The sequence below is a fragment of the Rhodoferax sp. LB1P47 genome (assembly GCF_056521445.1).
On sequence record NZ_JBWMAU010000010.1, the window covers coordinates 485 to 58155 of the forward strand.

The 57671-nt window shown below is 60.5% G+C and carries 50 protein-coding genes, 2 tRNA genes and 3 rRNA genes (1 of these 55 cut by a window edge); 6 read left to right on the top strand and 49 right to left on the bottom strand.

Features of this window, described 5'->3' with window-relative positions; translation table 11 throughout:
• Positions 1-225 precede the first annotated feature (225 nt).
• From rrf to AC0969_RS12335, 5 genes are all read right to left on the bottom strand, one after another.
• Positions 226-338 (bottom strand): 5S ribosomal RNA (gene rrf, locus AC0969_RS12315).
• A gap of 144 nt (positions 339-482) precedes the next feature.
• A 23S ribosomal RNA gene (locus AC0969_RS12320) occupies positions 483-3364 on the bottom strand.
• A gap of 371 nt (positions 3365-3735) precedes the next feature.
• A tRNA-Ala gene (locus tag AC0969_RS12325) sits at positions 3736-3811 on the bottom strand.
• Positions 3812-3838: 27 nt separating this feature from the next.
• Positions 3839-3915 (bottom strand) — tRNA-Ile (locus AC0969_RS12330).
• A 123-nt stretch (positions 3916-4038) separates the two neighbouring features.
• Positions 4039-5577, bottom strand: a 16S ribosomal RNA gene (locus AC0969_RS12335).
• Together the 16S, 23S and 5S rRNA genes with 2 tRNA genes alongside form the textbook arrangement of a ribosomal RNA operon.
• Positions 5578-6089: 512 nt before the next feature.
• Between AC0969_RS12335 and AC0969_RS12340 the strand changes: the two genes are divergently transcribed.
• The gene (locus tag AC0969_RS12340; protein ID WP_479624438.1) at positions 6090-7994 is read left to right on the top strand and encodes an ATP-binding cassette domain-containing protein; all 1905 of its coding nucleotides are present in this window, start codon (positions 6090-6092) and stop codon (positions 7992-7994) included.
• A 61-nt stretch (positions 7995-8055) separates the two neighbouring features.
• Here AC0969_RS12340 and AC0969_RS12345 read toward each other — a convergent pair whose 3' ends face one another.
• From AC0969_RS12345 to AC0969_RS12390, 10 genes are all read right to left on the bottom strand, one after another.
• Positions 8056-9015: a Bug family tripartite tricarboxylate transporter substrate binding protein gene (locus AC0969_RS12345; protein WP_479624439.1), complete on the bottom strand. Its 960-nt coding sequence runs from the start codon at positions 9013-9015 to the stop codon at positions 8056-8058.
• Positions 9016-9027: 12 nt separating this feature from the next.
• Positions 9028-9387 (bottom strand): AtuA-related protein, encoded by a 360-nt coding sequence (locus AC0969_RS12350; protein WP_479624440.1) that lies wholly within the window; start codon positions 9385-9387, stop codon positions 9028-9030.
• The gene (locus AC0969_RS12355) at positions 9387-10757 is read right to left on the bottom strand and encodes an acyclic terpene utilization AtuA family protein (RefSeq protein ID WP_479624441.1); all 1371 of its coding nucleotides are present in this window, start codon (positions 10755-10757) and stop codon (positions 9387-9389) included. The genes AC0969_RS12350 and AC0969_RS12355 overlap by 1 nt, the downstream gene beginning before the upstream one ends.
• A 63-nt stretch (positions 10758-10820) precedes the next feature.
• The gene (locus AC0969_RS12360; RefSeq protein ID WP_479624442.1) at positions 10821-11924 is read right to left on the bottom strand and encodes a protein-glutamate methylesterase/protein-glutamine glutaminase; all 1104 of its coding nucleotides are present in this window, start codon (positions 11922-11924) and stop codon (positions 10821-10823) included.
• A 9-nt stretch (positions 11925-11933) separates the two neighbouring features.
• A complete protein-coding gene (cheD, locus tag AC0969_RS12365; RefSeq protein ID WP_479624578.1) occupies positions 11934-12644 on the bottom strand; it encodes a chemoreceptor glutamine deamidase CheD in 711 nt (236 codons plus the stop codon).
• 103 nt (positions 12645-12747) lie between these two features.
• Positions 12748-13602 (bottom strand): CheR family methyltransferase, encoded by an 855-nt coding sequence (locus AC0969_RS12370; RefSeq protein ID WP_479624443.1) that lies wholly within the window; start codon positions 13600-13602, stop codon positions 12748-12750.
• 14 nt (positions 13603-13616) lie between these two features.
• A complete protein-coding gene (locus tag AC0969_RS12375) occupies positions 13617-14096 on the bottom strand; it encodes a chemotaxis protein CheW (RefSeq protein ID WP_479624444.1) in 480 nt (159 codons plus the stop codon).
• Between the two features lie 48 nt (positions 14097-14144).
• Positions 14145-16241, bottom strand: coding sequence for a chemotaxis protein CheA (locus AC0969_RS12380; RefSeq protein ID WP_479624445.1), 2097 nt, complete (start codon positions 16239-16241; stop codon positions 14145-14147).
• Positions 16242-16274: 33 nt separating this feature from the next.
• The gene (locus AC0969_RS12385) at positions 16275-16637 is read right to left on the bottom strand and encodes a response regulator (RefSeq protein WP_479624446.1); all 363 of its coding nucleotides are present in this window, start codon (positions 16635-16637) and stop codon (positions 16275-16277) included.
• A gap of 53 nt (positions 16638-16690) precedes the next feature.
• Positions 16691-17137, bottom strand: a complete 447-nt coding sequence (locus AC0969_RS12390) for a hypothetical protein (RefSeq protein WP_479624447.1) — start codon at positions 17135-17137, stop codon at positions 16691-16693.
• A 183-nt stretch (positions 17138-17320) separates the two neighbouring features.
• On the opposite strand from AC0969_RS12390, the gene AC0969_RS12395 reads away from it, so the two are divergent.
• Positions 17321-18430: a hybrid sensor histidine kinase/response regulator gene (locus tag AC0969_RS12395; protein WP_479624448.1), complete on the top strand. Its 1110-nt coding sequence runs from the start codon at positions 17321-17323 to the stop codon at positions 18428-18430.
• Entirely contained in the window at positions 18427-19056 is a 630-nt protein-coding gene (locus tag AC0969_RS12400; RefSeq protein WP_479624449.1) for a response regulator, read from the top strand. Before AC0969_RS12395 ends, AC0969_RS12400 begins: the two co-directional genes overlap by 4 nt.
• Before the next feature lie 72 nt (positions 19057-19128).
• Here the strand turns inward: AC0969_RS12400 and fliR are convergent, their stop codons facing one another.
• The 13 genes from fliR to fliF all read right to left on the bottom strand — a co-directional run bounded on the left by fliR (position 19129) and on the right by fliF (position 30097).
• Entirely contained in the window at positions 19129-19899 is a 771-nt protein-coding gene (fliR, locus tag AC0969_RS12405) for a flagellar biosynthetic protein FliR (protein ID WP_479624450.1), read from the bottom strand.
• Positions 19900-19914: 15 nt separating this feature from the next.
• Positions 19915-20184 (bottom strand): flagellar biosynthesis protein FliQ, encoded by a 270-nt coding sequence (gene fliQ / locus AC0969_RS12410; RefSeq protein WP_479624451.1) that lies wholly within the window; start codon positions 20182-20184, stop codon positions 19915-19917.
• A gap of 12 nt (positions 20185-20196) precedes the next feature.
• Positions 20197-20904 (bottom strand): flagellar type III secretion system pore protein FliP, encoded by a 708-nt coding sequence (fliP, locus tag AC0969_RS12415; protein WP_479624579.1) that lies wholly within the window; start codon positions 20902-20904, stop codon positions 20197-20199.
• A 31-nt stretch (positions 20905-20935) separates the two neighbouring features.
• On the bottom strand, positions 20936-21259 hold the full coding sequence (locus tag AC0969_RS12420; RefSeq protein WP_479624452.1) for a FliO/MopB family protein: 324 nt from the start codon (positions 21257-21259) through the stop codon (positions 20936-20938).
• Positions 21260-21264: 5 nt separating this feature from the next.
• A complete protein-coding gene (gene fliN, locus AC0969_RS12425; RefSeq protein WP_479624453.1) occupies positions 21265-21669 on the bottom strand; it encodes a flagellar motor switch protein FliN in 405 nt (134 codons plus the stop codon).
• A complete protein-coding gene (gene fliM / locus AC0969_RS12430; RefSeq protein ID WP_479624454.1) occupies positions 21656-22663 on the bottom strand; it encodes a flagellar motor switch protein FliM in 1008 nt (335 codons plus the stop codon). Before fliM ends, fliN begins: the two co-directional genes overlap by 14 nt.
• A 38-nt stretch (positions 22664-22701) precedes the next feature.
• Complete coding sequence (locus AC0969_RS12435) at positions 22702-23220, bottom strand: flagellar basal body-associated FliL family protein (RefSeq protein ID WP_479624580.1); 519 nt, start codon at positions 23218-23220, stop codon at positions 22702-22704.
• A 246-nt stretch (positions 23221-23466) separates the two neighbouring features.
• Complete coding sequence (locus AC0969_RS12440; protein ID WP_479624455.1) at positions 23467-24756, bottom strand: flagellar hook-length control protein FliK; 1290 nt, start codon at positions 24754-24756, stop codon at positions 23467-23469.
• Positions 24746-25219, bottom strand: a complete 474-nt coding sequence (gene fliJ / locus AC0969_RS12445; RefSeq protein WP_479624456.1) for a flagellar export protein FliJ — start codon at positions 25217-25219, stop codon at positions 24746-24748. Before fliJ ends, AC0969_RS12440 begins: the two co-directional genes overlap by 11 nt.
• Before the next feature lie 16 nt (positions 25220-25235).
• On the bottom strand, positions 25236-26669 hold the full coding sequence (gene fliI / locus AC0969_RS12450) for a flagellar protein export ATPase FliI (RefSeq protein WP_479624457.1): 1434 nt from the start codon (positions 26667-26669) through the stop codon (positions 25236-25238).
• Positions 26650-27366: a FliH/SctL family protein gene (locus AC0969_RS12455; protein ID WP_479624458.1), complete on the bottom strand. Its 717-nt coding sequence runs from the start codon at positions 27364-27366 to the stop codon at positions 26650-26652. Before AC0969_RS12455 ends, fliI begins: the two co-directional genes overlap by 20 nt.
• Positions 27359-28354, bottom strand: coding sequence for a flagellar motor switch protein FliG (gene fliG, locus AC0969_RS12460; RefSeq protein ID WP_479624459.1), 996 nt, complete (start codon positions 28352-28354; stop codon positions 27359-27361). The genes AC0969_RS12455 and fliG overlap by 8 nt, the downstream gene beginning before the upstream one ends.
• Positions 28355-28363: 9 nt before the next feature.
• A complete protein-coding gene (fliF, locus tag AC0969_RS12465) occupies positions 28364-30097 on the bottom strand; it encodes a flagellar basal-body MS-ring/collar protein FliF (protein ID WP_479624460.1) in 1734 nt (577 codons plus the stop codon).
• A gap of 176 nt (positions 30098-30273) precedes the next feature.
• Here fliF and fliE point away from each other — a divergent pair, with 176 nt between their 5' ends.
• Positions 30274-30591, top strand: a complete 318-nt coding sequence (fliE, locus tag AC0969_RS12470) for a flagellar hook-basal body complex protein FliE (protein WP_479624461.1) — start codon at positions 30274-30276, stop codon at positions 30589-30591.
• 255 nt (positions 30592-30846) lie between these two features.
• Here the strand turns inward: fliE and AC0969_RS12475 are convergent, their stop codons facing one another.
• The 4 genes from AC0969_RS12475 to AC0969_RS12490 form a co-directional block, all read right to left on the bottom strand.
• Positions 30847-31146, bottom strand: coding sequence for a flagellar protein FliT (locus AC0969_RS12475; protein ID WP_479624462.1), 300 nt, complete (start codon positions 31144-31146; stop codon positions 30847-30849).
• Between the two features lie 28 nt (positions 31147-31174).
• Positions 31175-31585 carry a flagellar export chaperone FliS gene (gene fliS / locus AC0969_RS12480; RefSeq protein WP_479624463.1) on the bottom strand — a complete coding sequence of 137 codons (411 nt, stop codon included), beginning with the start codon at positions 31583-31585 and terminating at the stop codon, positions 31175-31177.
• Between the two features lie 118 nt (positions 31586-31703).
• Positions 31704-33182, bottom strand: a complete 1479-nt coding sequence (fliD, locus tag AC0969_RS12485; protein ID WP_479624464.1) for a flagellar filament capping protein FliD — start codon at positions 33180-33182, stop codon at positions 31704-31706.
• 198 nt (positions 33183-33380) lie between these two features.
• Complete coding sequence (locus AC0969_RS12490) at positions 33381-34598, bottom strand: flagellin N-terminal helical domain-containing protein (protein ID WP_479624465.1); 1218 nt, start codon at positions 34596-34598, stop codon at positions 33381-33383.
• 241 nt (positions 34599-34839) lie between these two features.
• On the opposite strand from AC0969_RS12490, the gene AC0969_RS12495 reads away from it, so the two are divergent.
• Positions 34840-36063, top strand: a complete 1224-nt coding sequence (locus tag AC0969_RS12495) for a flagellin N-terminal helical domain-containing protein (protein ID WP_479624466.1) — start codon at positions 34840-34842, stop codon at positions 36061-36063.
• A gap of 122 nt (positions 36064-36185) precedes the next feature.
• On the opposite strand, the gene AC0969_RS12500 is transcribed toward AC0969_RS12495, so the two are convergent.
• The 17 genes from AC0969_RS12500 to AC0969_RS12580 all read right to left on the bottom strand — a co-directional run bounded on the left by AC0969_RS12500 (position 36186) and on the right by AC0969_RS12580 (position 56823).
• On the bottom strand, positions 36186-37367 hold the full coding sequence (locus AC0969_RS12500; RefSeq protein WP_479624467.1) for an FkbM family methyltransferase: 1182 nt from the start codon (positions 37365-37367) through the stop codon (positions 36186-36188).
• A 23-nt stretch (positions 37368-37390) separates the two neighbouring features.
• On the bottom strand, positions 37391-38014 hold the full coding sequence (locus AC0969_RS12505; protein WP_479624468.1) for a DapH/DapD/GlmU-related protein: 624 nt from the start codon (positions 38012-38014) through the stop codon (positions 37391-37393).
• Positions 38004-39155, bottom strand: coding sequence for an aromatic ring-hydroxylating oxygenase subunit alpha (locus AC0969_RS12510; RefSeq protein WP_479624469.1), 1152 nt, complete (start codon positions 39153-39155; stop codon positions 38004-38006). Before AC0969_RS12510 ends, AC0969_RS12505 begins: the two co-directional genes overlap by 11 nt.
• A 16-nt stretch (positions 39156-39171) precedes the next feature.
• Positions 39172-39801: a DapH/DapD/GlmU-related protein gene (locus AC0969_RS12515; protein WP_479624470.1), complete on the bottom strand. Its 630-nt coding sequence runs from the start codon at positions 39799-39801 to the stop codon at positions 39172-39174.
• 5 nt (positions 39802-39806) lie between these two features.
• A complete protein-coding gene (locus tag AC0969_RS12520; protein ID WP_479624471.1) occupies positions 39807-40550 on the bottom strand; it encodes an SDR family NAD(P)-dependent oxidoreductase in 744 nt (247 codons plus the stop codon).
• The gene (locus tag AC0969_RS12525) at positions 40550-41293 is read right to left on the bottom strand and encodes an SDR family NAD(P)-dependent oxidoreductase (protein WP_479624472.1); all 744 of its coding nucleotides are present in this window, start codon (positions 41291-41293) and stop codon (positions 40550-40552) included. Before AC0969_RS12525 ends, AC0969_RS12520 begins: the two co-directional genes overlap by 1 nt.
• On the bottom strand, positions 41290-42327 hold the full coding sequence (locus tag AC0969_RS12530) for a ketoacyl-ACP synthase III (protein ID WP_479624473.1): 1038 nt from the start codon (positions 42325-42327) through the stop codon (positions 41290-41292). Before AC0969_RS12530 ends, AC0969_RS12525 begins: the two co-directional genes overlap by 4 nt.
• 5 nt (positions 42328-42332) lie before the next feature.
• Complete coding sequence (locus AC0969_RS12535; RefSeq protein ID WP_479624474.1) at positions 42333-42557, bottom strand: acyl carrier protein; 225 nt, start codon at positions 42555-42557, stop codon at positions 42333-42335.
• 30 nt (positions 42558-42587) lie between these two features.
• Positions 42588-43754 carry a DegT/DnrJ/EryC1/StrS family aminotransferase gene (locus AC0969_RS12540; protein WP_479624475.1) on the bottom strand — a complete coding sequence of 389 codons (1167 nt, stop codon included), beginning with the start codon at positions 43752-43754 and terminating at the stop codon, positions 42588-42590.
• A gap of 48 nt (positions 43755-43802) precedes the next feature.
• Entirely contained in the window at positions 43803-45458 is a 1656-nt protein-coding gene (locus tag AC0969_RS12545; RefSeq protein ID WP_479624476.1) for an O-linked N-acetylglucosamine transferase, SPINDLY family protein, read from the bottom strand.
• Positions 45451-46230 carry a cephalosporin hydroxylase family protein gene (locus AC0969_RS12550; protein ID WP_479624477.1) on the bottom strand — a complete coding sequence of 260 codons (780 nt, stop codon included), beginning with the start codon at positions 46228-46230 and terminating at the stop codon, positions 45451-45453. Before AC0969_RS12550 ends, AC0969_RS12545 begins: the two co-directional genes overlap by 8 nt.
• 20 nt (positions 46231-46250) lie before the next feature.
• Positions 46251-47132: an NAD-dependent epimerase/dehydratase family protein gene (locus AC0969_RS12555; protein WP_479624478.1), complete on the bottom strand. Its 882-nt coding sequence runs from the start codon at positions 47130-47132 to the stop codon at positions 46251-46253.
• Positions 47129-48358, bottom strand: a complete 1230-nt coding sequence (locus AC0969_RS12560) for a methyltransferase domain-containing protein (protein WP_479624479.1) — start codon at positions 48356-48358, stop codon at positions 47129-47131. Before AC0969_RS12560 ends, AC0969_RS12555 begins: the two co-directional genes overlap by 4 nt.
• Positions 48355-48903 (bottom strand): dTDP-4-dehydrorhamnose 3,5-epimerase family protein, encoded by a 549-nt coding sequence (locus AC0969_RS12565; RefSeq protein WP_479624480.1) that lies wholly within the window; start codon positions 48901-48903, stop codon positions 48355-48357. The genes AC0969_RS12560 and AC0969_RS12565 overlap by 4 nt, the downstream gene beginning before the upstream one ends.
• Positions 48904-48977: 74 nt before the next feature.
• On the bottom strand, positions 48978-50021 hold the full coding sequence (gene rfbG, locus AC0969_RS12570) for a CDP-glucose 4,6-dehydratase (RefSeq protein WP_479624581.1): 1044 nt from the start codon (positions 50019-50021) through the stop codon (positions 48978-48980).
• Entirely contained in the window at positions 50021-50800 is a 780-nt protein-coding gene (rfbF, locus tag AC0969_RS12575) for a glucose-1-phosphate cytidylyltransferase (protein WP_479624481.1), read from the bottom strand. Before rfbF ends, rfbG begins: the two co-directional genes overlap by 1 nt.
• Entirely contained in the window at positions 50797-56823 is a 6027-nt protein-coding gene (locus AC0969_RS12580) for an O-linked N-acetylglucosamine transferase family protein (protein ID WP_479624482.1), read from the bottom strand. Before AC0969_RS12580 ends, rfbF begins: the two co-directional genes overlap by 4 nt.
• 202 nt (positions 56824-57025) lie before the next feature.
• Between AC0969_RS12580 and motA the strand changes: the two genes are divergently transcribed.
• A protein-coding gene (gene motA, locus AC0969_RS12585) for a flagellar motor stator protein MotA (protein ID WP_479624483.1) crosses the window boundary here: on the top strand, positions 57026-57671 show its 5' portion. It continues 215 nt past the right edge of the window; 646 of the gene's 861 nt are visible here — the first part of the coding sequence; the start codon lies at positions 57026-57028; its stop codon lies off the right edge, out of view.

Consider the following 57671-nt stretch of genomic DNA (forward strand, 5'->3'; position numbering starts at 1 on the left):
CTTGGCAATCGCATTCAAACGCCCACGCTTATCGGCTGTATATTTTTAAGGATCAACACCGTAGCTATTAAGCTACTTTGTTTGACTACACTGTGATCAGTGCAGCCTTGTATTCTAGCATGCTTTTTAGCACACATAAAAACGTTTTGCGTTTTCTTTAGAACTTATCACTAAGTTCTAAAGAAAACGCCCAGTCCGCTGGACTGGGCGTTTCTTGCTGTAATAGCCTGACGATGACCTACTTTCACACGGGAACCCGCACTATCATCGGCGCAGAGGCGTTTCACTGTCCTGTTCGGGATGGGAAGGAGTGGTACCACCTCGCTATGGTCATCAGGCATAACTTGTTGCCGCCCTGACACAGGTCAGGGAGACGAATTCATAGAGATTTAATCAGCTCCGGCATCGCACCGGATATGTTTTTTGAATGCGTCACTTGGCATAACTAGTCCTTGAAACCAATTACTTGGAATCAAAGTTATAGGGTCAAGCCTCACGAGCAATTAGTATCAGTTAGCTTAACGCATTACTGCGCTTCCACACCTGACCTATCAACGTCCTGGTCTTGAACGACTCTTTAGGGGGCTCAAGGCCCCGGCAGATCTCATCTTGAAACGAGTTTCCCGCTTAGATGCTTTCAGCGGTTATCTCTTCCACACTTAGCTACTCGGCAATGCCACTGGCGTGACAACCGATACACCAGAGGTGTGTCCACTCCGGTCCTCTCGTACTAGGAGCAGGCTTCCTCAAATCTGCAGCGCCCACGGAAGATAGGGACCAAACTGTCTCACGACGTTTTAAACCCAGCTCACGTACCTCTTTAAATGGCGAACAGCCATACCCTTGGGACCGGCTACAGCCCCAGGATGAGATGAGCCGACATCGAGGTGCCAAACACCGCCGTCGATATGAACTCTTGGGCGGTATCAGCCTGTTATCCCCAGAGTACCTTTTATCCGTTGAGCGATGGCCCTTCCATACAGAACCACCGGATCACTATGTCCTGCTTTCGCATCTGCTCGACTTGTCAGTCTCGCAGTTAAGCACGCTTATGCCATTGCACTATCATCACGATGTCCGACCGTAACTAGCGTACCTTCGAACTCCTCCGTTACGCTTTGGGAGGAGACCGCCCCAGTCAAACTGCCTACCATGCACTGTCCCCGATCCAGATAATGGACCTAGGTTAGAACCTCAAACACACCAGGGTGGTATTTCAACGTTGGCTCCACCCGATCTAGCGACCGGGCTTCAAAGCCTCCCACCTATCCTACACAGGTCTGTTCAAAATCCAATACAAAGCTACAGTAAAGGTTCATGGGGTCTTTCCGTCTTTCCGCGGGGAGATTGCATCATCACAAACATTTCAACTTCGCTGAGTCTCAGGAGGAGACAGTGTGGCCATCGTTACGCCATTCGTGCAGGTCGGAACTTACCCGACAAGGAATTTCGCTACCTTAGGACCGTTATAGTTACGGCCGCCGTTTACTGGGACTTCAATCAAGAGCTTGCACCCCATCATTTAATCTTCCAGCACCGGGCAGGCGTCACACCCTATACGTCCACTTTCGTGTTTGCAGAGTGCTGTGTTTTTAATAAACAGTCGCAGCCACCGATTTTTTGCAACCCCGTTGGGCTCCATCCGCTAGGGACTTCACCTACTAGAGGCACACCTTCTTCCGAAGTTACGGTGTCAATTTGCCGAGTTCCTTCTCCTGAGTTCTCTCAAGCGCCTTAGAATACTCATCTCGCGCACCAGTGTCGGTTTGCGGTACGGTCGTGTGTAGCTGAAGCTTAGTGGCTTTTCCTGGAAGCAGGGTATCACTCACTTCGGCTGCAAGCAGCCTCGTTATCACCCCTCATCTAAGCCCGGCGGATTTACCTACCAGGCACGACTACAGGCTTGAACCAACATATCCAACAGTTGGCTGAGCTAACCTTCTCCGTCCCCACATCGCACTACACATCGGTACAGGAATATTGACCTGTTTCCCATCAACTACGCATCTCTGCCTCGCCTTAGGGGCCGACTCACTCTACGCCGATGAACGTTGCGTAGAAAACCTTGCGCTTACGGCGAGGGGGCTTTTCACCCCCTTTAACGCTACTCATGTCAGCATTCGCACTTCTGATACCTCCAGCAGGGTTTACACCGCCACCTTCACAGGCCTACAGAACGCTCTCCTACCACTTGCAATAAATTGCAAATCCGCAGCTTCGGTAACTGGCTTAGCCCCGTTACATCTTCCGCGCAGGACGACTCGATCAGTGAGCTATTACGCTTTCTTTAAATGATGGCTGCTTCTAAGCCAACATCCTGACTGTTTTAGCCTTCCCACTTCGTTTCCCACTTAGCCAATTTTAGGGACCTTAGCTGGCGGTCTGGGTTGTTTCCCTCTTGAGTCCGGACGTTAGCACCCGGTGCTCTGTCTCCCAAGCTGTACTCGTCGGTATTCGGAGTTTGCCTTGGTTTGGTAAGTCGCCATGACCCCCTAGCCAAAACAGTGCTCTACCCCCGACGGTAATACTTGAGGCACTACCTAAATAGTTTTCGGAGAGAACCAGCTATTTCCAAGTTTGTTTAGCCTTTCACCCCTATCCACAGCTCATCCGCTAGTTTTGCAACACTAGTCGGTTCGGACCTCCAGTGCGTGTTACCGCACCTTCATCCTGGCCATGGATAGATCACTTGGTTTCGGGTCTACACCCAGCGACTGAATCGCCCTATTCGGACTCGGTTTCCCTACGCCTTCCCTATTCGGTTAAGCTTGCCACTGAATGTAAGTCGCTGACCCATTATACAAAAGGTACGCAGTCACCCCTTTCAAGGCTCCTACTTTTTGTAAGCATGCGGTTTCAGGATCTATTTCACTCCCCTCCCGGGGTTCTTTTCGCCTTTCCCTCACGGTACTAGTTCACTATCGGTCAATGATGAGTATTTAGCCTTGGAGGATGGTCCCCCCATATTCAGACAGGATTTCTCGTGTCCCGCCCTACTTGTCGTTAACTTAGTACCACGCGTCTGTTTTCACGTACGGGGCTATCACCCACTATGGCTAGCTTTTCCAAGCTATTCCGTTAACAGTCGCGCTATCACTAACAGGCTTTTCCGATTTCGCTCGCCACTACTTTCGGAATCTCGGTTGATGTCTTTTCCTCGAGCTACTGAGATGTTTCAGTTCACCCGGTTCGCCTCGCATGACTATGTATTCATCATGCGATACCCCTAAGGGTGGGTTTCCCCATTCAGAAATCTCCGGATCAAAGCTAATTTGCCAGCTCCCCGAAGCTTATCGCAGGCTATCACGTCTTTCGTCGCCTATCATTGCCAAGGCATCCACCACATGCTCTTATTCACTTGACCCTATAACTTTGACGTCTCCTTACGGAAACATCGCCATTGTCTTCAAGGAATGTCTGATTGGTCTTTCACCAATCGCGTTATGCCGTAAACAATTACAACTCTTTCGAGCCTTCATCGTTAATTTTGAATTCCAAACCAAAGTCTGAATATTCGTTTTGACGCAATCAAAAATTTGTCACTAGCGGCACGGTCTGCACTAAACCTTTACGAATGTGCAGTTTCCGCTAGCAACGCTGATTAAACTCTATGAATTTTTAATGAACAGCCGATCAACCTTACGGTTGATTTATATCGATCAATTGATATTGATCAACAACAAAGTAGCCTGGTTAAAAGCTACTTTGGTGTTGAATAGATAAGCACCAAATTATTGGTGGAGGTGACAGGACTCGAACCCGCTACCTACTGCTTGCAAAGCAGCCGCTCTCCCAGCTGAGCTACACCCCCACAAAAACGGCAGTGTTGTTGAATGGATGGTGGGTCTGGTTGGTTTCGAACCAACGACCCCCGCCTTATCAAGACGGTGCTCTAACCAACTGAGCTACAGACCCAAGCCGGTCGCTCTGAGATTAACTTTAAGAGCTAGATCAATGATCTTTTTCTCAAAATTGTCCTAGCGACAACCTTCCAACAACCGATAAGTGTGGGCATTCAAATTTGATTGCAGTTTCCAGAAAGGAGGTGATCCAGCCGCACCTTCCGATACGGCTACCTTGTTACGACTTTACCCCAGTCACGAACCCTGCCGTGGTAATCGCCCTCCTTGCGGTTAGGCTAACTACTTCTGGCAGAACCCGCTCCCATGGTATGACGGGCGGTGTGTACAAGACCCGGGAACGTATTCACCGTGACATTCTGATCCACGATTACTAGCGATTCCGACTTCACGCAGTCGAGTTGCAGACTGCGATCCGGACTACGACTGGCTTTATGGGATTAGCTCCCCCTCGCGGGTTGGCAACCCTTTGTACCAGCCATTGTATGACGTGTGTAGCCCCACCTATAAGGGCCATGAGGACTTGACGTCATCCCCACCTTCCTCCGGTTTGTCACCGGCAGTCTCATTAGAGTGCCCAACTAAATGTAGCAACTAATGACAAGGGTTGCGCTCGTTGCGGGACTTAACCCAACATCTCACGACACGAGCTGACGACAGCCATGCAGCACCTGTGTTACGGCTCTCTTTCGAGCACTAAGCCATCTCTGGCGAATTCCGTACATGTCAAAGGTGGGTAAGGTTTTTCGCGTTGCATCGAATTAAACCACATCATCCACCGCTTGTGCGGGTCCCCGTCAATTCCTTTGAGTTTCAACCTTGCGGCCGTACTCCCCAGGCGGTCAACTTCACGCGTTAGCTTCGTTACTGAGTCAGTGAAGACCCAACAACCAGTTGACATCGTTTAGGGCGTGGACTACCAGGGTATCTAATCCTGTTTGCTCCCCACGCTTTCGTGCATGAGCGTCAGTACAGGTCCAGGGGATTGCCTTCGCCATCGGTGTTCCTCCGCATATCTACGCATTTCACTGCTACACGCGGAATTCCATCCCCCTCTACCGTACTCTAGCTATACAGTCTCAAATGCAGGTCCCAGGTTGAGCCCGGGGATTTCACATCTGACTTATATAACCGCCTGCGCACGCTTTACGCCCAGTAATTCCGATTAACGCTCGCACCCTACGTATTACCGCGGCTGCTGGCACGTAGTTAGCCGGTGCTTATTCTTACGGTACCGTCATGGGCCCACCGTATTAGGGCAGACTTTTTCGTTCCGTACAAAAGCAGTTTACAACCCGAAGGCCTTCATCCTGCACGCGGCATTGCTGGATCAGGCTTGCGCCCATTGTCCAAAATTCCCCACTGCTGCCTCCCGTAGGAGTCTGGACCGTGTCTCAGTTCCAGTGTGGCTGGTCGTCCTCTCAGACCAGCTACAGATCGTCGCCTTGGTGGGCTTTTACCCCACCAACTAGCTAATCTGATATCGGCCGCTCCAATCGCGCGAGGCTCGTTGCCGAGTCCCCCGCTTTCATCCAGAGATCGTATGCGGTATTAGCACAGCTTTCACTGCGTTATCCCCCACGACTGGGCACGTTCCGATATATTACTCACCCGTTCGCCACTCGCCACCAGGATTGCTCCCGTGCTGCCGTTCGACTTGCATGTGTAAGGCATGCCGCCAGCGTTCAATCTGAGCCAGGATCAAACTCTATAGTTCGATCTTGATTTTTTTTGCCCCTGACTTTTACCACCAGGGGCCACTCATAAATTGGAATTGACATGAACTTCATTTCTGATATTCACATCTTCTTTTACTTCATGAGCGTTTGTAGTGCTAAGCACTAGTTCCGAAGAACTTGGCAATCGCATTCAAACGCCCACGCTTATCGGCTGTATATTTTTAAGGATCAACACCGTAGCTATTAAGCTACTTTGTTTGACTACACTGTGATCAGTGCAGCCTTGTATTCTATACTGGTTTTTACCAGTCTTTCTAAAAATTTCTACTTACTGATTTTGCTTTCCGCACATTTCTGTGCGTTATCAGTGCAGCTTTCGACTTTAGCATGGTTTTGAGTACTTTCCTCCGATTTCTTCATTCACAGCAAGAAAGTATCCACGCGCATCGCCCTACCATGCGTGCCGTTCACTGAACTCTCGTAGACAACACGCTGCCGTGGATGCCCTCTATCTAGAGGTGAAACCCGTAGGCCGGATAATCGCTGCATCATGGCACTCATTACCCTACTCGACGCCCAACTGGCTTTTGGACACGTCGCACTTCTCGATAAAGCCGCTTTTTCCCTTGAAACCACGGAGCGTGTGGGTCTGATTGGCCGCAACGGAGCGGGCAAGTCGTCCATGCTCAAAATTCTGGGTGGGCTGGAGAAGCCTGACGACGGAGCCATGCACGTACAGCAAGGTCTGCGCATTGCCTATGTGGCCCAGGAACCGGTGTTAAACCCCGAAGACACTGTATTCAAGTCCGCCAGCGTGGGCCTAGCCTCTGTCATTGAGGCACGCGACCTGTATTTATCGGGCGCCGACGATCTGGATCTGGACGCCCTCCAGTCCCAGATTGAAGCCTTTGATGCCTGGAACTGGGAGCAGCGTGTCGAAGAAACCCTGCACCGCCTGCATCTAGACCCCGAAGCAATTGTCGGCACCTTATCGGGTGGCACCAAGAAACGCGTGGCATTGGCGCAAGCGCTGGTAGCAAAGCCCGATGTGCTGCTGCTCGATGAGCCCACCAACCACTTGGACTTGGATTCCATAGAGTGGCTGGAAGACCTGCTGATCGACTTCAAGGGCAGCTTGATCACCATCACCCACGACCGCAGCTTCTTGAACCGCGTGGCCACCCGGATTGTGGAACTCGACCGGGGCAAGCTCAACTCCTACCCCGGCAACTTCGAGCAGTATGTGCTGCAAAAAGACGAACAACTGGCCCAAGAAGCCGTGATCTCCGCCAAGGCCGACAAGCTGCTGGCACAAGAAGAAATTTGGGTCCGCCAAGGTGTAGCCGCTCGCCGCACCCGTAGCCAGAGCCGCGTGGTCCGGCTGGAAGCGCTGCGTTCCAGCCGCACGGCGCGCCGCGATGCGCAAGGCAGCGTGAACCTGGACGTGGCTTCGGGCCAGTCCAGCGGCAAGATCGTCGCCGAGCTGACCGATGTGAGCAAAGCCTTTGGCGACAAGGTCATCGTGCAGGGTTTCAGCGACGTGATTCTGCGTGGCGACAAGGTCGGCTTTCTGGGCGCCAACGGGGCGGGCAAGAGCACCTTGCTCAAGCTGATTCTGGGCGAAATCCAGCCCGACAGCGGCAAGATCCGCCAAGGTGCCAACCTGCAAGTGGCCTACTTTGACCAAATGCGCAACGCACTAGACCTGGATGCCACGCTGGAAGATTTCATCAGCCCCGGCAGCGAATGGATCGAAATCGGTAACCAGCGCAAGCATGTCAAAAGCTATCTGAGCGACTTCTTGTTCTCCCCGGCGCGCGCCAACTCCCCCGTGCGCTCACTGTCCGGTGGCGAACGCAACCGCCTGCTATTGGCGCGCCTGTTTGCCCGCCCAGCCAACGTGCTGGTGCTGGACGAGCCGACCAACGATCTGGACATCGACACCCTGGAACTGCTGGAAGACCTGCTGCAAAACTACGACGGCACGGTGTTCCTGGTCAGCCACGACCGGGCTTTTCTGGACAACGTGGTCACCAGCATCATTGCGCACGAACCCGAGGAGCGGCCTGGCTTCTGGCGCGAATACGAGGGCAGCGTGCAAGACTGGCTGATCCAGAGCAAGCGCGCCAAGCTGATTGCCGAAACCAATAAGAAAAACATGCCCCAGCGCACGTCGAATGTGCAGGAGTCGCTATTAAATACAGAGCAAAAGTCGGTGGCAGCCGTGGCCACCAAGGCCCGCAAGCTCAGCTTCAAAGAGCAACGCGAGCTCGATGGCCTGCCAGAGCAAATTGCCGCGCTAGAGCAAGAGCAAGCCAGCATCACCGCCACCCTGGCCGATGGCAGCGTCTACACCAAGGATGCGGCACGCGCCACCACCTTGGGCCAGCGCAATGCAGCGATTGACGAACTGCTGCTGACCGCGCTGGAACGCTGGGAAATGCTCAGCGCCTAAATGCTATAGCATTGATAGCCTCTAGCGCAGGCAACACCTGCGCTAGAAGCCTAAAACATGCTTATTCTTGCGAGATACCAGCCGCCTGGATGATCTTGCCCCACTTCAGGGTTTCCGATGCCTGGAACTTGCGCAGTTCCTCGGCACTGCCGGTAAACACCTCCGTGCCGCTGCCCTGGTAGAACGGCGCGGCCACGCTGCTGTGGGCCGCCTTGCCCAGCAACTCATTCAGCCGCGCCAGCACTTCCGGCGGGGTATGGGACGGGGCGTAGGCGGCAAACCAATAAGTCATCTCGTAACCTTTGACGCCCGCCTCGCTGATAGTGGGCACATCGGGGGCCAGGGCCAAGCGCGTTTTCGTGGACACACCCAGCGCTTTGAGTTTGCCGGACTTGACCTGCGCCAGGCCGGTCGCCATGTCGGTGATCATCATGTCGGTTTGGCCGCCCAGCAGGTCGGTCACGGCCTGGGGGTTACTCTTGTACGGGATGTTCAAAATGAAAGTGCCCGACATCTGCTTGAACAGCTCCCCGGCCACCCGGCTGGACGAGCTGCCGCTGCCAAACGATAACTTGCCCGGCTTGGACTTGGCCAATGCGATGAATTCCTGCACGGTGTTCACCGGCAGGCTGGGCGGCACCACCATGATCTGGCCGCCCCGACCTAGGGTGGTGATGGGGGCAAAGTCCTTGATCGGGTCGTAGGGCAGCTTTTTGAACAGGTGCTCGTTGGCGGCGTGGGTGGTGTTGGTGGCGATCAGCACGGTGTAGCCGTCGGGCTTGGCCTTGGCCACGGCTTGCGCGCCGATGAAGGCGTTGGCACCGGGTTTGTTGTCCACCACCACGTTGACCTTGGCGTCCGTCGCCAGGGCCTGGGCCAGCGCGCGGGCCAGTTGGTCGGTAGCGCTGCCCGCCGTGAAGGGCACGACGAAGGTGATGGGCTTGTCAGGAAAGGTTTGCGCCAACGCAGGCAGGCTGAGTGCAGCGCAGGCCAACAGGCCCAGGCGAAAAGTGGTGTGCATGGTGTCTCTTTTTTAAAAATCGGGGCCTGCCAGCAGATGCAGCAGAGCTTGGGGAACGTGCAGCGGCCAGTCTAGCAAGTGGAACGACAGGGTTTTGCCGTGGGTGTCCAGGTTCAGCGCGTCATTCACACCACCGTCCAGCACGGCATCCAGCACGAAATTCATGGCCTGTAGGTTCGGCAGCAGATAGCGCTGCACAGCGCTGGGCTGGCGGCAGGCGAAATTCCGGGCCACCGCCTCGGCCGTGAGCTGGGCCACCAGCAGCGGGTACAGCGCCGGATGCCAGGCGATCACACTGATGTTGGAACGGTTGCCTTTGTCGCCGGTGCGGCCGTGGGCGGCACGGTACAGGGGTACGGTCAGGCCCTCCATCACAGATCCTCCCGCAAGGTAAAGCCCAGTGGCACCGCCGTGCGCGGCACCAGGCACGACACGGTGTTGAGCCGGGGCGTGAGCGTGGTGCGCACCCCGCCGCCACCCGCCGGGCCGCAGGTGTAGAGCGCGGTCACTTCCTGCCCCAGGCGCTGCGCCTGGGCCTTATCGGCATGGGTAGCGGCGACACGCAGGCGCACATCGCGGGCATCGCCCACCGGGGTCGCCGCCAACAGGTGGCCCGCGTCGTCGCCCAGCACGCTGACCACGCCGATCAGATCGACCCGCAGTTGCAGCCCCGGCAGGCGCTGGCGCAGCACCTCGGCGGCCAGGCGGGCACGGGCCTCGGCGCGCGGCCCGGCATAGGAAATCTCGCCTTCGGCCAGCCATCCACCTTCAAAACAGACATTGACTTTCAAATGCGCAGGCCGGGCGTGGCCTTGCACACCGCGCAAGGCCACACGGTCGGGGCCGACAGCCTGCACCTGGGCTTGGCTGATATCCGCCGTGGCATCGGGCGTGAGGTAGGCGGCGGGGTCGTGCAGTTCGTAGAGCAACTGCTCGGTGACCGTGGCCACACTGACAAGGCCGCCGCTGCCGTCCGACTTGCCGATGACGCAATCGCCCTCGGCATCCATCTCGGCAATCGGGTAGCCAACACGGTACAACTCGGGCACGTCCTTGAAGCCGGGGTCGGCAAAGTAGCCCCCGCAGACCTGCGCACCGCATTCCAGCAGGTGGCCGACCATAGTGGCCCGGCCCAAACGCGGCCAGTCGTCGGCGGGCCAGCCAAAGTGGAACATGGCCGGGCCCACGGCCAGCGAGGGATCGGCCACCCGGCCCGCTACCACAATCTGCGCCCCGGCGGCCAGGGCGGCGGCGATGGGTTCGGCTCCGATGTAGGCGTTAGCGCTGACCAGGGGCTTGCCGTCCAAGTTGCCCAGCTCGGCTTGCAGCAGGGCGCGGTGGGCGGGCCCGGACAGGTCGTCGCCATGCACCACAGCAATGCAGGGCACGGGCAGGCCCAGTTCAAGCGCAATCTGGCGGATCCGCCGTGCCGCCGCTGGCGGGTTGGCCGCGCCAAAGTTGCTGACGATGCGGATCCCGTGTTGCAGGCAACGCGCCAGCACGGGGCGCAGCACTGCGTCCAGCAGGGGTTCATAGCCGCTGTCGGGATCGGTGCGACGGCGCAGTTGGGCCAGGGCCAGGGTGCGTTCGGCCAGGCATTCAAAAATCAAAAAAGCGGTAGCTTCGGGCTGGGCGTGCAGCCGAGCGATCAGGGTATCAACGACCGGCCCCGCCGCGTCAGTACGGTCGCCCGAGAAACCGGCGGCGCAGCCTATGAGCAAGGGGGATGTAGAAGGCGGCATATTTGCTATCAAACAAATAGCTTCTTGCGCTTATATATAAAGCGCCAGAGGCCTATTTGATGCTTAAATTCGATTGTGCAAGCGGTCACCACTGGCACCCAGCTTGGCCAGCAAGGCGGGGGCGATTTTGTCTAGTGGCAGCACCTCATCGGCGGCACCGTGGGCAATGGCTTCGCGCGGCATGCCAAAAACCACGCAACTGGCTTCATCCTGCACGTAGTTGTAGCTGCCCTTATCGTGCATTTCGCGCATGGCGCGGGCTCCGTCGTTGCCCATGCCGGTGAGCATGATGCCGTAGGCGTTGCGGCCCACCATCTCGGCGCAGGACAAAAATAGCACCTCCACCGACGGGCGGTGGCGGTTGACGGGCTCGGCATCTTCCACCACGGCCACGTAGTTGGCCCCGCTGCGGTTGATGCGGAACTGCTTGCCACCCGGTGCGATGTAGGCATGGCCAGGCAGGATGCGTTCACCGTGCGAGGCTTCCTTAACCGTGATCTGGCACAGGCTGTTCAGGCGTGCGGCAAAGCTGGTGGTGAAGCCCGGCGGCATGTGTTGGGTGATGACGATGGCGGGCGAGTCGGCAGGCATGCAGACCAGAATTTCCTTGATGGCTTCGGTGCCACCGGTGGACGCGCCGATGCAGATCATCTTTTCAGTCGATACCCGGCCGATCAGGGCGTTGGTAGAGCGCACCGTAGAGGACGGCGGAACCACGGCAGCGCCGGGCGCAGACACCGCAGGTAATAACGGACGGCGAAACTTGGCCACGGCGGCCACTCGCACTTTGTCGACAATTTCAGAAGCCAGATCGCGCAGGCCGTTGGCCAGGCCGATGCGGGGCTTGGCAACAAAGTCCACCGCCCCCAGCTCCAAAGCACGCAAGGTCACCTCAGCCCCTTGCGCGGTCATGGTGGAGATCATCACCACGGGCATGGGGCGCAGACGCATCAGGCGGCCCAAGAAGTCAATGCCGTCCATGCGCGGCATTTCCACGTCCAGGGTGATGACATCGGGGTCCAGATCGCGGATCATTTCGCGGGCGATCAAAGGGTCGTTGGCCGCGCCAATGCACTCCATGTCAGGCTGGCGGTTGAGGATTTCGGTCAGCAAACTGCGCACCAACGCCGAGTCGTCCACCACCAATACACGTATCTTCTTCATCAACCCACTCACTTAAAACAAATCGACAGAACCACCGGACGTAGACTTCATTGCGGTAGCCACATTGCCACGCCGCTCTGTCACGGCCTGGTCTGGATGGGCATGCGCCAACCGCTTGACCATGGCTTTACCCGTGATTGGAAAGAAACACACTTTGCGCGGATAAATATCCAGCACATCTTGCGACAACAAGGGAATACGCTCGGTCTGCAAGTAATCGATGACAAACTGGGTGTTGCGCTCGCCCACGTTCATGGTGGTGAAGTTGGACATGACTTGGCCGCCGCCAAAGATCTTGGCCTGCATGGTTTCGCGGCGGGCGCCGTTCTTCAGCATTTCGTTGATCAATAGCTCCATCGCGTACGAACCATAGCGCCCCGCACCAATGCCGTCTTCGCCATCGGGCAGCATGAAGTGGTTCATACCACCAATCTGGGCCCGTGTGTCCCACAGGCAGGCTGCAATGCAGGAGCCCAGCACGGTCATGATGACGAGGTTTTCATCCGACACAAAGTACTCGCCGGGCAGCACCTTGACAGCATTGAACTGGAAATGGTGGTCGGGGTAGAAAAACGAGGCTTCCCCCGGTTTGCGTGGGCGGGCCTTGAGCTGCTCAATCGTGCTGTTGCGCTCACTCAAGGGGCGCCCGGCGCTAGCCCCGGCAACCCGCGATGCACGGCGACGGTCTGCGTCTGCACCAATCGGGAACTCGCCTGCTGCCATCCGCTGAGACAACGAGGGACCTGTGGTTCTGGGGATATCCATAGTTTTTTAGGCGCGCACGCTAAAAGTCGGGCGGCTTGCAGAGGGCGGACCAACCTGGCCATTAACAACGTTCATAGCTGGTCTTCCCCCGCAAGATGAATAGATCACGGGATTCGCTAAAATTTTCGGCATGACCCACAAACAACATGGCTCCGGGTTTCATGACCCGGTGAATGCGCTCCAACACCGCCCGCTGGGTGGGGGCATCAAAGTAAATCATGACGTTGCGGCAAAAAACCACATCGAAGTGTTCGCGAAATGGCCAGTCGTCGCGGATCAAGTTCACACTGATGAAGTCGATCATGCGGCGCAGCTCGGGCTTGATCCGCACCATTCCCGCGTTGTCGCCTTTGCCGCGCAGCAAAAACTTTTGCATCCGCCCCTGGTCCAGCCCTTTGAGGTTTTCTAGCCGGTAAATGCCCTGTGCGGCCGAGGCCAGCACTTTGGAGTCGATGTCGCTGGCGGTGAGCTTGAACGAGGGGCTGGCCCCCAAGCTCTCCAACGCGGTCATTACGATGGAATAGGGCTCTTCGCCGGTGGACGAGGCACTACACCACACGTTCCACGGCGTGCTGGCGGGCTTGGACTTGAACAGCGCAGCCAAAATTTCGAAATGGTGCTGCTCGCGAAAAAAAGCGGTGAGGTTGGTGGTGAGCGCGTTGACGAACTCTTGCCACTCAGGCCCATCGGCTGAGTGTTCCAGCCACCCCAAGTACTCGCGGAAACTGTTGTGCCCGGTATCGCGCAGCCGCCGCGACAACCGGCTGTAAACCATGGCGTGCTTGCCATCATGCAGTTTGATACCAGCATGCTTGTAGATCAGCGACTGGACCCGGCCAAAGTCGGCATCGGTCCAGACAAACTCGCGGCCATCTAGCACGGGGCCGTTGCTGGTAGCAGCAGAAGATCGGAGCATGGCACCTCTGCGGGTCAGTCTGTGGACAGACCCATGTCGTCCCCTGACATCAGGCGCTCAATGTCCAACAAAATCAGCATCCGGTCGCTCACGGACCCCAGGCCCAGAATGCAACTGTTGTCTACGACGCTATCAATGTCGGGCGCAGCTTTGACGCTTTCGGGCTGTAGTTCCAGCACATCACTGACCGAATCCACCACGATGCCCACAATTCGGCTGCGCAAGTTCAAGATGATGACCACCGTGAAACTGTTGTACTCGGCCTGTGAGCAATTGAACTTGAGCCGCATATCCACAATCGGCACGATGGTGCCGCGCAGGTTGACCACGCCCTTGATGAAGGTGGGGGCATTGGCAATGCGGGTTGGTGGCTCGTAGCCGCGAATTTCCTGCACCTTCAAAATGTCGATGCCGTACTCCTCCTGGCTCAGCCGGAAGGTCAAATACTCTCTGGCAGCGGTGGTCAAAGCCCCCGAATGTTCCATTGCACCCATAACCATCTCCTTCAACGTCAAACTGTGTGAACTGCGGCGCGTAAAGACTTAGTGCCGTGAGCGGCGCACCAGCGCGCCAATATCCAGAATCAGTGCCACCTTGCCGTCGCCCATGATGGTGGCACCCGACACGTTAGACACCTTGCGGTAGTTGGACTCCAGATTCTTCACCACCACCTGGTGTTGGCCCAGCAACTCATTGACCAACAAGGCCACGCGGCTGCCTTCCGACTCGACCACCACCATGATGTTGTTGGCTTTTTCGGCATCGGCAATCGGCACTTGGAAGATTTTTTCCAGTGCAATCACCGGCATGTACTCTTCGCGCACCTTCACCAATTGCGAACCCTGCGCGACGGTGCTGACCGACTCATCATTCACCTGGAACGACTCGATCACCGACGACAGCGGCAAAATGTAGACTTCGTTGCCGACGCTGACCGACATGCCATCCATGATGGCCAAGGTCAGCGGCAAACGCACGGACACCTTCATGCCCAGGCCTTCGACGGACTCAATATCCACCGTGCCGTTGAGGGACGCAATGTTCCGCTTCACCACGTCCATGCCCACGCCCCGGCCCGACACATCGGTCACCACGTCGGCAGTCGAGAAGCCGGGGGCAAAAATCAACTGCCAGACTTCTGCATCGGTCATCGCGTCGCTGACATCCAGGCCGCGTTCACGGGCCTTGCGCAAGATGTGTTCACGCGACATGCCTTTGCCGTCATCGCGCACTTCAATCACGATAGAGCCGCCCTGGTGCGCGGCAGACAGGGTGATGGTGCCGTTCTCTGGTTTGCCTGCGGCGCGACGGGCCTCTGGCATTTCAATCCCGTGGTCGCAGCTATTACGCACCAGATGGGTCAGCGGGTCGGTGATTTTCTCGACCAATCCCTTGTCCAGCTCGGTGGATTCGCCCTGGGTGACAAAGTCCACTTTTTTGCCCAAGCGATTAGCCAGATCCCGCAGCATGCGCGGGAATCGGCTGAACACGATGGACATCGGGATCATGCGGATCGACATCACCGACTCTTGCAAGTCCCGGGTGTTGCGGTCCAGGTCGGCCAGGCCCGCAAACAATTGCTGGTGCATGGCGGGCTCCAGCCCTTGGCTGTTTTGGGCCAGCATGGCCTGGGTGATCACCAGCTCGCCCACCAGATTGATCAGCTGGTCCACCTTTTTGATATCCACCCGGATGGTGGTGGCTTCTAGCGGAGTTTGGCCTGCGGCTTTGGCCTCTGCCTTGGCGGCAACGACAGCCGGGGCGGGAGCGGCTTGCTCACCAGGATGCCCAGGAGATCCGGCAAAGAACCCATACTCTTCTTCAATGGACTGAGCGGCTGCGGCAGCCACGACCACCAGCTCGGGGGGCGCTTCAGGGGCGGCGGCAACTTCGGCATCCAAATCACGTATGACGACCAGCTCCTTGGCCACATGGAACACGAAAAGGTCAAGCAAGTCGTCGTTGGTAGAGGTGGTTTCCACCGCAAATACGCGGGTATCTGCACGCTCACTTGGCATAGGGCTGGCACTGCCCAAGCCTGGAATATCCCGGAACAGCTCTTGCACGGCATCGGCGTGATCGGGTTTCTCTAGCGGCCCAATGTGGATGATCAGCGACCGGGCAGCCGGATTTTTCTTGGTCAGCACCGGGGTGGATACGGCCACCGTTACAACGGCAGGGGCGGCAGCAGGCGCTGCGGTTCCCGCAGGCACTTCACCCGAGGCAAGTACGCTGATGCGCTTGACCAGCGCCGCAGTATTGATCGCCACGCCCTCGCCACCCGCTTGGTGCCGCGCCAGCAGGCTACGCGAGGAGTCGGCAGATTCCAGCAAGGCATCGACCATAGGCGGGATCAACTTCAACTCGTGGCGGCGCAGCTTGTCCAGCAGCGACTCCATCTGGTGGGTCAGCTCAGCCACATCGGAAAACCCGAAAGTGGCGGCGCCGCCCTTGATGGAGTGGGCGCAACGGAAGATGCCGTTGAGCTCTTCGTCGTCGGTGTTCGCCAAGTCCAGGTCCAGCAGCATTTGCTCCATCTGGTCTAGATTTTCCCCGGCCTCTTCAAAAAAGATTTGGTAGAACTGGGTCAGGTCAAAGTCTGCGCCTGAACTCGAATTGTCGGTTTGCATTTCAGCCATACGGTCTCCGGTTGTGCTTGCGTTCGGCGGGGTCTAGCGAATAACTTTCTGGATTACCTCGATCAACCGGGTCGGGTCAAAAGGCTTCACCAACCAGCCGGTGGCCCCCGCACTCCGCCCCGCCTGCTTCATCTGGTCGCTGGATTCAGTGGTCAAAATAAGAATCGGGATGGTCTTGTACTTGGGGTGGTCGCGCAGCAGCCGGGTCAGGCCAATACCGTCTAGTCGGGGCATGTTTTGGTCCACCAGCACCAAGTCGATGGAGTGCGACTGGGCTTTTTCAAAAGCATCCTGCCCATCCACCGCTTCAATGACTTGGTAGCCCGCTCCAGTCAACGTGAAAGACACCATCTTTCGCATCGAAGGTGAGTCGTCAACGGCAAGAATCGAATGCATGAAAAGCTCCAGCTAAAGATGAGAGTGCTCGTAAATATCGGGGAGTCGGCATATCAGAAAAGCTCAATGGAACCAGCATCCATTTCGCTTTGGGTCACCGGATTGGGGTGATCCGGCACCATGGCAGCATACGGCGCAGGCTCTTCGCCCTCGTCTTGCTCCATGGCCTCCGATGCCAAACGAAAAGCGCAACCTTGCAACATCAGCGTCGTATGCACAATGAGTTGTGAAGCCATGTCCTGGAACTGCAATTCGGTGACGGCGGCGCGCAGATTGCTGCGCACATCGTCCATCGCAGGCACATCCGGCAGGCTTGCCGCAGCAAGTCCCATGTTCACACTGTTAAAGCGCGTCATCAGGTTGTCCATGGTGTGACTGAGCAGACTCTCAAGCCGACTCAAATCGTGCATCACCACCATCAGGGAGTCCTGCAATTCAGCCACCAGCATGACCGGCAGTTGCACTACGGGTCCTGTTGGTAGAGTTGGCTCTGTTTGCATGTATTCTCCGTCGCTGCAGGAAAGCCTTAGGCAAATTGCCTCGTTTGAACGAATGTTAATTCTATTTCACATCCTGTTACGAACAATCTGTAAATTTGACGTTGCGGCCCATCCGCCCGGTACGCCCACCATGCTGACATCCCACTTTTATGTAGCTCATTTTTCCCGGCCTAAGGAGCATGCATGAGCACTTGGCAAGAGACCCAGACAATCCATATTCTGCATCTGGAGGACTCCACTATCGACCACCAGATTGTGGTGCGGGCCCTGCATAAGCAGGGCTTGGCCTGTACTCTGCAGCGGGTCGAGACCTTGGCCACGTTTACGCAATGGACGCGCAGCACACACTTTGATTTGATTCTGGCCGACTACCGACTCCCCGGTTTTACCGCCATTGATGCCTGGCATGCGCTGCAACTGCAAGCACAGCAGCCTCCTTTTGTACTACTCTCAGGGGCCATTGGCGAGGCGGCGGCGGTAGATGCCATACGGCTGGGCTTTAGCGACTATTTGCTCAAAGACGACATCAACAAACTGGCGCATGTGATTGCCCGCGCTATCGAAGTACGAGAGGTCCGCCAATCAAAAGAACGCGCAGACGCAGAATTGGCCGCCTCAGAACGCCGCCTGGCCGAACTGGCTGAACATTTGCAAAGCTCGATTGAACAGGAACGGGCTGCCATTGCCCGTGAGGTGCATGACGATATAGGCGGCTCACTGGCGGCCGTCAAGCTGGAGCTGGCGTGGCTGGCCCGCCACCACAAAGATGCACCCTCGGCGGCCCACCTGGGGTCGGCGCTGGAGATGCTGCAACATGCGCTGGGGGCCAGCCAACGCATCATGATGAACCTGCGCCCGCCGATACTGGACCAGGGCCTCGCCGCTGCGGTGCAGTGGTTGGGACAAAGCTTTCAAAAGCGCACCGGCATTGCCACTGTGTTTCACGCGCCCCATGACCAGTTCAACGTGACCAAGGCCATCCAGCTGGTGGCCTACCGCACGGCACAAGAGGCGCTGACCAACATTGCCAAACACGCGGAATGCAGTGCGGTCAGCATTGAGCTGACCGACGGCGAAGGCGTGTTGACCCTGGAAGTTACCGACAATGGGCGGGGGTTCGACAAAACCATGCGCGACAAACCCAAGGCCTTTGGGCTGCGCGGCCTGCACGAGCGGGCCAAAACCGTCGATGGCTGGCTGGACATCAGCAACCGGGGCGGTGTGGGCACCTCCATCATCCTGTCGGTGCCGCTGGTGCCAGATGCCACCATCCCCACCGAAAGCCCCCCATGATCCATGTAGTTTTATGCGACGACCACGCTATGGTCCGACGCGGTATTCGCGGTATGTTGTCCGAGGCAGTGGACATCCAGGTAACCGGTGAAGCCGCCAGCTACGCCGAAGTGCGCGAGCTGCTGCGCACCGCCCCCTGCGATGTGCTGGTGCTGGACCTGAGCATGCCCGGTCGGGGTGGCATGGAGGTGCTGGCCAGCCTGAGCGAGGCCCACTCGCCCATCAAGGTGCTGATTGTCTCCATGTTCCCCGAGGACCAGTACGCCATTCGCTGCCTGCGCGCCGGGGCGCAAGGCTATTTGAACAAGGCGGGCGACCCCGAAGAGCTGGTGCTGGCCGTACGCACCGTGATGCAGGGGCGCAAATATGTGACCCCCGAGGTGGCGCAGATGCTGGTGGAAAGCCTGTCCAAGCCGGTGCTGGAGGTGCCGCACGCGGCTTTGTCGGAGCGCGAAATGCAGACCCTGCTGAAAATTGCCTCCGGCAAACGGCTGTCCGACATCGCCGAGGAGCTGCTGCTCAGCCCCAAGACCGTCAGCGTGTACCGCACCCGGGTGCTGGAGAAGCTCAAGCTGGCCAACAACGCCGAGCTTACTGTCTATGCAATTCGGAACAATTTAGTCTAAAAAGATAGCTGCCTGCGCATATTAAATGTGCGCCACGGCCTTATTTCATACTTAACAATTTTCACAAAAATGCTAGCGACTGGTGGTAAATAAATCCACCGCCTGCTGCATCAGCGCCATTACCGGCTGGTCCATCATCGGCAAGGTCACGGTCAGCCCCACCAGGCCCATCGTCAAGGTGACCGGGAAGCCAATGGCATAAATATTCATCTGCGGGGCCACGCGGGAGATCACCCCCATCGTCAAGTTGACGAACAACAGCATGGCCACCATCGGCAGTGCCATCCACAGCGCACTGGCAAACAGCTGCGTCCCCAGCGTATACAGCTTGACCTGGGCCAAGACCTCTAGAAAGTTACCATCCACCGGAAAACTGTCAAAGCTTTTGACCACCGCCATCAGCACGACCAGGTGCCCGTTCATCACCACAAACAACAGCAACGACATGTGGCCCAGAAAACGCGACACCGCGCTGACCTGGGAATTGCTGCTAGGGCTGAAAAAAGTGGCGAAGTTCAGCCCCATTTGCAAACCCACCAGTTCGCCGGCCAGCTCGACCGAGGCAAACACCAGCCGCACGGCAAACCCGATGGACAGGCCCACGCCCACCTGCTGGACCGCCGCACCCAAGGCTTGCGGGCTGTTCATGCTGACCATAGTCTGGTCCCCCAGGCTGCCTTGCGCCGCCAGGGATACAAAAAATGCCAGCCCAATCTTGGCCCGCTGCGGAATGGACTTGAGGGAAAACACCGGGGCTACGCTGAACAAGGCCAGCACCCGTAAAAACGGCCAGACGATGGGCGACAGCCACTCGGCGAGCTGGGCTTCGTTAAAGGTAAACACCGAGGCGGTCCGGCGCTATAAAACCAGCGTCGGAATCGACTCGATGGTGCGCCGGATGTAGTCCACCAGCGTGGACAGCATCCACGGCCCGGCCAGCGCAAACACCAGCATGCAGGCAATCAGCTTGGGCACAAAAGACAGGGTGGCCTCATGGATCTGGGTGATGGCCTGGAAGATACTGACCAACAAGCCCACCACCAGCACGGTTCCCAAGATCGGGGCCGACACCAGCAGCAGCAGCCACATGGCCTCTTGCCCTACGGTCAGGACCATTTGCGAGTTCACGACATCCCTCCGCTACTGAACAAAACTGGCGGCCAGCGAGCCGATCAACAGGTTCCAGCCATCGGCCAGTACAAACAGCATCAGCTTGAACGGCAAGGCCACCAGCACCGGTGACAGCATCATCATGCCCAGCGACATCAGTACGCTGGCAACCACGATGTCAATCACCAAAAACGGAATGAAGATCATGAAGCCGATCTGGAACGCCGACTTCAGCTCGCTGGTCACAAACGCGGGCACCAGCACGCGCAGCGGGGCCGTCTCGGCGGTCACGGTGGCATCCAGCCGGGCCAACCGGGCAAACAAGGCAAAGTCGGACTGGCGGGTTTGCTTGAGCATGAACTGACGTACCGGGGCTTCGCCCTTCTCTAGCGCCTGCTCGAAGCTGATAGCGTTGGCGGTGTAGGGCGCGTAGGCTTCTTTGTAGACCCGGTCAAAAGTGGGGCCCATGACAAAAAAGGTCAGAAACAACGACAGCCCAATGACAATCTGGTTCGGCGGTGCCGACTGCGTACCCAAGGCTTGGCGCAACAACGACAACACAATGACGATGCGGGTAAAGCCGGTCATCATCAGCAAAATGGCCGGCAGAAACGACAGTGCAGTAAAAAACAGCAGCGTCTGGATCGGCACCGAGTAGCTCACGCCCTGCCCGCCAGAACCAATCAACAGCGGCAAAGTGCCCGCCGCCTGCGCAAACACCGGGGCCTGGGCCAGCATCGCCAGCGCAGCCAAACACCAACGGACGCGTTTAAACATGGCTGGCCTCGTCCTGCAACTGGGCCGCCACGACGGCATAGGCCGACGGAGCCTGTGCAATGGCGGCGGTGTGCAAGCAGGTAATCGACTGCGCGGTCACGCCCAGTACCAGCCAGGTGCGCGCACCCTCTGGCCCCACCTCGACCGTGACCACGCGCTGGTGTGGCCCCACGCCCACGGCAGACACCACGCGGGCCGTGCCAGACGCACCGCTCGCTGCGCCCACCGTGCGGCGCTGTATCCATTTGATGGCCAGCGGCAGCATGGCAATAGCCGCCACAAACAGCACGACCACCAGCAAAGTCTGACCCATCATGCTGCTTAGCCTTTGCTGAGGCGCTTCAGCCGCTCTGAGGGGGTGACCACGTCCGTCAAACGGATACCGAACTTGTCGTTCACCACCACCACCTCGCCCTGGGCGATCAGGTAGCCATTGATCAGCACGTCCATCGGCTCGCCTGCCAGCGCATCCAGTTCCACCACGGAACCCTGCGCCAACTGCAAGATGTATTTGATGGGCACCTTGGTGCGGCCCAGCTCCACCGACAGGGTGACCGGAATGTCCAGCACCATGTTGATGTCTTGCGAGGTGCCGTCTTTGCCAATGGGGTTGCCGCTAAACAGCGGCCCACCCGTGCTCTCTTCGGGCTTGGCATCGGTATTTTTTTGCTCTTCCAGGGCCTCGGCCCAGGCGGCCATCGGATCGTCGTCGTCAGTTGTTGCCATTTATTTCTCCCTGGGGATTGCCGTCATCGTTTCGCAAGCATTCTTCAATGCGGATCGCGTACTTGGAGTTGTGGGTGCCGTACTGGCAGTCAAATATGGGGACACCACCAATCGAGGCACGGATACGCGGCTCGCGCTCCAGCTCGATAAAGTCGCCCGGCTTCATGCTCAAAAGTTGCTCAACAGTGGCATCGGCCCGGGCCAGTTCGGCCACCAGCGTGACCTCTGCAGACTGTATTTCGCGACTCAACAGGGTGATCCAGCGGCGGTCCACTTCCACCGAGTCGCCCTGGGTCGATGAGTACAGCACGTCCCGAATCGGCTCCAGCGTGGCATACGGCATGCAAATATGGATTGCCCCGGCAATGTCCCCGATCTCCAGCTGGAACACCGTAGACACCACAATTTCACTGGGCGTGGCGATGTTGGCAAACTGGGGCTGCATCTCGGAGCGCTGGTAATCCAGCTCTAGCGGATAGATTCCGTGCCACGCCTTTTTGTATTCGGTACAAATGACATCCACAAGCCGGTTGATCACCCGCTGCTCGGTCATGGAGAACTCGCGTCCTTCGATGCGGGTCTGAAACTTGCCCACACCGCCATACAGGGTGTCGATCACCCCAAATATCAGCGACGGCTCGCAAACAATCAAGCCGCTGCCGCGCAGCGGACGGATCGCCATGATGTTGAAATTAGTGGGCACCGCCAACTCGCGCAGAAAAGCGCTGTAGCGCTGCACCTTCACCGTGCCCACCGATACCTCGGGGCTACGGCGGATGAAGTTAAACAGGCCAATACGGAAGTTGCGCGCAAACCGTTCGTTAACGATCTCCATGGTCGGCATGCGACCCCGAACGATCTTCTCCTGGCTGGAGATGTCGTAATTGCGGATTTCCCCCGTCTCAAAAACGGTTTCTACCGCTTTTTGGCTCTCGCCAGTGACACCCTCAAGCAGGGCATCGACTTCTTCTTGCGATAGGAATGATTCACTCATGAAGCTACTCCATTACCGTGAAAAAACATGCCGGCGCATCATTGGATGATGAAGCTAGAGAACAGCACGTTCAAAATCGGATTGGGGGCCGGGGCGCGTTTTTTCTTGCCCTTTTTCTTGGGCACGGGGTCTTCCTCCTCCTCCTCCTTCACCTCGTAGCCTAGGGGCGTGGAGACTTCGCGCAAGATTTCCCCGGCCAGCTTTTCCTTGCCTTCTTTGGTCAGCAGCTCTTCGGAGGTGCGCTGCGAAATCAGCAGCAGCACAGCGCTACGGATGGTGGGTAAATTGGCCTTGACCGCATCCGCCACCTTTTGGTCGGTTACCGCAATGGTGATGCCGACCTGGGCAAACTTTTCACCACCCGGATCGGCCAGATTGACCACCATATTGTCCATCGGCATAAACACAGGAGGAACGCCTGGCTTGACCTCGGCATGGGCAACGGGCGCGCTAGCGGCACCTTCGTCCCCCTCTTCGGCCGGGTGACGCAGAAAAACAAACCAGCCGCCGCCCGCCGCCACCAGCAGCAAAACGACCGCAATGATGATCACGAGCATTTTCTTGCCCTTGGGCTTGGGGGTGGCAGCCGCATCAGCGGCAGCAGGTGCAGACACAATAATTCCTTCCGGGGTGGGGCTCATAGGAACCCGCGTTCGCCATCAATAGGCAGTAGGGCTTACGTACCGCACAGAGGGTCTTGCGTAAGTCCTGGATAGATAGCGTGTGTAGGCATTATTGCCCTAGACGCTTCTGATAATAGCCAGATAAGCGGTGCAAAACCGCCGCATTCGCACCGGTCCGGGCTAAACAAATAGATCGACCGTCCGCCCAGACGACCCCCGTGCTGCCGTGGGCCGCACCGCCTCGACTTCCGGCGCGGGCTGCGCCGCATTTTGCCGTGCCTCTGAAGGGCTCCTGCGTTCTCGGCCATTCGACCCACCCGTACCGGACGAGCCCACCGACAGACCCGACAACACCATGCCTTCGCTGTGCAACATCTCTTCCAGATGGGATGCAGCACCGGTCAAGAGATCACGGGTTTCCAGTTGGTCGGTCAGAAACTCCACATGGGCCTCGTTGCCAGACAAGGAAATACGGACCTGTACCGGCTCGGAGTCCGCCCCATTGAAGGTCAGTTCGGCATTCTGGATGCCCTGCGATATCCAATAGCTGACCTGGTCGGCCACGGCGGCCTCGGGTGCAGGCTGCTGCATATCCACACTGGCAGCGGCACTCTCAAAATGCACGGTAGGGGTAAAGTGGTTTTGCCCCATGCCGCCTTCGGGCACCTGGCCGGTCGGCACAGCCTCCCGCTTGTCACCGGTTGTGTTTACCGCCAGGGCCAAAGCTTCGGCCGTATCGGTTGCGGCTTGCAGGGCACTGGCTTGCGTAACCGGCAGCATCCACGTGCCGCCCGCCGCCACACTGGCAAGCTGGGCCGCACGGCTGTCGGCCACGGCCGTGCCCAGCACGGGCTTGGCCAAGCTTTTCAGGCCCGATCCGGCGGCATCTTGCGCGGCAGCAGCCGCGATCGCAGCCACACCAGCGCCAGTGCCACCACTGACAGCCAGCCGACTCTGGATTTGCTCAAACACCGACGCATAGTTGGCCATATTGACCGACTGCGTACGCGCATCCGGCACCCCGCTGCCCGCTGTGGGGCTCGCCAAGCCGACGTTCTCGACCGTTTGGGCAGCATCAGCACTGGCCCCGGTAGCCACGCCCAGCACATCGGACACACCCGCCGCCGGGGCCACCAGAGGTGCCTGCGGTGCAGGTACGGGTACCCAATACCCGGCCATCACGCTGGCGGCATCAGGAGCGCTTGTTGAGGTGTCCAGCGGGCTGGTTTTCTGCGATTTTTTCGCGTCGGCGGCAACATCGGCCAAGCCCCCGTCTGCCGGGGGCTGAAGCTGCTCGGTGGCACCCTGCACGCCAGCATGCAGACCATTCAGCAGGTCGCGAAATTCCTTGGAGGCTTTGTCTTCGGTTGGCCGCTCAGCGGCAGGTTGGCCCATGCCTGGTACGGCGGACGGCATGGGGGCGGCGGGCTTGCTGGACAGCAGCGCAACGGGGATGGATTCAATGCCCACGGGAGTCCTCACCAAATTGTTGGTCTATCGATTTACCAAACCGCTGTGCGGCAAATTCGTCGATTTGCTTTTGCTCACGGCGGTCTTGCAGCCGGTTGGCTTCTACTTGCTTATTGCGGCAGACCTGTTGCAGGGTGGCAACCCGAATTTCTGCCTCGGTGAGATGCTTTTTAGCGGCCTCGACCCAGCGGGCGTTGTCCGCCAAAATTCCCAACTGCATCTGGATAGCCTGGGCCAGACGCTCCATAAACTGGTAGTGGTGGCGCATAAGCTCCGGTACGGCGCAATTTTGGGCCTGCACCATCCAGCGCGTCTCGGTCTCGGTGGCATAGGTTTCCAGCTGGGTGAGCTGGTCGTGGGCGGCAATGTATTTTTGCTGGGCCTGGCCCAGCGCACGGCTGGCCACGTCGCGCTTCTGCCGGGCCACATCCACCGCTACCGCCAGGGTTTTCAGCAGGGACATGCATACACTCGGTTAGTCATCGCGCACCTGCTGCTTTGGAAATGCATTGCTCCATCTCGGCCACGCTGCGCGGCAACGACGAGGCTTCGAACATCCCCTGCTGCAAGAACGCCGCCATGCCCCCACTGAGTCGGATGGCCTCGTCCAAACCGGGGTCTGAACCACTGGCATAGGCCCCGATCTGCACCAGGTCACGGCCTTTTTGGTAGCGCGAATTGATGACCCGAAAGCGCCGGGCCGCCTCAAAATGCGCCGGTGTCACCACGTTGTGCATCACCCGCGAGGCCGATTGTTCAATATCGATGGCCGGGAAATGTCCGCCTTCGGCCAAGGCGCGTGACAGCACGATATGGCCGTCCAGAATCGCCCGGGCGGCATCGGCAATCGGGTCTTGCTGGTCGTCACCCTCGGTCAGCACGGTGTAGAAGGCGGTGATCGAACCCACACCATTGAGCCCATTACCGCTGCGCTCCACCAGCTGTGGCAGCTTGGCAAAACACGAGGGCGGGTAGCCTTTGGTGGCCGGGGGCTCGCCAATCGCCAGGGCGATTTCACGCTGGGCCATCGCATAGCGGGTGAGCGAATCCATCAACAGCAGCACATGCTGGCCCTTGTCACGGAAATACTCGGCTACTGCCGTGGCGTAGGCCGCCCCTTGCAAGCGCAACAAAGGTGGGGCATCGGCCGGAGCGGCCACCACCACCGAGCGGGCGCGACCGTCGGCTCCGAGAATATCTTCGACGAATTCTTTGACTTCGCGGCCCCGCTCGCCGATCAGGCCGACCACGATGACGTCGGCCTGGGTGTAGCGGGCCATCATGCCCAGCAGCACGCTTTTGCCCACACCCGAGCCTGCAAACAGGCCAATCCGCTGGCCGCGTCCCACGGTCAGCATGCCGTTGATGGCGCGCACGCCGGTATCCAGTGGCTCGCGCACCGGGTCACGGTCCATCGCGTTGATAGGGCTGCGGTCCAGCGGAGCCGACACCACATCACGGATCGGGCCACCGTGGTCCAGTGGCACGCCTTGGGCATCCACTACCCGGCCCAGCAAGCCGTCGCCCAGGGGGAGGCGCAGCACGCCCGCCGCAAAAGTCTGCGGGTCGCGCGGTGCATCACCCAAACGGGGCACAGAAATAAAGGAGGCCGCCGGCACGACGCTGGCACCGCTGACCAGGCCGTGCACGTCGCCCGCAGGCATCAGATAGGCCCGGTCGTTGGAAAAGCCCACCACTTCGACCAGTACCGATGGCCGCCCCGGCATCGCGACCTGGCACTGCGAGCCCACCGGACTGCGGATGCCCACGGCCTCCAGTACCAAGCCTGCCAAACGGGTCAGCGTGCCACGTGCCTCTAGCGTCGTGCCCACATCGACGCGCTGCTGCGCATCGGCCATGAATTGCGACCAGACCTGCGCCTCGGGCGAACGGTCAGCTTCCATCGTCCGCATCCGTCCAGGCAGATTCCAGCCCCAGATTGGCCACCGCCCGCTCCCAACGCTTGGACAGCGTGCCGTCGATCACCGCACCACCCGACTCGACCATGCAGCCACCACGTTCGACCGTCGCATCGGGCAACCAGGTCAGTGCGGGCGACGGAAAAGCCTCTTGCAGCGGTGCTTGCAGCACCTCCAGATCCTGGGGATGCAGCTTGATGACTGCGGCCTTGCCGTCCATAACCAGCATGCCCAAAGCCTCTCGCACCACCGGTTCGATGGCCGCCGCGTCCAGCGCCAGCTCTCGGCGCACGATTTGCCGGGCCAAGCCACAGGCCAAGGCCAGAACCTGCTGGGCCATATCTTGTTCAAGTTGAGCCAAGCGGCTTTGCATGTCGGTCAGTAGCTGCGCCAACTTTTCCGCCGTTTCCACGCCCTGCCCCTGCACGTAAGCATCCAGCTTGTGGTTACCCTCGTTAGTGGCCTCGGTGTTTCCTTGGAGCAAACCCGCCGCATGGCCATCGGCCCATGCGCGGTCCAGGCGAACGGACTCCGGCTCCTCGGGCTCCGGCTCGGGCTCGGGTTCGGGCAACATCTCCAGTACCGGAGCCACCGGGCCGACGGCGCCAAACTGCCACTCGGACACCTCGCCCAGATCTTCACTGCGGATAAAACGCGGGTGGACACGGGAAGAACTGCGAACACTAGACAAAACCATCATCGCCTCCGCCGCCCAGCACCACCTGGCCTTCATCTACCAGACGGCGCACAATTTTGAGCACTTCTTTTTGCTGCGCTTCGACTTCGGACAGGCGCATGGGGCCGCGCGACTCCAGGTCTTCGCGCATCGACTCGGCGGCACGGCTGGACATATTGGCCAAAATTTTCTCTTTGAGCTCGGGTGATGCCCCCTTCAAGGCCACCACCAGGGTCTCGGAGGCCACCTCTTTCAGCACCAGCTGGATCGACTTGTTGTCCAGTTGGGCCACGTCGTCGAAAACAAACATCTTGTCCACAATTTTTTGCGCTAGATCGGCATCGAAACCCTTGATCGACTCAATGACCGTACCCTCGATATTGGCCCCCAGCAAGTTGATGATTTCGGCAGCCGCCTTGACACCACCCAGCGAAGACTTCCGGATTTTGTCGCCACCGGCCAGTACCTTGAACAGCACTTCGTTCAAATCCTTCAAGGCCGTGGGCTGGATACCCTCCAGCGTAGCCACCCGCAGCAAGACCTCGTTGCGCTGGCGCTCGGTCAATTGCTTGAGGATGGCAGCCGACTGCTCAAAGTCCAGGTGCACCAAAATCGCCGCCACAATTTGCGGGTGCTCATTGCGCAGCAGCTCGGCGACCGACAACGGGTCCATCCACTTCAGGCTTTCAATGCCCGACACGTCGCCGCCCAGCAAAATGCGGTCAATTAACAAGGATGCCTTGTCGTCGCCCAACGCCCGGCGCAGCACCGCCTTGACATAGTCGGCCGTGTCGCTCACCAGCAGGCTTTGCTGCCCAGCAGCAATGGTAAAGCGCACCAGCACTTCATCCACCTTCTCGCGCGTGACCGACTTGGTTTTGGCAATGGTTTCGCCCAATTTTTGAACTTCTTTGGGGGATAGGTGTTTAAACACCTCGGCGGCCTCCTCCTCCCCCAGAGACATCAAGAAAATAGCCGCGTCGGTGAGACCTTGTTCGTCCATGGTGTTGCCTTAGCTCTCGCCGTTGATCCAGCTTTTCACGATATTGGCCACTGCAGTCGAATTGGTGCGGGCCAACTGCCGGGCATCTTCCAGGCGCAACTGGTGGTCGGTGGGTGCCAGAATTTGCACGCCATCGGCTCCAATGATGGTGCCGCGCGGCGTGTCGCCCGCCACCAGCGCATCCAGCGGGCCACCGAGCGAGCCCATGCCCAGCGCCAGCGGCTGGCCGTCGGGGCCCAGCGCCACCGGACTCACCGGCACCGGCTTGGGCTCCGACATGGCCTTCAAGCCTGGCCGCAGCAGGCCCAACACCACAATCGCCACCAACAGCAAGGTGCCTACGGGCCAGGCCAGGCTGCGCGCCATTTCCAGCGTTTCAGGCTGCTTCCACAGCGGGGTGGTGTCCACCACCGGCACATCCACCAAAAACGGCGCATTCATCAGGTTGACCGAGTCGCCCCGGTCTTTATTGAAGCCGATGGACTCACGCACCAGGGCGGTCATTTGCTCGATTTGCTGCTCGCTCAGCGCCTTGGTGATGGGCTTGCCCTTGTCGTCGACGGAAACAGCGTGGTTTACCACCACGGCAGCGCTCAACCGCTTGATGGAGCCCGAGCCGCCACGCACCACGCGCACGGTTTTGTCCACCTCGTAGTTGGTCACGGATTCGCGCTTGCCCGCCGCCGCATTCAGCGCCCCGGCAGCCGTACCGACCCCGCCTGCGGTCAAGGGCACGGCCGCACCATTGATGGGTGCGGTGGCCGAAGCCGGTGGCTGGTTAGTCGTTGCGCCGGGAATGCCACTGGGCTGCGGCGCGCCTGCACCTGCGCCACCGGTTTCCACCACCTGCTGGCTGCGCACCGCGCTGGCGTCGGCCGCCAAGTTGGGGCGGTGCGATTCGGCGGTGGACTCGACCTGCGAAAAGTCTACGTCTGCAGTGACCTGGGCCTTGACGTTCTGGCGGCCGACGATGGGCTCCAGCATGTCCAGGATGCGGCGGCTGTACTGCTGCTCGATGCGCTGCACGTACTGCAATTGCTCGGCATCGGCTCCGCTGGCCCCGTCGGGCGACTGGGACAGCAGCTTGCCGGTGTCGTCCAGTACGCTGACGGCTCTGGGCAGCATCTCGGGCACGCTGGAGGCCACCAAATGCACGATGCCCGCCAGCTGGGTGCGGTCCAGCGACTGGCCGGGGTGCAGGCTGACCAAGATCGAGGCCGAGGGCTTTTGCTGTTCTCTGAAAAATCCGTTCTGGCTGGGCAGCGCCAGGTGGACGCGGGCGCTGGACACCGACGACAGCGCCTGGATGGAGCGGGTCAGCTCGCCCTCCAGTCCGCGCTGAAAGGCCAGCCGCTCCTGGAACTGGGTCATGCCGAAACGGTTTGCCTCCATCAGCTCGAAGCCGCTGACCGAGCCCTTGGGCAGGCCCAGCGAGGCAAGTTTGAGGCGGGTGTCGTGAACGCGATCGGTGGGCACCAAAATAGCCCCGCCACCTTCGGTGTACTTGTAGGGCACGTTCATTTGCGACAACTGGGCCACGATGGCCCCGCCGTCTTTGTCGGCCAGGTTGGCGTAGAGCACTTTGTAGTCGGGCTGGCGGCCCATCAGCATGGCAGCCAAACCCACCACCACCAACAAAGCGATGCCCGCGCCCAGCCGCATGCGCTGCGAGCGGTCCAGATTGGCCATTCTTTGCGCCAGGGGGGACTGTGTGGGTGCGGGTATTTCGGCGACTGCAGACATCATGCTTTCCGGGTGGTATGGCGCGAGCTTGCTCCACTAACGCACTTGATTATTCCGGTAAGCGATTAAAACATCGACCTGATAAGCCGGGGTTTTGGCCGCCTTTTCAGCACCATACACCGGCTGCGCCCCACTACGATCAAGGCATTCGTATCCATCCCCTGGAGGGAACTGCCATGGATCTCCGCCTCTCCCCCGTATCGACCAGCATGCCCACCCGCACGGGGGGCGTGGCGCGCATGCCGACAGCCCCCACATCGGAGGCCAAAAACGCCGGCTTCTCCAGCGCACTCAAGGGCGCGCTGGCTGACGTGAGCGCCGCCCAAAACGAATCCACCCGGCTGCAAAAAGAAGTGCAGCTGGAGAACCCGAACGTCAGCCTGGAAGAAACCATGGTGGCGATCCAGAAAGCCCAAATCGGCTTCCAGGCCACGCTGCACGTGCGCAACCGCATGGTGCAGGCGTATAGCGACATCATGAATATGCAGGTCTGACTGCACACCCCCAGGCTACACACTTCGTGTTTTCGCCAACCCCCTTGCAGGGGGCAACTACAGCAGTCTGGCGGAGCCAGTCCTGCGCAGTTCACGAGGGGGCTTTGCTTCGCTCGCCCTTGTGGGGCAGATACCGGGGTGTTTACTGGCATTGATACTTACTCCAACGCAAAAAGCCCCGTCACCGGGGCTTTTTTATGCATCAAATCAGCTATTAGCGTATATAACACATGCGCTAATAGCTATCAATTTTGATTAATGCAGCAACATCGGCTTGCGCTCCAGAATCTGCTCGAACTGCTGGATCCAGGGCTCGGTGAGGCAGCGGATCTGGGCATCGTTGCGCAAGATGCGCTGCATGATGCGGGCTTTTTCGGTGCGGTTTTCGGGGGTGAGCTGGTCGGCTTGCGACTGGTGGCGCAGTTGCTCGATCAGCACGGCGCAAGCGCCCTCAAAACGCACCACTTCGTCCCAGTCTTCTTTCTGGGCAGCCTTCAGCATCTTGAAGCTGCTGTCTTCGATGGCTTTGTAGTAGTCAATCAAAATTTGTGACATGGTGGGGGTCCGGCAAGGTGGGTGGGGCTTAGGCATTGCCGACGGGGGGCAGAGGAATGCTTTTCCAGGCATCAAATACAGGCACGATCAACTGGGTCACCTCTTCAATCAAAGTCATGTCATTTTTCAAATTCGCGGTGGTCAACCGCAGAATGCTGTAGTTGTAGACACCGCGCAGGTTCAACGCCAGTTCCCCGCCAGACTCTAGGTCCAGCGCGGCTTTCAGGCCTTCTTCCAAAATACGTACGGCCTTGCCAATCGCCTGGCCTTTGAGCTCCAGGTCGCCGCGCGCCATTGCGCCACGGGCCGAGTGCAGGGACAGCACCAGCGCTTCAAACAACAGGCAAATCACCTGGTGGGGGCTGGCACCTTCGATGCTGGTTTGGGCGCCCACGCGTTTGTAAGCAGAGGCAGCACGGGCACTTACGGGTGTAAACATGGTGGGGGCTTCCATTTGGTCTTGATGTTTTAGTTATCGGCAATGCGATCAGAAACTCAAGTCCAGTGGGTCAAAAAATAGGTAAAAAATTCGCAAAGTTTTGTCGTCCTCGCATCCATTAGTTGTTACTGCTGCTGTTCCAGACCTCAACCTGCTGGGTGATGTAGGTACTCAGCGCCGTTAGGCCGGCCATCTTGGTGTCTAGCGCGGTATAGGTGGCGCGCAAGCGTTTTTCCACCACGGCGGCACGGGCCGTTACCTTGTCTTGCTCGGCGGTGTTGCGCTTGGTTTCTGCGGCCAGGGCATCGGTCTTGTTGTTCAAGCCGCCGCTGAAGGCCAGAAAGGCATCGGTAAAGGTTTTGACCTTGCGGGCCACGCCGTTGGTCGAGGCATCGGTGTTCTTTTGGGCAAACAAAATTTTGACATTGCCCGGGATGTCCAACGCGGTGCTCAGCTTGGTGGCATTGACCGTTAAATTGCCATCCCGCCCCAGGCTGATGCCGATCTCGGACAAGCGGCCATACGTGCCCCCGACCGTAGAGGTACCCACCATCGAGCGCAGTGCATTGCGCAAGCCGATCGCGGTGGAATCACCCTGCAAATCACCCGCTTTTTTGGTCGAATCATCAAAGGCCGTGGCATCGGCCAAATACTTATTCATCGCATTGAATGCATCGACAAACGCCTGGATATTGGTCGTCAACGCCGCTTTGTCGTTGGTGGTGGTGATCTCTACGTCACTCGTGGTCACCATAGATGCGGTGATGGTCAGGCCCGCCACCACGTCTTTGAAGCTGTTGTTGACGGAAGTCACCGCAATGCCGTTGATGGTGGCCTTGGCGTTTTGCCCGGTCTGGTAGGTATTGGCCCCCATGCCGTAGGCGGTGAGGGTCGATGCCCCCGTATTGCCGGGGTCCAGGTCCAGGTCAAAGGCCAGGGCCGACAAGCCACTGTCATTGGTGTTGTTGCCGTCCCCGGTGTCGGTGGCCTGCATGCGAAAGCTGGTGGACTCTCCGGTGCTGGCCGAGCGCAGCATGAGTCGGTCGCCCGAGGCATCGGTCAACACCGTAGCCACCACGCCCGCGCCGGCTTCGTTGATTTTGGCGGCGATTTGCGTCATGGTGTCGGTCGCTACCACGGCAATATCCACACTCGCCGCCGTGCCAGCGGTAAATTTGCTCCCCGTGGCGCCCGCAGTCCCCCAGGTACCCAGCTGCAACGTCAAGGTACCCGCAGAACCCAGCGCCGTGCTGGCCGTAACGGCATCCGACACGGTGGACTGGGCCTTCGCCAACTGCGACACGCCCATGCTAAAGCTGGTGGCGCTGGCAATGCCACTGACAGTGGCCGTGACAGCTGAACTGTTGGAGGAGGTAACCGCCACCGTATTCCAGCCACTGTCGAGCGACAGCTTGGACGCACTGTCTTGCAGGGTGGATGCCAGCGCCTTGATCTGCGAGTAATCGGATATCTTGGTCGCAATGACCGTCGCCTTGGTCTGGAGCGTGGTCAGAGGCTGTTTTTCCAACGCAATCAGTTTGGTGATGATGGACTCAACGTCCAAACCACTGCCGATACCGCTTGATGAAATACCCATGGTGACCTCCAGATCAATAACTTGCCGCGCTTGGCGGCACTAACGACAGGTGCTGCGCATACGAATAGGCGTATTTGTATCCGCATTCCAGAATGCAAAACGGCGGATAAAGGGGGTTCCTTTATCCGCCGTTCAGTTTTAGCTACTTTTTACCGATCTGCAACCTGCTGAATGGGCAGCACAGGCCGGCCTAGCGGCTTATTGCAGCAGGGACAACACGCTCTGTGGCAGCTTGTTGGCCTGGGCCACCATCGCCGTACCGGCTTGTTGCAGGATCTGGGTACGTGACAAGTTGGCAGTTTCTTGCGCAAAGTCGGCATCCACAATCCGGCCCTTGGCGGCAGAGAGGTTTTCCACGCTAATGGCGATATTGCCAGTGGCACTTTCAAACCGGCTCTGCAAAGCGCCCAGTTGCGCACGGGCCGAGTTGACCTGGTTGATCGCCGCGTCCAGCTTTTTGATAGCTACCCAAGAATTGCGCTGCGTGTCAATGCTCAAGGTGTCGATGCCCAGTGCATCGGTGGTGGTATTGGAAGAGTCAATCTTGGAAGCAATGGCGGCAGCAGTCATACCCGTGGTGGCGGTGGTGAAGCCGACCGTAGTCACTACGGTGGCATCACCGGCCGAATCCAGCTTTTCAGACATCAAATCGATGCGGTAGGTACCGGTGTCGTTCACCGACAAGAAAGCGGTTACGCCGGTATCGGTCGATTTACGGTTGATCGCTTCCACCACCTGGCCCATACGCTCGGCACCCGAGGTAGCCGCCGCAATAGCACCCAGAGAAATGCTGGTACCGCCAGTCACGGAAATGCTCAACACCCCAGTGGCAATAGTGGCCAAGGTAGACACTGAGGAAGCCGCCACAGCGCTGGCTGTTTGGTCAAACGAATAAGACACATCGGCTAAGCCCGTAGCGGTCGAATTGGTCAACGCACCCACGGTGATGTTGTCACCCGCGTTAGCGCCCACCTGAAAAGCGGCACCAGCGAACGTACCGTCCAGCACTTTTTTGCCGTTGAACGAGGTTTGCTTGGCGATACGGTCCACTTCGTCGGTCAGCTGGCTCACTTCGGCCTGCAAGGCTGCGCGGTCTTGTTTGCTGTTGGTGGCATTGCTGGACTGCACCGCCAGTTCACGCATGCGTTGCAGCATGTCACCGACCTTGCCCAACGCGCCTTCAGCCGTTTGTGCCAGAGAAATACCGTCATTGGCATTGCGTGCGCCAACCGACAGACCCTTGATCTGGCCAGAAAAACGCTCCGAAATAGCCAAGCCAGCGGCATCGTCCTTGGCGCTATTGACGCGCAGACCAGAAGACAGGCGCTGCATGGACGTGGCGAGCGAACCGCCCGAAGCCATCAGGTTGCGCTGTGCATTCAGCGAGTTGACGTTGGTATTGATAGTAGTGGTCATTTCAAAGCTCCTAAGGTGGTGGGTCCAATGACGAACCAATGAAAAGGCCCGTTGAGTAGGTTTTCGGATGCCCGCCAGAAAACTTTAGGGCTAGCGCGTAAATAAGCCGGGTTTTGTGCCGCTTATCCAAGCAACAGCAAAAACCCAAATGACCACAATTTACTTACCGCTCATGGTCGTTGGCCAGCAGAGCTGACCTCAACCGGCTTTGGCCAACTTTTATCCTCAAAGGAGCTTCGCAATGGCTGCCACGATCAATACGAATATCAATTCGCTCAACGCCCAGCGCAATCTGGCAACCAGTGCGATGGGGCTGGCCACCTCCATGCAGCGTTTGTCCTCTGGCCTGCGCGTCAATAGCGCCAAGGACGATGCGGCCGGTTTGGCTATTTCGGAGCGCATGACCACCCAGATTCGCGGCCTGAGCATCGGTGCCCGCAATGCCAATGACGGGATTTCCTTGTCGCAAACGGCTGAAGGCGCGTTGGGCAAGGTCGGCGACATGCTGCAACGCATGCGTGAACTGGCCGTGCAGGCAGGCAATGCCACGAACAGCAAGGCCGACCGGGCCGCACTACAAGCCGAAGTCGGCCAGCTCACCGATGAAATCGACCGCATCGCAAAACAAACTTCGTTCAACGGCCAAAAAATTCTCGACGGCTCGTTTGCCGGTGCCGTGTTCCAAGTAGGTGCTAACTCGGGCGATGTGGCCTCCCTGGGCGCTTTGACTAACTCCACCGCCAAAGGCTTGTCTGATGTGGCCTACGCCTACGACCAGTCGGCCAGCGCGGTGGCCGCCAGTTCGGTCAGTACATTGACCGCGATTGTGTCGGGCACCTTGAGTATCTCGGTCGCAGGCGCATCGACAGCCATAGACCTGGGCTCCATCAAGGCGGCCAGTTCCGGCGCAGAGCGCATGGGCCAGGTGGTGGAGGCGATCAACCGCAAATCCACCGACACCGGGGTCACAGCCTACCTGTCGCAAAACGACGACCAGACCTACCGTATCGACCTGTTGTCGCAAAAATTAGATGCCAATGGCGACCCCGCCGCCGTCACCTTGGCCGGTTTTTCACTGGCCACCACGGGCGAGGCCGCCACCAGCTTGGCATCCCAAATCAGCGCTACCAACACCACCACCGATGCCCTGGGCATCGACACCCTGACCATCGACACCCAGCGCAATGCCTGGGTGGCCCTGAAGAAGATCGATGCCGCCATCGACCAGGTGAACTCGGCCCGCGCCAACTTGGGTGCGCTGCAAAGCCGGTTTGAAAGCGCCGTGAGCAACATCAGCATCCAGGTAGAAAACCTGGCCGCTGCCAAGGGCCGCATCGTGGATGCCGACTTCGCCCAAGAAACCGCCAACCTGTCGCGCACGCAGATCTTGCAACAGGCAGGTACTGCGATGGTGGCCCAGGCGAACAAGCTGCCGCAGGGCGTGCTGTCGCTGTTGCAGTCGTAAGCCGCACTGGTAATAAAAAAGGCCCTTTAGGGCCTTTTTTTATGCACAAAATATGCCTCTAGCGCTTATGAGATGTGCGCGAGAAGCTACTGAATAAATAGCAAACCACACCCAACCGAACCTTACGCCGATGCAGGCGTCGGCTCGCAGCCGACCACCGGTGATGCGTACAGCACCAGATCGTAGTAATAGCCCACATTGTGCTGGCGCAGCCGGAAATGGTAGCCACCGGCATGCTGGTCGATGGCCTCCACCACGTCCAGCAGGTCTTGCGCGTAGTGGTATACGCAGGCGGCGATACGGGGCCGGTCCCGGGCCAGTAGGCCCGCCGCACCGTGCAGGGTTTTGGCCTCAAAGCCCTCCACGTCCATTTTCAAAAAGCTCAGACGTTCCAGCTCGTCATCCAGCCGCACGGTCTTCACCGTGATGCTGCCCTTGTCCACGATGTGGCTGGACATGGTGCCGGTTTCTTCAAAGTACAGCGTTTGGCGGCGGCTCGACACCGCCTTGTTCACCGGCCGGAAGTCGTGCAACGGCAAATCCGACAGTTGGGACAGTACGGAAAAGTTCGTCCGGTCGGGCTCAAACGCGGTGATGCTGCCGTACTGCCACTGGCTGGCCGCCAAAAATTTGCGCACCACCGGGCCTTCGAAAGCGCCGCAGTCGCAAAAATGCTCCCGGGTGCCCAGGGTAAAGGTGCTGGGCTGCCCGGCCATCGAAAAATACTCTTCCGACACGTCGGTGCCGATGGGCAGCAGCCAGTTGCGGTCATAGCTCAGACGGAACAGCAGATTGGCGTACAGGGTTTCGCGGCTGAGCGTGTCGTCCAGCCGGTCGGCCAGCCGCACAAAGTCGTCCAGCCGCTCCAGCGTATTGCTGCGGTAGACATTGACCGTCTCGTACACCGAAAACAGGCCATACACGGCCAGCACCGGAATGCAGTCCAGCAGCGCCACGCCCGCCTGGCGGCAACGGGCCGCCGTGAGCGCGCGGCCCCAGGCATCGTCCGAAAAATCAATTGCCAGGGCACCGGGGTGCTGGCGGGCCTGTTCCATGAACCGGGCCGTCGTCCAACACGGCACGCCGAACATCTCCGGCGCGGTCAACCCATCGTCCACCAGCGCCACCACGCCGGACATCAGGGTCAGCAAATACTTGCAACGGCTGCGCCCAATTCCCGACAGCGGCTGCAGCACAAAAAGAGGCCGCTGGGCCATGACTGCCGCAAAGTGGTCTACCGGATCGGTGCCTTGCGCCGCCAGCGCCAACAGTGCGTTTTTAAGGCTATCGCTTCTACTCACCATAAGAGGGTTTCCATTCTTCTGATTCAAGACCCGTACACCACCACGGGGTCGGCAAAGGATGCCAGGTGAAAGGTTTTAGCGGCCACATCGGCCACCAGCCGCCCCGGCTTTTGCAGCACGCACTGCTTGCCCACATGCAGTCCGTCGGGCACCAGCACCCCCATGTCCAACGTAGCATGTGCGCCCACCGTGCAGGCAGAACCCACCAGCACCCCAGGGGCTAGCCACGCAGAATGGCCTATTTTTGTGCCCGCCCCGATATGAGCACCGGCACCGACCACGCAGTTAAAGCCAATCTCAGCCCCCACCCCCACCAGTGCGCCCGCGCCAATAAAGCTGTTTTCGCCCAGCTTGGCGGTGGCCGCCACCACAGCACCAGGACACACCAGAGGCGGCATCTTGAAACCCAGGGATTTGACAATGCCCATCAGTTCAAAGCGCCGAAAGTTCAGAAACTGCGGCCCCATAGCCACAAAGGCGGTAGCACCCTCCGTAAGCATGCCGTCCAGCGCGGACAGGTCGAAGGCATAGGAGGTATCTTGGTGCAGCACCAGCTTGTGCAGCGTAAGTGTGGGTGCCACTTCCGACCAGGCCGCCAGCGCCCAGTCCAGCTCCGGGCCCAGGCCCACCACGTATTTACAGGGCAAAGCGCCCTCCCATCAGGTCCAGATACCAGTGCTCAATGGTTTGGTTCGCCGACTCAAAATCTCCCAACACGGCCGTGGGGGCCTGTGCGTGCAGTCCGGCCTGGATGCGTTCCATCACTGCAAAATCTTCGCGCAACACGGTTTCGGCACCTTGCAGATGGGCCAGCAACACGGCGGCCGACACCGCATATTTAGCCTTTTTCTTGGCGGTGACGTAATGCACCACCACGTCGGTGCGCCCCGCAGACACCGGCACGTGGTGCTCAATGATGAAAGAGTAGCCGCCCGAACCAGACGCGATATGCAAATTGGGAAACACCAGCCAGTTGTAATACCAATCGAGCTGGCCATACCGTTCTACCTTGGCATGCCAGGCGTAGGGCGGCAATGACTCCATCGGTGCATCCGGGCCACCGCTGCTGAAGCCACGCATCAAGGGCAGGGCTTCGTCGCGTCCCTGCACCCCTTGCTGGCGCAGTCGCTGCGACAAGGTCACACCAGCCTCATCCAGACTGACCGCAAATTTCACTTTCTGGTACAGCGACTGGGCATGCACATAGCGGGGGTGGTGGCTATCACGCAGGTTTTCGTAGGCCAGCTTCCAGTTCATCCGGGTCTGGAAAGTGGCTTGCAACACCTCGCCATCGAACGCCATCGACACGCCACGCAAGGATTCGAGTAGCTCTGGGCTGAACTGGTCGGTCAACGGCAGGGGCGCTTCCGACAGATTGATAAATACCAGGCCACCCACCACCTGCAGCGCATATCGCCGCAGCCGTAAACAGGCCCGTTCGGCAGCGGGGTAGCGGTAGACATCGGCCTCAAACGGAATGTGCTGCACAGCGCCATCGGCCCCGTAGCCCCAGCCGTGGTAGCTGCACACCAGCGGGCGGACCCCCTGGGGCGCCGTTTGCAGCGGGTTTTGCCGGTGCAGGCAGAGGTTTTCAAATGCCTGCAACTCACCGTGGAAGTTTTGCACTACTACTGGTACACCCCAGACGCTGCGGGTGATGAAGGCGTTGTGCTGGGCCAGCATGGACCGGAGCCCGACAAACTGCCACAGCGGCTTGAACAGTAGCGTGCGTTCGCGCGCAAACCAGTCTTCAGACTGGTAGGCCTCGGCAGTCAAGCGGGATTGCATAGCACCCTTAGCGCCTTTACTTAAACTCAAAACGCTTGGCCGGGTTGCCGAACACCGTTACCCCGGCAGGCACATTACCGATGACGACGCTGCCTGCGCCAATCACCGCGCCGTCGCCCACCTTCACGCCGGGCAGAATCGTGGCGTGCGGGTGCACCACCACGTTTTCGCCGACCTGCACGCCGCCGCCCATGAACACAAAGCTGCCCACCGTGCTGTACGACCCGATGCGCACGTCGTAGCCGACGATGCTGGTGGACAGCATGACCACAAAATCGCCTAGGACGGTGTCGGTCCCCAGGGACACACTATGTTCAAACATGCAGCCCCGGCCAATCTGCACACGTTCGGCACGGTGCATGCCGGGCGCCAGGCGCATGAATTCTGCCCCTTGCGCCAGCAGTGGCGCGGCGAAACGGCGGCGCGCCTGCGGGTCGCCCAGCGCACACACAAACAATTGCCCTGGCTGGCAAACATAGGTGAAAGGGTCGCCCAATATAGGTAAATCTTGGGGCACTGCCAGATCGGTGCGGCTGTCCAGAAAACCGCGTACAGCCCATTCCACGCCATGCCTGCACTCAGCACGCGCCAGCGCCGCCATATTCCGACCAAAGCCACCCGCGTTAACCACCAGAATATCTTGCATACGGTTCAGGTAAACGGAATCCCGCCATCCAGACTGAACGTGGTGCCGGTGACCTTGCGGCTGGCATCGCTCAGAAAGTAGATGGCGGCATAGGCAACATCTTCAGGCTGCCCCAAACCCAGCGGGTAGGCTTTATCGGCGTTCTCCAGCAAGTCTCGATGCATATTCAGCAGCGGCGTTTCCACCAGACCGGGACAAAGTGCATTGACGCGGATACCGCGCTTGGCCACCTCCAGTGCCAGGCAACGCATGCTGCCGATCAAGGCACTTTTGGAGCCTGAGTACGGCCCGACACCCACCTTGCCGGTCAAAGCTGCGATAGACGCCAGCAACAGTACCGAACCGCCTGGGCGAATCCACTGGCGGGCCAACTGACGCTGGGTGAGCAGCATGGGTGCGTAGTAATTGGTCTGCATCACCCGGTCCAGCATTTTTGCGTTGAGCATGCGCATGGGGGCCACACCGTCGACACCCGCGCTGTGTACCACGCCATCGACGGCACCCACAGCATCCGCCAGGGTCTGTATCTGCGCGGTATCGGTCAGGTCGGCCGCCAAGCAGCGGTGACCAGAGCCCGCCAGGGAGGCATGTACAGCCTCCAGCCGTGCTGTGTTGCGGCCGCTCAGCACCAATTGGGCACCAGCCAGGGCCGCTTGTACGGCAATGGCCTGTCCGATGCCACTGGAAGCGCCGGTCACAAGCACCGTCTTGCCATCCAGGCGAAAGGGGTCATGGAAGGGGCTGGACATCAGCGCATGGGCAGCGACAGGCCGCCATCAATCAACAACGAACTGCGGGTCACCCAGCGGCTTGCCGGGGCCAACAGATAGCCAATGCCGTTGGCCACGTCGCTAGGCTCGATCGTACCCAGAGGGGTCAAATCCAGTTTATCTTGCATGTCAGCATTGCTGGCCAGCGTGTTCAGCATGGGGGTGGCCACGTACCCAGGCGATACACAGTTGGCGCGGATACGCCGCTTGGCATGCTCTAGCGCCAAGGTCCGCACATAGGCGGTCAACGCGGCTTTGGCAGCAGAGTACATGCTGGTGGCCACAGGGGCGATGCGCTCAGCCACCGCTGTCACGTACACCAGCGAAGCACCATCACGGATGTGTTTGCGCGCTAGCAAACGCTGGGTCAGCAGGACCGGCACCGTAAAGTTGATTTGCATCATTTCATTCAGGTGCTTTTCGGACACCATCCGGGCCGGCACCAATTCGACGGCCCCCGCGCAAAAAACACAACCATCCAGTACAGGCAAGCTGTCCACTAGGGCATTGCGAGCAGCTTCATCGGTCAGGTCGGCCAAGTGCAGTCCATGGCCCGCACCGGGCAGGCTATCCAGCGTGGCTTGCAGCCGGGCGGGGTCGCGCCCAGTCAGCCACACCGCAGCCCCCATGCCCGCGCAGAGCATGGCTGTCGCCCGACCAATACCGGACGATGCCCCAGTGACCAACACCGTCTTGCCCGCCAAGCTGAATGCAGAACTCACAGCTCAACCATCTCCGGGAACTTGGCACCCTCAATATCCACAATGCATGAGCCCCACGACAAACCAATTCCAAAGCCGGACATCAGCAGCCGTTTGCGCCCGCCCAGCAAGGCCTCGCGCAGCCGGGCGGTCATGGTGACGGGAATGGAGGCACCACTGGTATTGCCAAAATCAGCCAGAGTAGACGGCACCTTGTCAGGTGACAAACCCAGCTTTTTACGGATAGTTTCGTTGATGAGCTTGTTGGCCTGGTGGAACAGGAAGTAGTCGATATCGGTATCCGCCATCTGGCTGAACTCCATAAGCCTGCGCACCGCCGGAGGAATCTGCTGGGTTGAAAAGCTCAGCACGGCCGGCCCGTCCAGCACCAGATCGTCCAGCCAACGCAGCACACCGAACTCATCGCGGTTGGGGGTGGTGTGCTCTACGCCATAGGGTTCGCGGTGACCACCCACGGGCAGCATGATGGCCTTGTAGCCGCTGCCGTCGCTGTTCATGTCGAAGTACATGGGCGGGGCATCCTGCACATACTCTAGCGCGGTGACGGTGCCCGCATCGGAAAACAGCGGGTCCACCACCGTGGCCGATTTGTCGCCCACCATCAGCAGACCTTTTTTCACCGCCCCCGACGCAATCAGGCTGCCCAGAATCTGCAGCCCGTAGGTATAGCCCGAGCAGCCCAGATTCACATCGAAAGCGATGCTGGTCTTGGGCAGACCCAGCCGGTCTTGCAAGATGATGGCGGTGGCCGGAATCAGGTAGTCGGGCGACTGGGTGACCACGATCACCGCGTCCACCTCTTCGCGCGCCCAACCCAGGTCGGCCAGCAGCACGCCGGTGGCCTCAAACGCCAGGTCCGAGAAGCACTGCCACTCAAAGCACATGCGCCGCTGGTGGATGCCGATGTTGCGCACAAGTCGCTCCCGTTCGGAGCGCATGGCGGGCGGGCAGTCTTGCACGTTGGACAGCACGGTGCGTGGTACGCACGAGGCCATTCCGGCATAGCGAACATGGTGCAGGGTGGACGTACCCATCTGGGTTAGCCCAACAGTGCGTAAATATCACCCACCGTGGCGCAGTTTTTCAGGTGATTGCCAGTGATGGTTTTACCGTATTCCATGTCGCACATCACGATGACACCCAAGGCCGCCAGCGAATCCCACTCGGGCAAGCTGGCCAACGGGGTGTCGCCGGTCACGGCCACGGGGTCCTGGAAATCGACGGCTTCTAGAAACTTTTCTACGAATGCATTCACGGTGCTCACAGGCATCTCTCCCTTAAAAATCAAACAAATTCAAACCCATGCCTTGACCCGGTCTAGCGCCATGGCCTGCCCTACGGCCTCCACCAAGGCGTTCTGCTGGGGGATGGACATGGCAGGAAAAAACGGCAACCCGATCAAATCACGGGCAATCGCGTTGGCGTTCGGTGTGGGGGCCGACTCCCAGCGGGCGGCGGTGCCGCGTATCTCGCCCAGCAGGGGCTGGTACCAGCGCCGGGTGCCAATTTTCAATTTCTGGCACAGACGCTCCAGGCGCAGTCGATCGGCGGCGCTGGGCATGCGGGTGCACAGCAGTACCGGCGCTGCGATCCCCCCCGGCAATGTGCTTTGCCAACGCAAGGCATCCCCGGTGGCAGCATTCATTCCGGTGCGCAACACGCTATAGAGCTCGCGCCGACTTTGCGCACAAGCATCCCAGCGGGCCAGCGACGCCAGGCCTACGGCCGCGTGGTATTCGCTCATTTTGGCGTTGGTGCCGATGCTGGCCAACACCCCGGTGGGCACACGCCCGCCGGGCTGCAAATTGATACCAAAATTGGACATTTGCCGTACCTTGGCCACCAGTGCCGCGTTAGTAGACACCACCAGCCCACCCTCGCCTGCGGGCAAGGACTTGGTGGCGTGCAGGCTGAACACCAGCGTGCCCGGGCTGCCGTGCAGCCACTGGCTACCAAAAGCACCCGCCGCATCCACGATCACCGGCAAGCCGGTGGACTGCTCAAACAGGCTCCAGGCGGCCATGTCTTGCGGCGTACCAAAAGTGGCTACGGGAACTACCGCGTCAAACGCCACATGCTGGCGCATCTGCCAAGCCATGCCGGGGGTCATCAGCCAACTGTCGGGGTCCACATCGCCCAGCACCGGCACATGGCCAGCGCGCACCACGGCGGTGGCGGTGGCAACAAAAGTGAGGGCTGGCACCAGCACCCTGGAACCCGGGGGGAGGGCCAAGGCGGTCAAGGCAAGTTCCAGCGCCAGCGTGGCACTGCTGGCGGTGGTAACTACCGCCGTCGGGGTGGTCGCTTGGAAGCGCACCGCCAACTGCTGCTCCAGCTCACAAACCAAAGGGCCAAAATTGGAGTATTGCCGGGCGGCATGCATGCGTTGCAAATAGGGCATCAGCTCTTGCGGACTGGGCAGATCCGGCACCAGCAGGGGAACAGAGGTTTCTAAATGCATCGGATCAGTCTACACGCAAGGACCGGCTGAAATGGCCGGAATAGACCCCTACTTACCGGCTTGAAAAACCTCTGTCGCACGCACCGCCCCGGCCACATCGCAGGCACTGTCCAGGTAGCGTGGGGCTTTGCACAGGTAGTTCAGCCACATCAGGCGGTAGGCGGCCTCCACCTCGGCGGTGCGGGCGGCGTAGTCCATCAGCACGCTGGCCTGCAACACCGCCCGGTTGGTGGCACGGTAGTGCGCCAGGCGCTGGGGGTTTTGCAGCAACTTCACTGCGAGCCGGACATAAGCCTCCTCGTCCCCACTGGCCACCAATTCACCCAAGCCAATGCCAGCCAGAATCCGTGCGCTAGACGAATCTATGGCCCGCTGCGCATCCAGCGCCACCACCGGCAAGCCCATCCATAACGCGTGCAAAGTGGTGGTCCCGCCAGAAACGGGCGAGGTATCCAGTGCCAAGTCGGCCATAAAACCCAGCTCCATAAACTGGTCTAGCGGCAACTGCGGCACCACCGACACCCGTTCCGGCGGCAGGCCGGCATCTTCCACCCGCCGCTGCATGGCTGCCTGGGCTGCGTCGGGGGTGGACTCTTTCACCATGAGGATCAGGCGGGCATCGGTTTGCTGCGCCAGGATGCGGGCCCAGACCCGCAGCATGGCATCGGTCACCTTGAACGAGTTGTTCAGTGAAATCAGAGTCGGATAGCCATTGGCCTCCATCGGCAACTGCTCCCGCAGCGGGGCATACGTGGGCGGCACATAGCTGGCCATGCACTCCAGGCGGAACAGCTTTTCGGAATAAAACACCTCGCTACCGGCCGGGTCGGTACCGCCGTCGGTGAGCCGGTAGTCCATGCCCTTCATGCCAAGCGTGTTCATGAAACCCAGCCAGGTGACCTGCACCGGCGCCGCCCGGCGGGCAAATACCAGCAGGCGATTTTCGGCGGTGTGGCCCGACAAATCCACTAGCACATCGATCTGGTGCGAGCGAATCAGGTGGTACAGCGCATCGTCGGGCATGCCCAGGGTGTCGTGCCAATGCGGCACATCCTGTCGCATGGCCTCGGTCATGTAGTCGGGCTTGCCGCCCGAATACACATAAATCTCCACCTGCGCCGGGTCATGGTGGCGCAGCACGGGCTGCATGAAGAAAGCGATGGAGTGCACCCGGAAGTCGGCCGTCACATAGCCCACGCGCAGCTTTTTACCGGGGCGGCGGTCTTGTTTTTGAAACGGTACGGCCTTGCGGGTCAGCGGGTCGGCAAAGCGGCGGCCCCAGTCCTGGAACACGGCCAGGGTGCGGGCTGGATCTTTATCGGTATTGCTGCGGATCCAGGCGCGCAGCACCCAGATGTTCGACTCATGGCTGTGCCGGGCAGCCTCTTCGATCAGCGCCAGCGCCTGCTCCCGGTGGCCCAGGTTGAAATGGGCCAGGGCCAGAAACTTCTGCGCGTACGGCAGGCCCGGACTGAGCTGCAAGGCGGTTTCCAGCACCTCGATGGCACGGTTCCAGTCGGGGCCGAGCATGAAGATACGGCCCAGGCGGCACCAGGCATCCACCAGTTGGGGGTTGACCGCCAGTGCCTCCATGTAATGCAGGATCGCACGCGGATAGTCCTGCCGCGCCTCGCAGGTCTCGCCCTCCAGCAGAGCCAGTTGCACCGCATCGGCCGGGTCCAGGCCGGCCTTCAGGTCAGCCATGGCGCTTCAAAAAGCCTTCCGGCGCCACGGTAATCATCAGGCGCGACTCCATGCTGAGGTCCACCGCGAAGTCGGGGTGGCTGGCCAGCCACTGGCGGGTGGCAGTTTTGGGGTTGTTGCCCACGTCCCAGGGGCGGTCGGCAAAGAAATGGGGCGGCATATCTTCCACAAAGGTATCGAACACCACGCAGTAGCTACCGGGGCTGACCAGCGGTGCATAGGCATCCAGCTCGCCCAGCACATGGTCGTGGGTGTGCATCGAATCCAAAAACACCATCACTTTTTTATAGCCCTGGGCCGCCTCGCGCACCTGGGCCACTACGTCGGGTGCGATGGACGAGCCCTGCACCATCTGGATGCGGCTGGCCATGGGGTGGGACTGGATGGCGGCGCGGTTGTGCTCGCGGATGTCGATGTCGATGCCGATCACCTTACGGGCCGACTGGCGCGGGTCGATGGTGCTGCCGCTCTCGATCGCATCGCACATGTCCAGCATGGCCAGCAGAGATGCGCTGAGGATGAGCGAGCCGCCGTGGGCAATGCCGGTTTCGATGATCAGGTCGGGCCGCACCGTCCACACCAGCTCCTGGATGGCCACCATGTCCTGCGGGTACTGGATGATGGGGCGGCCCAGCCAGTCGTAGTTGTAAACGTACTTTTTGTCCATCGAGGTCTGCAGCCACTGGCGCGACAGGTCTTGAAAGGCAGTGTCTTGGGCATAGTCGGCCAGGCGCTCGGCGCGTTCGGCGGAAAATTGTTGCTCGGGGGTCATGGTGAAAGTCCTCGTTAAATCTAGGAAGGGTGGACCAAAGCGGCCAAGCCCTGCTCCAGCGTAAATTGTTGCCGCCAGCCGGTGGCGCGCAGCCGGGTGGTGTCGCCCACCAGCACCGGCGGGTCACCGGCACGGCTGGATGCCAGGGCCAGCACCGGGCCGGGGTCGGCAGCGCACAGGCGGGCCAGGGTTTTGACGACATCGCCAATCAGCGCGGGCTGGCCGGAGCAGATATTGAAGTTGCCGTGGCAGCCCTGCACCAGCAGCGTGGCCAGGGCACTGGCGGCATCGGCCACCGGCAGCATGCCGCGATAAGCCGCAATGTTGACACCAAACGCTGCAGCCTGGCCCTGGAACACCCGCACCAGCGAGGGCAGCATGCGCTGCGGGGCTTCGCCTGGGCCAAAGGGAAAGAAGATGTGGCCCCAGGCCAGCGACACGCCGCGCTGTGCACACAGGGCGGTAGCCATGCGGCGGGTGGCATCCTTCACCACGCCGTACAGGGTGGCGGGGGCGTAGGGGCTGACGTTCTCCACCAGCGTGCCTGGCCCCCAGTCGTATTCGGCACAGGTGCCCGCGATGGCCACGTGCTGGCCGCCCGCATCGGCAAAGGCCTGTAGCAGGCGCAGCGTGGCATCGGCCCAGCGGAAGTTGAGGGGGGATGTCCAGTACACGCCGTATTCGGTGGTCCAGGCCAGGTGCAGTAGGTGGGTGGCTCCGGCTTGCTGCACCGCCTGCGCAAGGTCCACGCCATCCAGCAGGTCGCAATACACCAGGGGCACGCCTTCAAACCCCACGGGCAGGCTGCGCCCCAGCACCACCACGTCGGCCCCCTGCTGACGCAGGTGGGCAAGCACGTGGCGACCCAGGTAGCCGCTGGCACCGGTGAGCAGAATCTTCATGGGTGGATGGCCAGGCCCGGCACGGCGGTAACGAAGCGCCCGCCCCATTCGCGGATATAGCTGAGCTGCTCCATCACCTCGGCCTGCAGGTTCCACGGCAGGATGAGCACGTAGCGCGGCTGCTGGGCACGCAGAAAGGATTCGTCGAGGATGGGGATGCGGCTGCCGGGCAGAAACTTGCCCTGCTTGGCCGGGTTTTTGTCCACCACGTAGGGCAGCAGGTGCGGGCGCACCCCGGCAAAGTTCAGCAAGGTGTTGCCTTTGGCGGCTGCACCGTAAGCGGCCACGCTCTGGCAGCTGTGCGCGGCACTTACCAAAAATGAGAGCAGCTCGCGCACCATCCGCATAGGCTGCAGGCCAAATTGGCTATAAAAATCGGCGGTTTGCATGCCCGCCGCCGTCTCGGCCACCAGCACCTGCTGCACGGCGGGGGCGACCGGCTGCTGCCCGGTATCGGCCCGCTGGGCAAACACCCGCAGGCTGCCGCCGTGGGTGGGCAGCTCCTGCACGTCGAACACCTGCAGGCCGTTGGCCGCAAAGATGCGCTGCACGGCGGTGAGCGACAGGTAGGAATAGTGCTCGTGGTAGGCGGTGTCGAACTGGCACTGCTGCACCATCTGCTGCAGGTGCGGAAACTCGAAGGTGGCCACGCCCTGGGGCTTGAGCAACACGGCAAACCCTGCACAGAAGTCGTTGATGTCGGGCACGTGGGCCAGCACGTTGTTGGCGGCGGTCAGGTCGGCCTGCTGGCCCTGGGCGGCCAGCTCCTGCGCCAGTTCCACACCAAAGAAACGCTCCACCACGGTGAGGCCCTTGGCCTTGGCCGCTGCCGCCGTGCTGGCGGTGGGCTCGATGCCGTAGCAGGGCACGCCTGCGGCCTGCACGTATTGCAGCAGGTAGCCGTCGTTCGAGGCGACTTCGACCACTTGGCTGTGCGCACCCAGGGCGAATCGCGCCTGCATGGCCTCCACATAGCTTTTCGCGTGGGCCAACCAGGAGCTGCTGAAGCTGCTGAAGTAGGCGTAGTCGTCGGTAAACAGGGCCTCGCGCCCGGCGTGGTCTTCGGTTTGCACCAGCCAGCAGTGTTGGCACACCAGCAGGCGCAGGGGGTACCAAACCTCGGGGGCGTTGATGCTGGCCTCGGTGAGGTAGGCGTTGCTGGGCGGGGCGCTGCCCAGGTCGAGGAACGGCAAACTCAGTTCAGTAGCGCAGTGGCGGCATTTCACACTGAATCTCCTTGGATGAATGGATGGCTGGCATCGCGGGGCGACAGGCCGTGGACCGGCAGCGGCCACGCAATGGCCAGACGCGGGTCTTGGGGGTGCAGGCCGACTTCGCTGTGCGGGGCGTAGGGCTGGGAATGGCAGTACAGCATCTGCACGTCGGCGCTCAGCGTCTGGAAGCCGTGGGCGCAGCCGGGGGGGATCAACAGGCTGCGGTGGTTGTGGGCCGATAACTCTTCGGCATGCCAATGCAGATAGGTGGGCGAGCCGGGCCGCAGGTCGACTGCCACGTCCCACACCGCACCCGCCAGGCAGCTGACCAGCTTTATCTCAGCGTGCGGGGCGCGCTGGTAGTGCAGGCCGCGCACCGTTCCGGGCTCGGCGGTGAAGGTGTGGTTGATCTGGGCGATGGCACCGGTCCAGCCTGCAAAGGCCAGGTCGTCGGCACAGAACAAGCGCTCCAGAAAACCGCGTGCATCGCCCAGCGGCAGGCGCTCGATGGCGACGATGCCTGCAATGGGGCTGGGATGGAGGATGAAGCGGCTCATGTAGATTTAGGCATTAAATCGAGCTCTAGCGCATATGGAACATGCGCAATAAGCTATTAATAGTATAGCAATCACTAAAGGGCTTCATACGCGGCTATCTGGGCCCGGCTGGTGGCGGCCATATCCTCCCCGGCCAACCAGGCACGGTGCCAGGCCACGGTGTGGGCCAGGGCCCCGTCCAGGCTCCAGCGGGGCTGCCAGCCCAGCTCAGTGCGGGCGCGGCTGATGTCCAGGCGCAGCTGGCCTGCCTCGTGGGGATGGTCGCCGCCCTCGGGCACTTCCACCCGTGCGCTCGGCCCCCACTGCGCGGCCAGGCGCTGGGCGAGCTGGCCTACGGTGGCATCGCCGCGTGCGTCGGGGCCGAAGTTCCAGGCGCTGGCGGCCTGGCCGTGCAGCAAAGATTCGGCCAAGCGCAGGTAGCCCGACAAGGGTTCCAGCACATGCTGCCAGGGCCGCACCGCACCGGGAAAGCGCAGTGGTACGGGCCGCTGCTCGGCAAAGGCTTTAAGGCAGTCCGGCACCAGCCGGTCGGCCGCCCAGTCACCGCCACCGATGACATTGCCCGCCCGGGCGGTGGCGATCTGCGCAGCCCCCTGCGTGTGAAAGAAGCTGGCGCGGTAGCTGGCCACCACGATTTCCGCCGCGCCCTTGCTGGCGCTGTAGGGGTCGTGCCCACCCAGCGCATCGCTTTCGCGGTAGGGGTAGACCCATTCGCGGTTGTCGTAGACCTTGTCGGTGGTCACCACCACCACAGCACGCACGCTGGGAACTTGGCGCACGGCCTCCAGCAGGTGTGCCGTGCCCATGACGTTGGTGGCAAAGGTGCCCAGCGGGTCGGCATAGCTGGCGCGCACCAGCGGTTGGGCGGCCAGATGGAACACCACCGTGGGCTGGGCGGCGATCAACGCAACTTGCAAGGCGGCACGGTCGGCCAAATCGGCCCGGGTGTCGCTGGCCAGCGCCTCGGCCACACGGGCTGCGTCAAACAGATTGGGCGTGGTGTTCGGGTCCAGCGCGTAGCCATGCACCTTGGCCCCCAGCGCGTGCAGCCACAGGGCCAGCCAGCCGCCTTTGAAGCCGGTGTGGCCGGTGAGGAAAACGGGGGTGTCCTGCCACATCACCAGGTCTTCCAGGGCGCTTTGCCGGACGACCACAGTTCTTCCAGCAGGTTCTTTTCGCGCAGCGTGTCCATCGGCTGCCAGAAACCGGTGTGCTCGTAGGCCATGAGCTGGCCCTCGGCGGCCAGACCCGCCAGGGGCTCGGCCTCCCAGCTGGTGGTGTCGCCCGCGATCCGGCCCAGCACCTGGGGCGAGAGCACGAAGAAGCCGCCGTTGATCAGGCCCCCACCGGCATCACCGCCGCGCGGCTTCTCGGTAAAGCCCTGCACCAACGCGCCCTGCATGCTCAACGCGCCGTAGCGACCCGGGGGCTGCACGGCGGTCACGGTGGCCAGCTTGCCGTGTTGCCGATGGAAGGCGATGCTGGCCGTGATATCCACGTCGGACACACCGTCGCCGTAGGTAAAGCAGAAGGCTTCTTCGCCCTGCACGTAATCGGCCACGCGCTTCAGGCGGCCGCCGGTCATGGAGTCGTCGCCGGTATCCACCAGGGTCACCTTCCAGGGTTCGGCATGCTTGTGGTGTACCTCCATGCGGTTGTTGGCCATGTCAAAGGTCACATCGGACATGTGCAGGAAGTAGTTGGCGAAGTACTCTTTGATGATGTAGCCCTTGTAGCCACAGCAGATCACGAAGTCGTTTACACCGTGGGCGGAGTACATCTTCAGGATATGCCACAGGATGGGCTTGCCGCCGACTTCGATCATCGGCTTGGGGCGGAGGTGGGTTTCTTCGGAGATGCGGGTGCCCAGTCCCCCGGCCAGAATCACAGCTTTCATTTTTGCGTCTCCTCCCAACGGCTAAACATGTCTTGGTACGCGGTTTCTACGGTGCGGGCAAAGCCCACTTCGTCCATCAGGCGGCTGGCTTGCATTTGTGCCCGCAGCGTGGCGCGCTGCTGCGCCAGTGCGGGCAGGTCGGAGGCCAGGGCCACTACGGTGTCCACGTACGCGTCTTCGCTGTCGACAATCCACTCCGGGTGGCCCACGCCGTGCAAGATGGCGCTGCCAATGCGGCCTACGCTGGGGCGACCGGCCAGGCTGACAAAGGGCAGGCCCATGTACAGCGTCTCGAACAGCGTGGTGCCCGAGTTGTGCGGAAAGCAGTCCAGCCCTATGTCGATGCCGCGCAGCACGTCCCACGGGGGGCTGCTGTAGCCAATGTGCAGGCGCTCGGCTGCAATGCCGTGGGCCAGGAACTTGTCCACCGCCGCCTGCTGCACGCTGGCATCTTTAAAGCTGCTGCTGTCGATGACGATGTGGGCCGTAGGCAGGCGCAGCAAAATCTGCGCCCACACGCGGGTGGTGCGGTGGTTGATGCGCACGCCACGGGTCAAGGTGCCCAGCGTGACGTAGCCGCGCTCCAAGGCGGGTAAGGGGCTGACATGCCCCATGTTGGGGCTGGGGCGGTAGGCGGTGTAGCTGCCGGGCAGGCGCCAGGGTTGCTCGGAAAACACGCTTTCGCAGCCCACGGGCGCACTGGCGGCATCGGTCAGGTAGTAATCGATGGCCTGCAGGCCGGTGGTGTAGCCGTAGCCCATCCAACTCATCGACACCGGGGCGGGCTTGCGGGCAAACACGCCCAGCCGGTTCCCGGCCGTGTGCCCCGCCAGATCCACCAGGATGTCGATGCCGTCAGCGCGGATGCGCTGGGCCAGCGCCGCATCGCTCATACCCCGTGTGGGCACCCAGTGCGCTACATAGTGCTTGTAGCGCTGGGTGGCGGCGTCTTCGGCGGTGAGTTCGGCGTAGGCATACACCTCGACCCGGTTGGTATCGTGGTGCGCCAGCAGGGGCTCCATAAAGAAGGCGCAGGCATGGTTTTTGAAGTCGGGCGATACGTAGCCCACCTTGAGGCGACGGCCCGGACTGGGGAAGTTGGTGTGCGCCACCCAGGTGGCCCGGTGCGGCTGGCCAAAGCGGCGCTCAAAGTCGCAGTAGCTGGCATAGATGTCTTCGGCGCTTTTGTCGGGGTCGTAGTTCAGCGCAAACAGCAGGCTGGAGTAGATCGGAGCCGCGTAATCGCACAGCTCCAGCGCCCGGTAAAAACTGGCTTGGCATTCGGCCAGGCGGCCCTGCATCAGCAGTGCGATGGCGTGGTTGGCCCAGGCGGCAGAGAAGCTGGGGTCGAGGGCCACGGCCTGGGCCAATACGGCCTCGGATGCGGTTAAACGCCCCTGCTCTTTCAGGCAGCCCCCCAGGTTGCTCATCACCGGTGCGGAGTCGGGTTTGAGCGCCAATGCCCGGCGGTAGTCAGCCTCGGCCTCGGCGTGCAGCCCGAGTTCGCCCAAAAAGTTACCCCGGTGGAAGTAGCTCTCGTAATCGTCTTCCTGGACCACCGCCGCAGCGCGGATGCAGGCCTCGGCCTCGGCCCGGCGGCCCTGGCGTTGCAGGGCCCGGCTGAGCTGGAGGGATGCATGCATGTCGTCGGGCGTGAGCCGCAACAGGCTGCGCCAGACCGACTCGGCCTCCACCACATTGCCCGCTTCTTGCAACAGGCCGCCCAAACCGACATGGGCGGCGGCGAGGTCCGGCTGGAGCCGCAGCGCCTCCCGGTAGCAGGGGATGGCGGCATCGCGCAGCCCCTGGCCAAACAAGGCGTTGCCCAGGTTGTGGTGCGCCTCGGCATCCATCGGCTGGAGGGCCAATACCGCACGGTAGCAGCGCTCGGGAGGCTGCATCTGGCCGTCCTGCTCATACGCCCGCGCCAGGTTGAACCAGGCTTCGGTGTCGTCGGGCAGCAGTTGCACGGCGCGTTGCTTGGCTTGCAGCGCCTCGACCAGTTGGCCTTGCTGGTGTAAAAAAGAGCCCAGCAGCTTCCAGCTGAAACCGTGCCGGGGGTAGCGGGCCACCAAGGCCCGTGCGGCCTGCTCGCCTTGCGCAAAATCTTGGGCCTGGAACTGGCGCACCAGGTCGTGCATGGCCACTGCGGGCGGGGTGGCCTCAATCTCGCCTGCGGGCACGTCGGCCACCCAGCGGGCAAACATCTGGCCATAAGCCTGCTCCACCTGGCGGGTAAAGCCCAGCTCGTCCATCAGCGCACTGGCCTGCATCTGCGGGCGCAGCGTGGCGCGTAGCCGGGCTAGCGCGGGCAAGTCACTGGCCAAGGCCACCACCTTGTCCACGTACTCGGCCTCGGTGTGGGCGATCCACTCCGGGTGGCCCAAGCCGTGCAAGATGGCACTGCCGATGCGGCCCACACTGGCCCGATCGGCCAGCGTGACATAGGGCAGGCCCATGTAGAGCGTCTCGAACAAGGTGGTGCCGGAGTTGTGCGGAAAGCAGTCCAGTCCGATGTCGATGCCGCGCAGCACATCCCACGGTGGGCTATTAAAACCAATGTTCAAGCACGCAGAATCTACGCCAGCCGCTACAAATTTTGCAATGACCCACTGCTGTTCGCGGGCATCTTTGAACGAACGGCTGTCAATCACCAGGCGGGCGCTGGGCAAGCGCCGCAGAATCTGCGCCCACACGCGGATAGTGCGGTGGTTGATGCGCACGCCACGGGTGAGCGTGCCCAGGGTGACGTAGCCGCGCTCCAGCGCAGGCAAAGCATTGACCTCGCCCATGTCGGCACCGGGGCGGTAGGCGGTGTAGCAACCCGGCAAGCGCCAGGGTTCTTCCGAAAACAGGGGCTCGCTGCCGGCCGGGGCGCTGGCGGCATCGGTCAGGTAGTAGTCGATGGCCCGCAAACCGGTGGTGTAGCCGTAGCCCATCCAGCTGACCGAAATGGGCGCAGGCTTACGGGCAAACACGCCCAGGCGGTTGCCCACGGTGTGGCCGGCCAGATCGACCAAGATGTCAATGCCGTCGGCGCGGATGCGCTGGGCCAGTTCCGCGTCAGACATGCCCCGTGTGGGCACCCAGTGGTCTGCATAGCGCTGGTAGCGCTGGGTGACCGCGTCTTCTTTGGCCAGGTTGGCGTAGGCCGTGACCTCCACCACCGCCCGGTCATGGTGGGCCAACAGGGGCTCCATGAAGAAGGTGCAGGAATGGCGGCGGAAGTCGGGCGACACGTAGCCCACCTTGAGGCGGCGCTTTGGCGTGCGGTCGTTGCGGTGGGGCTGCCAGTCGCCCCGGTAGGGCGCGCCAAAGCGGCGTTCGTAGGCCTGGTAGCTCTCAAACACCGTCTCGGCCGCATGGTCAGGGTGGTAGTTCAGGGTGAACAGCAGGTTGTCGAAGATGCCCTGGTTGCCGGGGTCGAGCGCCAAGGCGGCCCGGAAGTTGGCCTCCGCATCGTCCAAGCGCCCGGTTTTTTGGTACACGATGGCGAGGTTGTTAAAGGCCTCGGGGTAGGCGGGCTTGAGGACCAGGGCGCGCTTTAACGCAGCCTCGGCCTGCTGGAAATGCTCCAGGTCTTGCAACGAATGGCCCAGGTTGCACGCGGCCTCGGCATCTTGGGGCATCAATTGGGCGGCTTGCCGTTTGGCCACCAGGGCATCTTCGGCCTGCCCTGCGGCTTGCAGCATCGTGCCCAGGGCCTTCCAGCCAAAACCGTGCAGCGGGTACTGCTGCGTCATGGCGCGGGCGGCCACGGCTCCGGCGGCAAAGTCACGCGAGGCAAAAAGCGAGGTCAGCAATTGCATGTCGTCCATGCTGGGCTGGCTGTTGCGCTGCGTGCGGGTGGTTTTGGCTTGCCACTTGGGGGCGGCCTCCCACCGGGCAAACATCTGTGCGTAAGCCGCTTCTACGGTGCGGGCAAAGCCCACTTCGTCCATCAACGGGCTGGCTTGCATTTGTGCCCGCAGCGTGGCGCGCTGCTGCGCCAGTGCAGGCAGGTCGGAGGCCAGGGCTACTACGGCGTCCACGTACGCGTCTTCGCTGTCGGCAATCCACTCCGGGTGGCCCACGCCGTGCAAGATGGCGCTGCCAATGCGGCCTACGCTGGGGCGACCGGCCAGGCTGACAAACGGCAGGCCCATGTACAGCGTCTCGAACAGCGTGGTGCCCGAGTTGTGCGGAAAGCAGTCCAGCCCGATGTCGATGCCGCGCAGCACGTCCCACGGGGGGCTGCTGTAGCCAATGTGCAGGCGCTCGGCTGCAATGCCGTGGGCCAGGAACTTGTCCACCGCCGCCTGCTGCACGCTGGCATCTTTAAAGCTGCTGCTGTCGATGACGATGTGGGCCGTAGGCAGGCGCAGCAAAATCTGCGCCCACACGCGGGTGGTGCGGTGGTTGATGCGCACGCCACGGGTCAAGGTGCCCAGCGTGACGTAGCCACGCTCCAAGGCGGGTAAGGGGCTGACATGCCCCATGTTGGGGCTGGGGCGGTAGGCGGTGTAGCTGCCGGGCAGGCGCCAGGGTTGCTCGGAAAACACGCTTTCGCAGCCCACGGGGGCGCTGGCGGCATCGGTCAGGTAGTAGTCGATGGCCTGTAGGCCGGTGGTGTAGCCGTAGCCCATCCAACTCATCGACACCGGGGCGGGCTTGCGGGCAAAAACGCCCAGGCGGTTCCCGGCCGTGTGCCCCGCCAGATCCACCAGGATGTCGATGCCGTCGGCACGGATACGCTGGGCCAGCGCTGCGTCGGTCATACCCCGCGTGGGCACCCAGTGCGCTACATAGTGCTTGTAGCGCTGGGTGGCGGCGTCTTCTTCGACCAACTCCGCATAGGCATACACCTCGACCACGCGGGCATCGTGCCGGGCCAGCAGCGGCTCCATGAAGAAGGTGCAGACGTGGTTTTTGAAATCGGGCGATACGTAGCCCACCTTGAGGCGACGGCCCGCACTGGGGGCGTTGGTGTGCGCCACCCAGGTGGCCCGGTGCGGCTGGCCAAAGCGGCGCTCAAAGTCGCAGTAGCTGGCATAGATGTCTTCGGCGCTTTTGTCGGGGTGGTAGTTGGTGACGAACAACAGATTGTCGAACGCCACGCGGTGGTCCGGCTTGGCGGCAATCGCATGCTGTAAGGCATCGATGGCCTCGTCGATCAGACCATGGGCATTGAAGATGCCGCTCAGGTTGTTGTATGCCTCGGCAAAATCCGGCTGCAAGGCAATGGCCTGGTTGAAGCAGCGGTGCGCCTCACCGATTTGCCCATCGGCATTGAAGGCCAAGCCCAGATTGTTAAACGCTTCGGCGTAATCGGGTTTGGCGGCCACGGCAGCCTGCAAAGCAGCAATCGCCTCGGGAATCTGACCCAACTCGAAATGCGACCGCCCCAGGTTGCACAACCCCTCGGCATCCTCGGGCAGTAGCTGCACAGCCCGTTTCTTGGCCTCTAGCGCCTTTTCTTTTTTACCCTGCGGCTGGAGCATGGTGCCCAGCGCTTTCCAGGCAAAGCCGCTGTCGGGGCAGCGCTGCACCAGCGCACGGGCTAGCACCTCGCCTTGCGCATAATTTTTTTGCTTGAAATAAGACACCAACGCCTGCTTTTCCGCCTGCGTCGGTTCTGGTGCGGCCATCGGCTCTATCGCAACCACCAGACGGGGCATCCGCTCGGTCAGCGCATTCGCCAAGGCCAAGGACAACCCCTGTGCCTGGGCCAGCGGCAACACCTGCCGCGCCAAATCAAAATGCTGGCAACGCACCAAGCCGTCGATGTAGCTAAACCAGAATTGCGAACGCCCCGCATCGGCATTCAAGGCCGCTTCAAAAAATGGCAGCGACTCCACGGGCCGCAACAACTGCACAGCCAGCAGCACCCCCAGGTTGTGGTTCGCGTCGGGCTGTGCAGGCGCCTCCAGCAACACGGCACGGTACGTCGCCTCGGCCGCTTCAAAATCCAAACCTCGGTGGGTCTCGATCGCCTGGGCCAGCAGCGCGTCGATGTCGGCAGTGTCGGGGCTCACGTCGGTCATGGTCTTGCGGCCCTGGACACAGGGTTACCGAAATAGTGGTTACAGGCTAAGGATATACACCGCAGCCCACAGACAAAGGCTGATTAGCCGCCGTTTTGGGGCTCTTCTTCTGGTGCAAACGCCCGTAAATCCGATACATTTATAAACAGAGTTAAACCACTCAAGCCCCACCCAACCCCACAACGATTGCCCCCATCCAGACATGATTGTTCTCATCGGCTATGCCGTCTCCATGGGTTGCATTTTCGGTGTTTACATCTTCCACGGTGGCAACATCGCCGTCATCTTGACCGCGCTGCCGTTTGAGCTGATCACCATCTTTGGCGGTGCGCTGGGCGCTTTTGCGGTGAATAACCAGCCCAAAGTGCTGAAGGCTACGATGGCCCTGCTGCCGCAGGCGCTCAAAGGCTCCAAATACACTAAGACACGCTATATGGAGCTGCTGTCTTTGATGTACGACATTCTGCAAAAAGCCCGCAAAGAAGGTCTGATGGCCATTGAAGGCGACGTGGAGTCACCGCACGAGTCCGAGATTTTCAAAAAATACCCCGCTGTGGGCAGCGACCACCATGTGGTGGAGTTCATGACCGACTACCTGCGCATGATGGTGTCGGGCAACCTGAATGCCCACGAGATCGAGTCGCTGATGGACAGCGAGATCGACACCCACCACGCCGAAGCCCACGCCCCGATTGCCGCGATTGCCCGCCTTGCTGGCGCCCTGCCCGCCTTCGGAATTGTGGCGGCGGTGTTGGGTGTGGTGAACACGATGGGCTCGGTGGGCCAGCCCCCGGCCGTGCTGGGCGGCATGATCGCCTCGGCGCTGGTCGGTACGTTCCTGGGGATTT

What these genes read in the sequence shown, in the direction of transcription:
- AC0969_RS12340 (WP_479624438.1), top strand. Translation starts at nt 6,090, where the DNA reads ATGGCACTCATTACCCTACTCGACGCCCAACTGGCTTTTGGACACGTC.
- AC0969_RS12345 (WP_479624439.1), bottom strand. Translation starts at nt 9,015, where the DNA reads ATGCACACCACTTTTCGCCTGGGCCTGTTGGCCTGCGCTGCACTCAGC.
- AC0969_RS12350 (WP_479624440.1), bottom strand. Translation starts at nt 9,387, where the DNA reads ATGGAGGGCCTGACCGTACCCCTGTACCGTGCCGCCCACGGCCGCACC.
- AC0969_RS12355 (WP_479624441.1), bottom strand. Translation starts at nt 10,757, where the DNA reads ATGCCGCCTTCTACATCCCCCTTGCTCATAGGCTGCGCCGCCGGTTTC.
- cheD (WP_479624578.1), bottom strand. Translation starts at nt 12,644, where the DNA reads ATGGCAGCAGGCGAGTTCCCGATTGGTGCAGACGCAGACCGTCGCCGT.
- AC0969_RS12370 (WP_479624443.1), bottom strand. Translation starts at nt 13,602, where the DNA reads ATGCTCCGATCTTCTGCTGCTACCAGCAACGGCCCCGTGCTAGATGGC.
- AC0969_RS12375 (WP_479624444.1), bottom strand. Translation starts at nt 14,096, where the DNA reads ATGGGTGCAATGGAACATTCGGGGGCTTTGACCACCGCTGCCAGAGAG.
- AC0969_RS12380 (WP_479624445.1), bottom strand. Translation starts at nt 16,241, where the DNA reads ATGGCTGAAATGCAAACCGACAATTCGAGTTCAGGCGCAGACTTTGAC.
- AC0969_RS12385 (WP_479624446.1), bottom strand. Translation starts at nt 16,637, where the DNA reads ATGCATTCGATTCTTGCCGTTGACGACTCACCTTCGATGCGAAAGATG.
- AC0969_RS12390 (WP_479624447.1), bottom strand. Translation starts at nt 17,137, where the DNA reads ATGCAAACAGAGCCAACTCTACCAACAGGACCCGTAGTGCAACTGCCG.
- AC0969_RS12395 (WP_479624448.1), top strand. Translation starts at nt 17,321, where the DNA reads ATGAGCACTTGGCAAGAGACCCAGACAATCCATATTCTGCATCTGGAG.
- AC0969_RS12400 (WP_479624449.1), top strand. Translation starts at nt 18,427, where the DNA reads ATGATCCATGTAGTTTTATGCGACGACCACGCTATGGTCCGACGCGGT.
- fliP (WP_479624579.1), bottom strand. Translation starts at nt 20,904, where the DNA reads ATGCTGGCCCAGGCCCCGGTGTTTGCGCAGGCGGCGGGCACTTTGCCG.
- AC0969_RS12420 (WP_479624452.1), bottom strand. Translation starts at nt 21,259, where the DNA reads ATGATGGGTCAGACTTTGCTGGTGGTCGTGCTGTTTGTGGCGGCTATT.
- fliN (WP_479624453.1), bottom strand. Translation starts at nt 21,669, where the DNA reads ATGGCAACAACTGACGACGACGATCCGATGGCCGCCTGGGCCGAGGCC.
- fliM (WP_479624454.1), bottom strand. Translation starts at nt 22,663, where the DNA reads ATGAGTGAATCATTCCTATCGCAAGAAGAAGTCGATGCCCTGCTTGAG.
- AC0969_RS12435 (WP_479624580.1), bottom strand. Translation starts at nt 23,220, where the DNA reads ATGCTCGTGATCATCATTGCGGTCGTTTTGCTGCTGGTGGCGGCGGGC.
- fliJ (WP_479624456.1), bottom strand. Translation starts at nt 25,219, where the DNA reads ATGTCCCTGCTGAAAACCCTGGCGGTAGCGGTGGATGTGGCCCGGCAG.
- fliI (WP_479624457.1), bottom strand. Translation starts at nt 26,669, where the DNA reads ATGCGGACGATGGAAGCTGACCGTTCGCCCGAGGCGCAGGTCTGGTCG.
- fliG (WP_479624459.1), bottom strand. Translation starts at nt 28,354, where the DNA reads ATGGACGAACAAGGTCTCACCGACGCGGCTATTTTCTTGATGTCTCTG.
- fliF (WP_479624460.1), bottom strand. Translation starts at nt 30,097, where the DNA reads ATGTCTGCAGTCGCCGAAATACCCGCACCCACACAGTCCCCCCTGGCG.
- fliE (WP_479624461.1), top strand. Translation starts at nt 30,274, where the DNA reads ATGGATCTCCGCCTCTCCCCCGTATCGACCAGCATGCCCACCCGCACG.
- AC0969_RS12475 (WP_479624462.1), bottom strand. Translation starts at nt 31,146, where the DNA reads ATGTCACAAATTTTGATTGACTACTACAAAGCCATCGAAGACAGCAGC.
- fliS (WP_479624463.1), bottom strand. Translation starts at nt 31,585, where the DNA reads ATGTTTACACCCGTAAGTGCCCGTGCTGCCTCTGCTTACAAACGCGTG.
- fliD (WP_479624464.1), bottom strand. Translation starts at nt 33,182, where the DNA reads ATGGGTATTTCATCAAGCGGTATCGGCAGTGGTTTGGACGTTGAGTCC.
- AC0969_RS12490 (WP_479624465.1), bottom strand. Translation starts at nt 34,598, where the DNA reads ATGACCACTACTATCAATACCAACGTCAACTCGCTGAATGCACAGCGC.
- AC0969_RS12495 (WP_479624466.1), top strand. Translation starts at nt 34,840, where the DNA reads ATGGCTGCCACGATCAATACGAATATCAATTCGCTCAACGCCCAGCGC.
- AC0969_RS12500 (WP_479624467.1), bottom strand. Translation starts at nt 37,367, where the DNA reads ATGGTGAGTAGAAGCGATAGCCTTAAAAACGCACTGTTGGCGCTGGCG.
- AC0969_RS12510 (WP_479624469.1), bottom strand. Translation starts at nt 39,155, where the DNA reads ATGCAATCCCGCTTGACTGCCGAGGCCTACCAGTCTGAAGACTGGTTT.
- AC0969_RS12515 (WP_479624470.1), bottom strand. Translation starts at nt 39,801, where the DNA reads ATGCAAGATATTCTGGTGGTTAACGCGGGTGGCTTTGGTCGGAATATG.
- AC0969_RS12520 (WP_479624471.1), bottom strand. Translation starts at nt 40,550, where the DNA reads ATGTCCAGCCCCTTCCATGACCCCTTTCGCCTGGATGGCAAGACGGTG.
- AC0969_RS12530 (WP_479624473.1), bottom strand. Translation starts at nt 42,327, where the DNA reads ATGGGTACGTCCACCCTGCACCATGTTCGCTATGCCGGAATGGCCTCG.
- AC0969_RS12540 (WP_479624475.1), bottom strand. Translation starts at nt 43,754, where the DNA reads ATGCATTTAGAAACCTCTGTTCCCCTGCTGGTGCCGGATCTGCCCAGT.
- AC0969_RS12545 (WP_479624476.1), bottom strand. Translation starts at nt 45,458, where the DNA reads ATGGCTGACCTGAAGGCCGGCCTGGACCCGGCCGATGCGGTGCAACTG.
- AC0969_RS12550 (WP_479624477.1), bottom strand. Translation starts at nt 46,230, where the DNA reads ATGACCCCCGAGCAACAATTTTCCGCCGAACGCGCCGAGCGCCTGGCC.
- AC0969_RS12555 (WP_479624478.1), bottom strand. Translation starts at nt 47,132, where the DNA reads ATGAAGATTCTGCTCACCGGTGCCAGCGGCTACCTGGGTCGCCACGTG.
- AC0969_RS12565 (WP_479624480.1), bottom strand. Translation starts at nt 48,903, where the DNA reads ATGAGCCGCTTCATCCTCCATCCCAGCCCCATTGCAGGCATCGTCGCC.
- rfbG (WP_479624581.1), bottom strand. Translation starts at nt 50,021, where the DNA reads ATGTGGCAGGACACCCCCGTTTTCCTCACCGGCCACACCGGCTTCAAA.
- rfbF (WP_479624481.1), bottom strand. Translation starts at nt 50,800, where the DNA reads ATGAAAGCTGTGATTCTGGCCGGGGGACTGGGCACCCGCATCTCCGAA.
- AC0969_RS12580 (WP_479624482.1), bottom strand. Translation starts at nt 56,823, where the DNA reads ATGACCGACGTGAGCCCCGACACTGCCGACATCGACGCGCTGCTGGCC.